Annotated in this window: 33 protein-coding genes; 15 read left to right on the top strand and 18 right to left on the bottom strand. The window is 65.4% G+C overall.

Annotated features, from left to right (window positions below; genetic code table 11):
- Positions 1–118 precede the first annotated feature (118 nt).
- Together ING15_RS17655 and ING15_RS17650 are read right to left on the bottom strand one after the other, a co-directional pair.
- Complete coding sequence (locus ING15_RS17655) at positions 119–541, bottom strand: VOC family protein (protein ID WP_206456166.1); 423 nt, start codon at positions 539–541, stop codon at positions 119–121.
- A complete protein-coding gene (locus ING15_RS17650; RefSeq protein ID WP_206456165.1) occupies positions 538–2484 on the bottom strand; it encodes a monovalent cation:proton antiporter-2 (CPA2) family protein in 1947 nt (648 codons plus the stop codon). Before ING15_RS17650 ends, ING15_RS17655 begins: the two co-directional genes overlap by 4 nt.
- A gap of 67 nt (positions 2485–2551) precedes the next feature.
- Here ING15_RS17650 and ING15_RS17645 point away from each other — a divergent pair, with 67 nt between their 5' ends.
- The 6 genes from ING15_RS17645 to lpxK are packed head-to-tail and all read left to right on the top strand — an operon-like array spanning position 2552 to position 8135.
- Positions 2552–3889 (top strand): TldD/PmbA family protein, encoded by a 1338-nt coding sequence (locus ING15_RS17645; RefSeq protein WP_206456164.1) that lies wholly within the window; start codon positions 2552–2554, stop codon positions 3887–3889.
- Positions 3890–3899: 10 nt separating this feature from the next.
- On the top strand, positions 3900–4682 hold the full coding sequence (locus tag ING15_RS17640) for a 3'(2'),5'-bisphosphate nucleotidase CysQ (RefSeq protein ID WP_206456169.1): 783 nt from the start codon (positions 3900–3902) through the stop codon (positions 4680–4682).
- 38 nt (positions 4683–4720) lie between these two features.
- Entirely contained in the window at positions 4721–4954 is a 234-nt protein-coding gene (locus ING15_RS17635) for a DUF4170 domain-containing protein (RefSeq protein ID WP_206456168.1), read from the top strand.
- 48 nt (positions 4955–5002) lie between these two features.
- Positions 5003–5779, top strand: a complete 777-nt coding sequence (locus ING15_RS17630) for a lysophospholipid acyltransferase family protein (protein WP_232845852.1) — start codon at positions 5003–5005, stop codon at positions 5777–5779.
- Positions 5776–7107 carry a lipid IV(A) 3-deoxy-D-manno-octulosonic acid transferase gene (gene waaA, locus ING15_RS17625; protein WP_206456162.1) on the top strand — a complete coding sequence of 444 codons (1332 nt, stop codon included), beginning with the start codon at positions 5776–5778 and terminating at the stop codon, positions 7105–7107. Before ING15_RS17630 ends, waaA begins: the two co-directional genes overlap by 4 nt.
- Positions 7107–8135: a tetraacyldisaccharide 4'-kinase gene (lpxK, locus tag ING15_RS17620; RefSeq protein WP_232845851.1), complete on the top strand. Its 1029-nt coding sequence runs from the start codon at positions 7107–7109 to the stop codon at positions 8133–8135. Before waaA ends, lpxK begins: the two co-directional genes overlap by 1 nt.
- A gap of 21 nt (positions 8136–8156) precedes the next feature.
- On the opposite strand, the gene ING15_RS17615 is transcribed toward lpxK, so the two are convergent.
- The 12 genes from ING15_RS17615 to ING15_RS17560 form a co-directional block, all read right to left on the bottom strand.
- Entirely contained in the window at positions 8157–8372 is a 216-nt protein-coding gene (locus ING15_RS17615; protein ID WP_206456160.1) for a DUF2093 domain-containing protein, read from the bottom strand.
- Positions 8373–8585: 213 nt separating this feature from the next.
- Positions 8586–10445, bottom strand: a complete 1860-nt coding sequence (gene mutL, locus ING15_RS17610; protein ID WP_206456159.1) for a DNA mismatch repair endonuclease MutL — start codon at positions 10443–10445, stop codon at positions 8586–8588.
- Positions 10446–10568: 123 nt separating this feature from the next.
- The gene (gene glgX, locus ING15_RS17605; protein WP_206456158.1) at positions 10569–12632 is read right to left on the bottom strand and encodes a glycogen debranching protein GlgX; all 2064 of its coding nucleotides are present in this window, start codon (positions 12630–12632) and stop codon (positions 10569–10571) included.
- Between the two features lie 12 nt (positions 12633–12644).
- Positions 12645–14273 carry an alpha-D-glucose phosphate-specific phosphoglucomutase gene (locus tag ING15_RS17600; protein WP_206456157.1) on the bottom strand — a complete coding sequence of 543 codons (1629 nt, stop codon included), beginning with the start codon at positions 14271–14273 and terminating at the stop codon, positions 12645–12647.
- Between the two features lie 7 nt (positions 14274–14280).
- Positions 14281–15723: a glycogen synthase GlgA gene (gene glgA / locus ING15_RS17595; protein ID WP_206456156.1), complete on the bottom strand. Its 1443-nt coding sequence runs from the start codon at positions 15721–15723 to the stop codon at positions 14281–14283.
- Positions 15723–16994 (bottom strand): glucose-1-phosphate adenylyltransferase, encoded by a 1272-nt coding sequence (gene glgC / locus ING15_RS17590; RefSeq protein ID WP_206456155.1) that lies wholly within the window; start codon positions 16992–16994, stop codon positions 15723–15725. The genes glgA and glgC overlap by 1 nt, the downstream gene beginning before the upstream one ends.
- A gap of 183 nt (positions 16995–17177) precedes the next feature.
- Positions 17178–19679 (bottom strand): glycogen/starch/alpha-glucan phosphorylase, encoded by a 2502-nt coding sequence (locus ING15_RS17585; RefSeq protein ID WP_206456154.1) that lies wholly within the window; start codon positions 19677–19679, stop codon positions 17178–17180.
- On the bottom strand, positions 19679–21334 hold the full coding sequence (gene pgi, locus ING15_RS17580; protein ID WP_206456153.1) for a glucose-6-phosphate isomerase: 1656 nt from the start codon (positions 21332–21334) through the stop codon (positions 19679–19681). The genes ING15_RS17585 and pgi overlap by 1 nt, the downstream gene beginning before the upstream one ends.
- Positions 21335–21594: 260 nt before the next feature.
- Positions 21595–22956: an NAD-dependent succinate-semialdehyde dehydrogenase gene (locus ING15_RS17575; protein ID WP_206456152.1), complete on the bottom strand. Its 1362-nt coding sequence runs from the start codon at positions 22954–22956 to the stop codon at positions 21595–21597.
- Between the two features lie 224 nt (positions 22957–23180).
- On the bottom strand, positions 23181–23408 hold the full coding sequence (locus ING15_RS17570; RefSeq protein WP_206456151.1) for a hypothetical protein: 228 nt from the start codon (positions 23406–23408) through the stop codon (positions 23181–23183).
- A gap of 174 nt (positions 23409–23582) precedes the next feature.
- On the bottom strand, positions 23583–30155 hold the full coding sequence (locus ING15_RS17565) for a translocation/assembly module TamB domain-containing protein (protein WP_206456150.1): 6573 nt from the start codon (positions 30153–30155) through the stop codon (positions 23583–23585).
- Positions 30155–32116: an autotransporter assembly complex protein TamA gene (locus ING15_RS17560; protein ID WP_232845850.1), complete on the bottom strand. Its 1962-nt coding sequence runs from the start codon at positions 32114–32116 to the stop codon at positions 30155–30157. Before ING15_RS17560 ends, ING15_RS17565 begins: the two co-directional genes overlap by 1 nt.
- A 619-nt stretch (positions 32117–32735) precedes the next feature.
- On the opposite strand from ING15_RS17560, the gene ING15_RS17555 reads away from it, so the two are divergent.
- The 5 genes from ING15_RS17555 to ING15_RS17535 all read left to right on the top strand — a co-directional run bounded on the left by ING15_RS17555 (position 32736) and on the right by ING15_RS17535 (position 39550).
- Positions 32736–33224, top strand: coding sequence for a (2Fe-2S)-binding protein (locus ING15_RS17555; RefSeq protein WP_206456149.1), 489 nt, complete (start codon positions 32736–32738; stop codon positions 33222–33224).
- 100 nt (positions 33225–33324) lie between these two features.
- A complete protein-coding gene (locus tag ING15_RS17550; RefSeq protein ID WP_206456148.1) occupies positions 33325–35670 on the top strand; it encodes a xanthine dehydrogenase family protein molybdopterin-binding subunit in 2346 nt (781 codons plus the stop codon).
- Between the two features lie 134 nt (positions 35671–35804).
- The gene (locus ING15_RS17545; RefSeq protein WP_206456147.1) at positions 35805–36614 is read left to right on the top strand and encodes an FAD binding domain-containing protein; all 810 of its coding nucleotides are present in this window, start codon (positions 35805–35807) and stop codon (positions 36612–36614) included.
- Positions 36615–36786: 172 nt separating this feature from the next.
- On the top strand, positions 36787–38031 hold the full coding sequence (locus ING15_RS17540; protein ID WP_206456146.1) for a putative DNA modification/repair radical SAM protein: 1245 nt from the start codon (positions 36787–36789) through the stop codon (positions 38029–38031).
- A gap of 28 nt (positions 38032–38059) precedes the next feature.
- On the top strand, positions 38060–39550 hold the full coding sequence (locus ING15_RS17535; protein WP_206456145.1) for a UdgX family uracil-DNA binding protein: 1491 nt from the start codon (positions 38060–38062) through the stop codon (positions 39548–39550).
- On the opposite strand, the gene ING15_RS17530 is transcribed toward ING15_RS17535, so the two are convergent.
- Genes ING15_RS17530 through ING15_RS17520 form a run of 3 tightly spaced genes read right to left on the bottom strand, consistent with a single transcriptional unit; the run spans position 39551 to position 42112 of the window.
- On the bottom strand, positions 39551–39688 hold the full coding sequence (locus tag ING15_RS17530; protein ID WP_206456144.1) for a DUF2474 family protein: 138 nt from the start codon (positions 39686–39688) through the stop codon (positions 39551–39553).
- Entirely contained in the window at positions 39685–40683 is a 999-nt protein-coding gene (gene cydB, locus ING15_RS17525; protein ID WP_206456143.1) for a cytochrome d ubiquinol oxidase subunit II, read from the bottom strand. The genes ING15_RS17530 and cydB overlap by 4 nt, the downstream gene beginning before the upstream one ends.
- 10 nt (positions 40684–40693) lie before the next feature.
- Positions 40694–42112 carry a cytochrome ubiquinol oxidase subunit I gene (locus ING15_RS17520; protein ID WP_206456142.1) on the bottom strand — a complete coding sequence of 473 codons (1419 nt, stop codon included), beginning with the start codon at positions 42110–42112 and terminating at the stop codon, positions 40694–40696.
- A gap of 220 nt (positions 42113–42332) precedes the next feature.
- On the opposite strand from ING15_RS17520, the gene ING15_RS17515 reads away from it, so the two are divergent.
- The 4 genes from ING15_RS17515 to fni all read left to right on the top strand — a co-directional run bounded on the left by ING15_RS17515 (position 42333) and on the right by fni (position 47209).
- Complete coding sequence (locus ING15_RS17515; RefSeq protein ID WP_206456141.1) at positions 42333–43619, top strand: glycerate kinase type-2 family protein; 1287 nt, start codon at positions 42333–42335, stop codon at positions 43617–43619.
- 28 nt (positions 43620–43647) lie between these two features.
- A complete protein-coding gene (locus tag ING15_RS17510) occupies positions 43648–44331 on the top strand; it encodes a D-lyxose/D-mannose family sugar isomerase (RefSeq protein WP_206456140.1) in 684 nt (227 codons plus the stop codon).
- A gap of 163 nt (positions 44332–44494) precedes the next feature.
- A complete protein-coding gene (locus ING15_RS17505) occupies positions 44495–46054 on the top strand; it encodes an ATP-binding protein (protein ID WP_206456139.1) in 1560 nt (519 codons plus the stop codon).
- A gap of 102 nt (positions 46055–46156) precedes the next feature.
- Entirely contained in the window at positions 46157–47209 is a 1053-nt protein-coding gene (fni, locus tag ING15_RS17500; protein ID WP_206456138.1) for a type 2 isopentenyl-diphosphate Delta-isomerase, read from the top strand.
- Positions 47210–48115: 906 nt separating this feature from the next.
- On the opposite strand, the gene ING15_RS17495 is transcribed toward fni, so the two are convergent.
- Positions 48116–49009 (bottom strand): ATP-dependent nuclease (locus ING15_RS17495; protein ID WP_206456137.1); only part of this gene is annotated, 894 nt, incomplete at its 5' end.

Genomic DNA, 49009 nt, shown 5'->3' with positions numbered 1-49009 from the left:
CCTAGGGCCGGCTGGTTTTGGACCGCCATGCGTGCATTCGGGCGCATAGGGGCGCTCCGACATTTTGATCGAGCGGCGGAGCGATAAAAAATCGGATTCCGCTTGCCGGTCCGAGGCTCTAACTCGCGAAGACCCGGTTCATGTCCGAGAAACCCTTGAATTCGAGGGCGTTGCCGGAGGGATCGTAGAGAAACAGCGTCGCCTGTTCGCCTGGCTCGTTCTTGAACCGGATCGTCGGGCGCATGATCCAGTCGATATCGTCGCGGCTGGTCAGGCGATCGGCGAGGCTCTGCCAATCGTCCATCGTCAACACGACGCCGAAATGCGGGATCGGCACCGCGTGACCATCCACCTGGCCGCTGCCATCGGCTTTTTCTGTCCCGGGCCGGCTGTGCGCCGAGAACTGATGGCCGAACAGGTCGAAATCGACCCAGCTATCGGAGGATCGGCCGATATTGGCGCCGAGGACGTCGCGGTAGAACGCCCGCGTTTCCTCGAGGTCACGAACGGGAAAGGCAAGGTGGAACGGGGTCGTGCTCATCGGGACTGGACCTTATCGAAGTTGCGGCGGCGCCCGGCAAAGGGGCGCCCACGGCGGCGTTTGCGTGGAGGACCTTCGTCGATCGGCGACGTGTCTCCGTTCTCATCAACCGATTTTTCGATCGCTTGCAAGGAGGGGCGCGGCTTGACCAGCGGTTCGGGGGTGACGACGCGCGTCGTCACCATGTCGTTGCCGGCGTAGAAGCCTTCGGCTTCCTGCAGCTTCAGCCGCGCCTGATCACGCCGCCTGACGTCGTCGACGATGCGTTCGGCGAGTTCTTCCTCGATCCCGAATGCGTCGAGTGTGGCCACACCGAAGGCCAGCGCCGACTCGACCGTCTCGCGTATTTCGAAATCCACCCCCCGTGCGCGGAGCGACAGCGCGTGCGCGCGGTCATAGGAACGGACATAAAGGCTGACATTGGGGAATTCGGATCGGATCAGGTCGACGATCCGATCCGTGGTCTCGCGCTTGTTGGTGCAGACAGCGACCAGCTTCGCCTTGCGGATGCCGGCAGCCTCAAGGACGTCCTTGCGCAGGCCCGAGCCGAAATAGATCCGGAAACCGAACTTGCTCGCGTTACGGATGCGCTCGGCCGAGGAATCGATGATCGTCACGTCGATGCCGCTGGAAAGCAGGACCTGCGCCGCCATCTGGCCGAAGCGCGAGAAGCCAACCATCAGAACCGCCGAACCGGCGCCCTCGAAATCCTCTTCCAAGGTCTCCTCTTCGGCGTGTTCGACGGAAAACCGTCGCCCGAGCCATGTGGCCAGCGGTGTCAGCATCATCGAAAGAGTGACGATCGCGATCAGCAGCGAGGAGGTCTCGCGCGGAAAGATCAGGCTTGCCGCCGCGGCGGTGAACAGCACGAAGCCGAATTCGCCGCCCTGCGCGAGCAGCCCGGAAACCCGCGTGGCGGTCGCATGGCTTTCGCCGAATGCGCGGGACAGGAGATAGATGAAGGCTGCCTTGACGATCATCAGGACCGGTGTGAGGACCAGAATCATCAGCCAGTTCTCCGTGATCACCGGCAGGTCGAGCGACAAGCCCACCGCGATGAAGAACAGACCGAGCAGAAGCCCGCGAAACGGTTCGATATTGGCTTCGAGTTCGTGCCGGTAGGAGGATTCGGCCAGCAGCACGCCGGCGATAAAGGCGCCCATCGCCATGGAGAACCCGGCGGCCTCCATCAGCATCGCCGAACCGAGCACCACGAACAGCGCCGCGCCCAGCATGACCTCGCGTGCGCCGGATGTCGCCATGATCCGAAACAGCGGGTTGAGCAGATATTTCCCGACGACCAGCAGCGCGACGATCGCGCCGATCGACAGTGCGATTCGTTCGAAATCGACCTCGGTACCCTCGGAAAATGGCGCCAGGAACGGGATGGCCGCGAGTAGCGGAACCACGGCGAGATCCTGAAACAGCAGGATGGAGAAGGCCGATTGGCCGTGGCGGGTGTTGGTCTCGCCGGCTTCTTCGAGCAGTTGCAGGCCGAACGCGGTCGATGACAGCGCGAGGCCGAAGCCGATCATGGCGCCCGCTTGCCAGTTCATGCCGAACAGGATCGCGATCCCTGTCAGCGCCACGCCCGTCAGCACGACCTGTGTCAGGCCGAGGCCGAATATCTGCCGCCGAAGCGCCCACAGCCGACTCGCCTTCAATTCGAGCCCGATGATGAACAGGAGAAAGACGACGCCGAGCTCGCCGATATGAAGAATTTCCTTGCCTTCGCCGATCAGCTGGAACACCGGCCCCATCACAATGCCGGCGAAGAGGTAACCCAGCACCGTACCGAGGCCGATGCGCATGAACAAGGTGCCGGCGACGATCCCGCCGCCGAGAAGCAGCACGACTTGCATGAAGAGGGATGTGGTCTGTTCCACTGTCGGCGGCTCGTCCTGTCTCGCGGATTCGGCGACCGTAAACGCGCCGCCTCGCATTCGGCGTCTTGATGGGTGTCGCGTCGCACAATAGATGGTTCCTGAACGAAAACCAGCGGGCGACATCATGCACGACGATACGACGCGGCTCTTGGCGACCGCCGAGCGGCTCATCGAGACCGCACGCAAGGCGGGCGCGGATGCCTGCGACGTGGCGGTGGTGCGCTCCTTCGGTCGCTCCGTCTCGGTTCGCCTCGGCAAGGTCGAGGAGACCGAAAGCGCCGAAAGCGAGGATATGTCGCTTCGCGTCTTCGTTGGCCGCCGGCTGGCAAGCGTCTCGGCAGACGTTAACGCCGATGCCCAGTTGCTCGCCGAGCGCGCCGTGGCGATGGCCAAGGTCTCGCCGGAGGACGCCTTCGCCGGGCTCGCCGATCCGCGGCGGCTGGCGCGCGACGAACTCGATCTCGACCAGTTCGACGCATCAGATGTCGACAGCCGGACGATGGTCGAGCAGGCGCTCGCCATGGAAGAGGCGGCGCGCGCCGTCGAGGGGGTGACCAATTCGGGGGGCGCCTCGGTATCGGCCGGCTCGTCGGGGTTGGTCCTTGCCACCTCCTCCGGTTTTGCCGGTCAACGCATGCGCTCGGGATTTTCCCGCTCGGTCAGCGTCATCGCTGGCGAGGGCGTCAAGATGCAGCGCGACTACGATTTCGATTCGCGCATTCACTACGCCGATCTGACGGCGCCGGAGGCGATCGGCCGGAGCGCCGGCGAGCGGGCCGTCCGGCGGCTCGACCCCGGCACCGTCGCCACCGGGCGCTATCCGGTGATCTTCGATCCGCGCATCGCCCGCGGTCTCATCGGCAGCATCGTGTCGGCGATCAACGGCTCGGCGATCGCCCGCAAGACCAGTTTTCTCAAGGACCGGCTGGGTGAGGCGATCCTGCCGACCTCCTTCACCATCATGGACGATCCGCTGTTGCCGCGGCGCCCCGGCTCGCGTTCCTTCGACGGCGAGGGCGTGCGCGGAAAGGCGATGGCGCTGGTCGAGAACGGTGTCCTGGCGAACTGGATTCTCGACTCCGCGACAGCCAGGGAACTCGACCTGGAAACCAATGGCCGCGCCAGCCGTTCGTCCGGCGGCGTCTCGCCATCGGCGACGAACGTCTTGGTCTCGCCGGGCGATATGACACCGGCCGAACTCGTCCGCGAGACCGGGCGGGGGCTCTATATCGACGAGCTGATCGGCCACGGCACCAATCTCGTCACCGGCGACTACAGTCGCGGCGCGTCGGGCTTTCTGATCGAGAATGGCGAGATCACCACGCCGGTATCGGAGCTGACCATCGCCGGCAATCTGCGCGAGATGCTGGCCTCGCTCGCCGCTGCGAATGACCTCGACGAACGGTTCTCCATCGTGGCACCGACGCTTCAAATCGAATCGATGATGGTGGCGGGGCGCTGACTTGACGGGCATGCGCGACGATCTCGAACTGGTGAAGTCCGCCGCAGTGGAGGCCGGCGCAATCGCCATGCGCTTCTTTCGGCGCGATCCGAGGGTTTGGTGGAAAGAGGGCAATTCACCGGTCAGCGAGGCGGACGTCGCCGTCGATGCCTTTCTGAAGGACGCACTGGTTGGCGCAAGGCCGTCCTATGGCTGGGTTTCCGAGGAGATGGAGCGGCCCGAGATTCGCGAAGTGGAGGCCGATCGGTTTTTCGTCGTCGATCCGATCGACGGTACCCGAGCCTATCTGCGCGGCGAGGACACCTGGTGCGTCTCCATCGCCGTCATCGAGCAGGGCCGCCCGGTGATCGGCGTCATCGCGGCCCCGGCGCTTGGCGAGGTGTTCGAAGTGACGGCCGGCTCCATCACGCGTTTGAACGGTGCCGCTTGCTCCGTGAGCCGGCCCGGCGCCGGCGACCGGCTTCGCCTGGCGGTTCCCGATGGCATGCGCAAGCGGCTTGATGCAGCCGGCGGCGAGCCCATCTTGGCAGAAAAAGCGGTGCCTTCGCTCGCCTATCGTCTGGCTCTGGTGGCCTCGGGCCGTCTCGATGGGACATTGATCCGCCCCCGTGCCAATGATTGGGATATCGCTGCTGCCGATTTGCTCATCGAAAGGGCCGGGGGGCTCTTGTGCGATCGCGGTGGCGCGCCCGGACTTTACACAAGCGAGGGCAAGAGGCATGGCCTTTTGATGGCGGCATCGCATGATGCTATGGCGCGTGTCAGACAATTGGCGAGAGCGATTCCCGATTGATCGCGCTCGGCGGACCGCAAAACGAGGATGCGATTCCAATGCAAGAGCAAGAGCCCAGACAACTGCTGCACCTGGTGTTCGGTGGCGAGTTGAAGGACCTGCAGAGCGTGGATTTCAAGGATCTGGAAAGCCTTGATATCGTCGGAATCTTCCCTGATTACGCGTCGGCCCTCGCGGCCTGGCGCGGCAAGGCCCAGCAAACTGTCGACAACGCTTCGGTGCGCTACTTCATCGTTCACATGCACCGTCTCTTGAATCCGGAAAATGCGTGAGCAAACACCTGAACCATTGCGGTACGCGTCGCCATGTCGGATGAAACCATGGCCGGCGAGACGGCCGGCCAAGCGGTGCCCTTGAAGCGGTCCTGGCTTCAGGCGTGGCAGAGACGTTGGCGTCGTATGGGGCGCGAGGTAGTTCGCAGCCGCCTGGCCACAATGGTCGCCGGGGCCGCCATCTACCGTGGCCTGTGCTTCGTGCGGGCAACCCAGAAAGAGGCGCCGGGTTCATCCGACTGGGCGAGGATTCTCGACGAGGAACACCCGGCGATCGTCGGCCTGTGGCACGGACAGCACTTGCTCGCGCCCTTCTTCCGGCCGGCCAAACTGCCCTATGCCGCGCTGCTGTCGCGCAATGCCGACGCGGAAATCAATGCGATGATTGTCGAGCGTTTCGGCATCGCGACGGTGCGTGGATCCGGTGGTCGTGCCGGACCGGTCGGCCCGGGAAAGGGCGGCGCGCGCGCGCTGATCGCCCTGCGCCGCTTCCTTGCGAACGGCTTCGGCGTCTGCATGATCGCCGATGTGCCCAAGGGAACGCCGCGCAAGGCTGGCCTTGGCATCGTGATGCTGGCCCGCATCACCGGGCGTCCGGTGCTTCCTTCGGCCGCCGTGACGAGCCGCCGCTACGTCGTCGCGAGTTCGTGGGACAAGACGACGATTCCGCTGCCGTTCGGCCGTATTGCCGTGGTGGTGGGCGCGCCGATCAGCGTGCCCGCCGACGCCGATGATGCGATGATGGAAAGCAAGCGCCGCGAGATCACCCGGGCGATCGAGGCTGCGAACGAGGCGGCCGAGCGGCTTGCGCGAGATGCGCCGTGAGCGATGCGTTCGCCCGCACGGCGCTCGCGGCCTATCGTCTCGCCGGATCACTCGCCTATCCGATGCTCGGCCCTTATGTCGGCTACCGCATCTCGCGCGGCAAGGAAGATCCGGCACGCCGGCGCGAGCGGTATGGCTATGCGAGCATCGCCCGGCGGGATAACGGACCGCTCTTGTGGATGCACGCGGCGAGCGTCGGTGAGAGCGCCGCGGTCGCGCCGCTGGTCCGCGAGATCTCGGGCTATGGCATCAATGTCGTCATGACCACCGGCACGATGACCTCCGCCAGTTTCGTTCAGGAACAACTCGTCGACTGCGCCATCCACCAATATGTCCCGCTCGACATGAAACCTTCGGTGGCGCGGTTTCTGGATCATTGGCAGCCCGATGTGGCGATCGTGGCTGAGAGCGAAATCTGGCCGATGACGATGCTGGAACTCGGCCGCCGCCGCATCCCGCAAATCCTGGTCAATGCCCGCCTTTCCGACAGGTCCTTCAAGCGCTGGAAGTCGGCGCCCTGGCTGGCGGAGGCACTCCTGGAAAATCTCGCGCACGTCGTCGCCCAGTCGGATGTCGACGGCGAACGTTTTCGGCTCCTCGGTGCCCGGGCGGTCACCGTCGCGGGCAACCTGAAAGCCGATGTCGGCCCACCCTCGAGTTCCGAACAGGCGCTCGCCGAACTGCAATGGCTCCTCGGCAGCCGCCCACGATGGGCGGCGCTTTCCACCCATCCCGGCGAGGAAGAACTTGCCGCAGATGTGCATCTGGCGCTCTCGCAACGCCATTCCGGCCTCCTCACCATCATCGTGCCGCGGCACGTAGAGCGTGGCGACGAGATCGAGCAGGCGCTGCTGAAGCAGGGCTTCAAGGTGGCGCGGCGCAGTCGGGGCGAGCAGCCCGACGATAGGACGGACATTTTCCTGGGCGATACCATGGGCGAGATGGGACTGTATCTGCGACTGACGGATATTGCCTTTCTCGGCAAGTCGATGACCGGAGAGGGCGGGCAGAACCCACTTGAGGCGGCGATGCTCGGGACCGCGGTCCTCTCTGGTCGCTATGTCCAGAACTTCCGTGATGCCTATCAGCGCCTCCTGAAGAATGGCGGGGCGCGAATCGTGCGCGATGAGGAAATGCTGGCCAATTGTGTCGACCAGTTGCTTCAGGAACCGGCTAGGCTCGCCGGCATGGCGAAGGCGGGAACCGTGACCGTGGAGGAAATGCGCGGTGCGCTTCCTCGCACGCTGCAGGCCCTCCAGCCCTTCCTGCATCCGTTGAAGCTGTCGATCAGTCTTGCGCGCCGCTGCCGGCCCGCAATGCTGCGATGATGCTGCAGGAAACGCCGCCTTTCTGGTGGCGGGCGCGGTCCTGGCCGACACGGCTTCTCGCACCGGCGGCGATGATCTACGGGCGCGTCGCCCGACGCAATCTGGAGCGGGGCGAGCGCGCCGACATCGGCGTGCCGGTGCTGTGCGTCGGCAATTTCACTGTGGGCGGCGGCGGCAAGACGCCGACCGCGATGGCGCTCGGCCGGGCGGCGAAGGCGGCCGGCCTTCGCCCCGGCTTCGTCTCGCGCGGGCATGGTCGATCGGGCCGTGGCGCCGTCGCGGTCAACCCGGAGCACCACGCGGCGGGCGAGGTCGGCGATGAGCCGCTGCTGCTCGCAACCGTCGCGCCAACCGCAGTGGCGGTCGACCGGAAGCAGGCGGCGGCGCTCCTAAAGCGCGAGCACGGCTGCGATTTCATCATCATGGATGACGGATTCCAGAGTGCCCGCCTGTGGATTGATTACGCGCTCATGGTGATCGACGCGCGGCGCGGGCTCGGCAATGGCGCCGTCATCCCGGCGGGACCGGTGCGCGCGCCGGTCATCGACCAGATCCGCTTGGCGGACGCCCTTCTCGTGATCGGACGAGGCAACGGCGGCGACACCGTGATCCGGCGGACGGCCCGGGCCAACAAGCCCGTCTTCGAGGCCGCGTTGGAGCCGCGCGACGGCGATCGGTTCCGCGCCATGCGGGTGCTCGCCTTCGCCGGCATCGCCGATCCGACGAAGTTCTATGCGAGCCTTGTCGCGCTCGGCGCCGACATCGTCGAGACCCGCGACTTTCCCGATCACCATGTTTTTTCAAAAGGCGACATGGACGAATTGTCCGCCGCCGCATGGCGTTCCGGACTGCAGTTGGCTACGACCCGCAAGGACGCGGTGCGGCTGGCGACGGGAACGGCCGCCCAGCAGCTGTTCTTCAAGGAATGCGAGGTGCTCGACGTCGACCTGCGCTTCGAGCCGGATAGCCTGGGCGCGCGGATCGTCCGCGATACCCGGCAGGCGTTTCGCCGCCGCAAGTTCGGCTAGGATCGCGCGCCGAAAGCGACTTCAACGCTTTCCGCCGCGGGCCTCCATCTCGCGCCGGAACGAGGCTTCGCCGTCCACATAGGCTTCCTGACGCTCCACGCTCCAATAACGCAGCAGGTCGAGCGGAATCGCCTCGCCGGTGACGGCGCAACGCACATAGGCGCCCGGCGTGATGACCTGAAAATCCGGCGTGCCGTATTTGAGCCTGGCCTCGCCGCCGCTCTCCATGCGGTTCATCGCTATCTCCGAAATGCTGCCGCGGTCCGCCCGCCGGGTTCCAGGACCTTTGCGCACTTCCCTAATTCGCCGCCGACGGCGCGTCAAACTTGCTGGCGCGGAAAGAGGAAAAGTGGGAACCGGTTTTCCGGTCGCATTCCGCGTGAAACTGACCGGAATCGATCACAGTGAAATTGGATCGAATCGATCCCGTTTCGGTGATCTGGTTCCCCGTTAACGCCGGCCGAACATCTTCTCGATGTCGGCGAGCTTCAGCTCGATATAGGTCGGGCGGCCGTGATTGCACTGGCCGGACCCCGGCGTTGTCTCCATGTCGCGCAACAGGGCATTCATCTCGTCCGGCTTCAGGTTCCGCCCGGACCGCACCGAGCCGTGGCAGGCGATCGTCGCCGCGACATGGTCGATCCGGCCGCGCACCGTGTCGGCGTTGCCGAATTCGGCCAGTTCGTCCGCCAGATCGCGGACCAGCCGCTGGCAGTCGACGCGGCCGAGAATGGCCGGCGTTTCGCGTACCGCGACGGCGCCCGGTCCGAAGCGTTCGATGCCGAGGCCGAGCTGCGCGAAGGTCGCGGCGTTCTCGGCGAGACGGTCCGCGTCGTCCTCGGGCAGATCGACGATTTCCGGAATCAGCAGCAGCTGTGCCGGGAGGGGACGCCCGTGCAGCGCCGTCTTCAGCGCTTCGTAGACCAGCCGCTCGTGCGCCGCGTGCTGATCGACGATGACGATGCCGTCCTCGGTCTCGGCAACGATGAAGTTGCCGTGGAACTGCGCCTTGGCCGCGCCCAGCGGGTGATCGCGTTCTCCCGTCCCTGAGTCGGTCCCGGCACCCGGTGGCTGCAACGGCGCGTTCGCGTGATCCTGGCCGAATACCGGTTCCGCATCGCCGTGCTCCAGCGTCGCCGCGTCACCGGCGCCATTGAGCGGGCGGAAGGGCGATGCGCCGACATCGTAGGCCGTCTGTCGCGGCGCCGCGAAGCCACCGGGAGCAAAGCCCTCGAAGCGGCGGGAACCGGGCGCCGCCGGGACTGATCCGTCCGGACGGAAGCGCGCCATCAGGCCGAAAGCATTGGCGGTCGAGGACCGCAAGCCCGCCTCGGTAAAGGCCTGGCGGATCGACCCGACGATAAGGCCGCGCACGAGGCCGGGATCGCGGAAGCGCACGTCGGCCTTCGCCGGATGCACATTGACGTCGACAAGCGCCGGATCGAGCGACACGAACAGCACCGCTATCGGGTGGCGGTCCTTCGCCAGAACGTCGGCATAGGCGCCGCGCAGCGCCGACAGGAGCATCTTGTCGCGCACCGGCCGGCCGTTGACGTAGAAGAACTGCGCCAGCCCATTGCCGCGATTGAGGGTCGGAAGGCCGGCAAAGCCCTCCAGGCGGACCTCTTCGCGCACGGCGTCGATGGCAATCGCGTTGTCACCGAACTCGGCGCCGACGACGGCGGAGATGCGATGGAGGCGGTCGGCGTGCGACACCGCCTCGAAGATCGTGCGGCTGCGGTCGGGACCGGCCAGCTCGAACCGCACCTCGGGGAAGGCGATGGCGATACGGCGCACGATCTCGGTGATCGCGGCGCCTTCCGCGCGGTCGCTCTTGAGAAATTTCAACCGCGCCGGGACCGCGTGGAAAAGATCGCGGACCTCGATCACAGTCCCCTTGGACAGGGCCGTCGGCCGTGGGCCGTCCAGACAGCCGCCATCGACGGCGATCTCATGCGCCTCGGCGGCGCCGGCGGCGCGCGACTTCAGGGACAGCCGCGCGACCGAGCCGATCGCCGGCAGCGCCTCGCCGCGAAATCCGAGGGTTTGGATGGCGTCGAGGCCGCCCGCCAGCTTGGAAGTGCAGTGCCGGCGCACCGCGAGCGGCAATTCGTCCACCGGAATGCCGCAGCCGTCGTCGCTCACCCGGATCAGATTCTTGCCGCCGCCGGCCGTCGCGATCTCGATTCGTCTTGCGCCGGCATCCAGCGCGTTCTCGACCAGTTCCTTGACGACGCTCGCCGGCCGCTCGACCACCTCGCCGGCGGCGATCTGGTCGATCAAGGCATCGGAGAGCTGGCGGATGGGCATGGTCTGCGATCGTCCGGGTCGGGACATGAAAAAGGGAGCGTGACTCGCGCCGACGCTCCCTTCCTAGTAGCGGTTCGATCCGGTCCGGGCAAACCGCGCCCCTCCACGGCCTGTGGACGACGATCAGGCCTCGCCGTCGCGTTCCTCGAGCATGATGAAGACCGAGCGCGACTGCACCACGACGCCCTCCGTATGGTCGATCCGGCGCGGTTCGAGCTGCGGCCAGTCGGATTGGATGTAGAGGCAGTAGACATGGCCCTCGCGCGGCTCCGGCAGGGTTACCGCAACGTCTTCGTGCGAACCGTTGACGTAGATCACCGCCCGTTCGCTCTCCACGTCCTCGTCGCCTTTCGGCGAGTAGACCGACATGCCAACGAAGCGCCGTTCGGAGTCGTTCCAGTCGTCGTCGGCCATCGGCTCGCCGTCCTCGCGCAGCCAGATCACATCCTCGACGTCGCCGCCTTCGACCAGTTCCCCGGTCAGGAAGCGGTCGGCATTGAGCGCCGGATGCTCGCGGCGCAGCTTCGCCAGCTTGCCGGTGAACTCGATCAGCCCCTCGTCGGCGTTCTCCCAGTCGAGCCAGGTGATCTCGTTGTCCTGGGCGTAGCCGTTGTTGTTGCCGCCCTGCGTACGCCCGAACTCGTCGCCGGCGACGATCATTGGCGTGCCGCGCGCGACCAGCAGCGTCGCCAGCATCGCCCGGATGTCCTTGCCCCGGGCGTCGATGATCGCCGGATCGTCGGTTTCGCCCTCGACGCCGTTGTTCCAGGAATGGTTATCGTTGTGGCCGTCGCGATTGTCCTCGCCATTCGCCTCGTTGTGCTTGTCCTCGTACATGGCGATGTCGGCGAGAGTGAAGCCGTCATGGGCAGCGATGAAATTGACGCTGGCCGACGGCCGCCGGCCGTCGTGGTTGTAGAGGTCGGCGGAGCCGGCGAGCCGCGTCGCCAGCGCTCCGATCATGCCGTCCTCACCCTTCCAGAACTTGCGGACATCGTCGCGGAACTTGTCCTGCCACTCGAACCAGGGCTTCGGGAAATTGCCGACCTGATAGCCGCCGGGACCGACGTCCCAGGGCTCGCCGACATGGATGCGATCCTTCAGGATCTCGTCCTTTTCGACCATCTTGAAGAATGGCGCGTCGTGGGAAAACCCGTCGGGCAGGCGGCCGAGCACCGTGCCGAGATCATAGCGGAAGCCGTCGATGCCGGTCGCCTGGACCCAGGTGCGCAAGACGTCGATGAACATCCGCGCCACCGGCTCCTTGTGCGTTGCCATGGTGTTACCAGTGCCGGTGTCGTTCAGCATGAACTGCGGCTCGCCCTCCGGATGGCGATAGTAAAGCAGATTGTCGAGGCCGCGATAGCAGATCGTCGGCCCTTCCTCGGAGCCTTCGCCGGAGTGGTTGAAGACGACGTCGAGCAGAACCCGGATGCCGCGCTCGTGCATCGCCTCGACGACCTTGCGGATTTCGGCGAAACCGCCGGGGGCGAGGCGCGGGTCCGGCGCCATATGGGTGATCGGGTTGTAGCCCCAGGCATTGGTCAGGTTGAGGTTGAGAAGGTGCCCCTCGTCGATCCAGGCGGCGAGCGGCATCAGCTCGACCGTATCGATGCCGACCTTCTGCATATGATCAAGGAAATACGGCTCGGCCAAAGCCGCGACCGTGCCGCGGATTTCCGCCGGAACATCCGGATGGCGCTGCGAATAGGCGCGGACCAGCAGCTCGTAGGTAAAGCCCGGATTGGCGAAGGGCAGCGGTTTGGCGTCAAACTCCGGCGCAGTGACGATAGCACGCGGAAGGAAGGGCGCGCTATCGATCTGGCGCTCCGGCGGGGCGGTCAGCGCCGGACGGTAGGTGAAGGGGCGGTCGAGCTGAACCGCGTAAGGGTCGACCAGAAACTTCGAATAATCGAAGCGATGACCTTCCTCGGGCTTGTAGGGGCCGACGGCGCGCAGGCCATAGCGGGTGCCCGCGGCAAGTCCCGGCACGAAGCCGTATCGGGTGCCGCCCTCGCGGCCGGGAAGCGGAATCCGGTCGGTTTCCTGGGTGCCGCCCTCGTCGAACAGGCAGACGTGGATTTCGTCGGCATTCTCGGAATAGACGGCGAAATGCACGCCCTCGTCGTCGATCGTCGCACCGAGCGACGCGGGGGCGCCGCGCTCGGCTGTGATGGTGTTGCTCATTGAGCCTCTTGGTCAGGTGATGACGTCCGGGTCGGACCGGCCCGTACGTTTCTTGATCTCTCCGATAACATCGGCGGTGTCGATCAGTTCCGCCAGTGCCTCTTTCGGTGGGATAGCATGTTTGGCGGCATCCGGCTCATAGCGCTCGATGTAGACGCGCAACGTCGCGCCCTTCGTGCCGGTGCCCGACAGGCGGTAGACGATGCGCGAGCCGCCGGAAAAGACGATCCGAACACCCTGGCCGGTCGCGACCGAGCCGTCGATCGGATCCTTGTAGGAAAAATCGTCGGCTTCCGAGACGACAAGCGTGCCGAAGCGCTGGCCGGCCATGGAGGCGAGCCGATCATGCAGCGATTCCATCAGACCGCGCGCCGCCCTGGCGTCGATTTCCTCGTAGTCGTGGCGCTGATAGAAGGTGCGGCCGAATTCCGCCCAATGCCCCTCGACGACCGCCTTCACGCTCTCGCGTCGCTCGGCGAGAATGTTGAGCCATAAGAGCACCGCCCACAACCCGTCCTTTTCGCGCACATGGTCGGAGCCGGTACCGGCGCTCTCCTCGCCGCAGATCGTTACCTTGCCGGCGTCGAGCAGCGTGCCGAAGAACTTCCAGCCGGTCGGCGTCTCATAAAGATCGACGCCGCGCTTCTTCGCCACCCGGTCGGCGGCCTGGCTGGTCGGCATCGACCGCGCGATTCCGACGATGCCTTTGGCATAGCCGGGCGCCAGATGGGCGTTGGCGGCCAGTATCGCCAGCGAGTCGGACGGCGTGACGAGAATTCCCTTGCCGACGATCAGGTTGCGGTCGCCGTCGCCGTCCGAGGCTGCGCCGAAATCCGGCCCGTCCGGCGCCATCATCTCGTTGATCAGGGCCGCCGCATGAACGGCGTTGGGGTCCGGATGACCACCGCCGAAATCCTCTTTCGGTACGCCGTTGATGACGGTCCCCGCCGGCGCCTCCAGGCGCCTTTCGATGATTTCCCTGGCATAGGGGCCGGTGACCGCGTGCATCGCATCGAAGCGCAGTGTGAAACCGGAGGCGATCAGGTCGCGAATCTTGCCGAAGTCGAACAGCGTCTCCATAAGCTCCGCATAGTCGGCGACCGGGTCGACCACTTCGACCACCATGTCGCCGAGCCGAGTCTCACCGAGATGGGAGATGTTCGGAGCGGTTTCGGTCCAGACGCGATAGCGTGAGATCGTCCGGGTCTTCTCGAAAATGGCCTCGGTCACCGCTTCGGGGGCGGGGCCGCCATTGGCGATGTTGTACTTGATGCCGAAATCGCCTTTCGGACCGCCCGGGTTGTGGCTCGCCGACAAGATGATTCCACCCGAAGCGCCGCGCTTGCGGATCAGATGCGAGGCGGCCGGCGTCGACAGGATGCCGTCCTGCCCGACGATCACCCGGCCGTAGCCGTTCGCCGCCGCCATCCGGATCGCGGTGAGGATCACCTCGCGGTTGTAGAAGCGTCCGTCGCCGCCGATGACCAGGCTCTCGCCGTCGCCGCTTCCCGCGGCATCGAAGATCGCCTGAATGAAATTGGCGGCGTAGTGCGGCTTCTTGAACTGCGCGACCTTCTTGCGAAGACCGGAGGTGCCGGGCTTCTGGTCGTCAAAGGGCTGGGTCGCGATCGTTTCGATCATGGCGGGCCTATTCCTTGATGAGATCGCGGTAGAGATCGGCATAGAGCCGGGCGCTGGCGCGCCAGGACACATCCGCGTTCATGGCGCAGATTTGCATGTCTCGCCAGCGCTTGCCATCGTCGTAGAGGCGGTGGGCGCGCTCGACGGCTTCGATCAGGGCCGGGGCGGAAGGCGGCGAGAAGATGATGCCGGTGGCAACGCCCGCGCTGGTGGCAGCGTAATTGGCGTCGATCACCGTGTCCGCGAGCCCGCCGACCTTGGTGACGATGGGAATGCAGCCATAGCGCAGCCCATAGAGCTGGGTGAGACCGCAGGGCTCGAATCGGGATGGGATGAGGATGGCGTCGGCTCCGGCCTGCACCCTGTGCGACAGGGTCTCGTCATAGCCGATTCTCACCCCCACGCGGTCCGGATGCCGGGCATGGGCAGCCAGGAATTGCCCCTCGATCATGTGATCGCCCGAGCCGACGACGACGAGGCGGATGCCGCGCTCAACCAGATCGTCGCAGGCGCCGGCAACGAGATCAAGGCCCTTTTGCCAGGTCAGGCGGCTGACCACGGCGAAGATCGGACCATCCTCGCGCCTGAGGCCGAACTCGCCCTCCAGCGCCCGCTTGTTGTGGCTGCGGGCCTTGGGCGAGCGGGCGCTGTAGGTTTTGGCGATCGCCGGATCGCTCTGCGGGTCCCACACCCCGACGTCGATGCCGTTGACGATCCCGACCAGCCGGTCGCCGAGCCCGCGCAGCAGCCCGTCCAGCCCCATCCCGCCCTCGGGCGTGAGGATCTCCTCGGCATAGGTCGGGCTGACGGTGGTCACCACGTCCGCCGCGTGCAGGCCGCCCTTCAGATAGCCGACATTGCCGTAATACTCGACCCCCTCGATCGACCATGTCGTTGCCGGCAAGCCCAGATCGGCAAAGATGCTGCTCGGATAATTGCCCTGGAAGGCGAGGTTGTGGATGGTCACCACCGTCCGCGGCCGCGGCTTGTTGGAGACCGCGAGATAGACCGGCGTGAGCGCGGCCTGCCAGTCATGGGCATGGACGATGTCCGGCGAAAAGCCCGAGATCGCGCCTTGCGCCACGGCGGCGCCGGCCTTGGAGAGAGCCGCGAAGCGCGCCCAATTGTCCGGGTGATCGTAGCCGGCCGGGGTGACGTAAGGACCGCCGGGTCGATCGAACAGGTGCGGCGCGTCGAGGACGAGAAGGTCCAGTGCCCCATGCCGCACGGCGAGGATCTCCGCCTTGCCGCCGAACAGGTTGGCGAACCGGCACGCGACCTTGCCGCGTCCCACGCGTTTGAGCACGTCGGGATAACCCGGCATCAGGGTGCGGACGGTAAAGCCGTGCTCGGCAAGCGCCAGCGGCAGGGCGCCCGCGACATCGGCGAGCCCACCGGTCTTGATCAGGGGAAAGACCTCCGACGCGACGGAGAGCACGCTGGTTGGCATCAGTAGGTCAGCCTGTCGATCATCGGTTTGGTCACCAGGCAGATTCCGCTCTCGGTTCGTCGAAACCGCTTGGCGTCGAGCTCCGGATCCTCGCCGATCACCAGGCCGTCGGGGATATGGACGCCGCGATCGATGACGACATTGGAGATTCGGGCGTGTCGGCCGATGTGACATTGCGGCAGGACGACCGCGTGGTCGAGCCGGGAATAGGAGCTCTGGCGCACACCGGTGAAGAGCAGCGACCGATTCAGCGTGCCGCCCGAGATGATGCAATCGCCGGAGACCAGCGAGGACACCGCCATGCCGCGGCGTCCTTCCTCGTCATGGACGAACTTCGCCGGCGGCACGATCTCGGCATAGGTCCAGATCGGCCAGTCGCGGTCGTAGATATCCAGCGGCGGGATGATGTCCGTGAGATCGATATTGGCCCGCCAGTAGGCGTCGACGGTCCCCACGTCGCGCCAGTAGGCTTCGGTGTCGGGCTCGGCCGCCGAGCGCACGACCGAGCCGCTGAAGCGATGGGCATAGGCGCTGCCGTGCTTGACGATATGCGGAATGATGTCCTTGCCGAAGTCGCGGTTGGAGTTCGGGTCGGCTGCATCCCGCCGCAGCTGGTCCATCAGGAAATTGGTCTCGAACACATAGATGCCCATCGAGGCGAGGGCCGTGTCGGGCCGCCCGGGGATCGCCGGCGGATCCGCCGGCTTCTCCACGAAGTCGGTGATCTTGTAACTTTCGTCCACATGCATGACGCCGAAGGCGACGGCCTCCATGCGCGGCACCTCCAGACAGCCGACGGTGACGTCCGCACCGCTGTCGACATGCTGCTGCAGCATGACCTCGTAGTCCATCTTGTAGATGTGGTCGCCGGCCAGAATGACGATATAGCGCGGCGCATAGTCCTCGATGATGTCGATGTTCTGATAGACCGCGTCCGCCGTGCCTTCGTACCACTGCGTTTCCGAGACGCGCTGGCTGGCCGGCAGGATATCGAAGCTCTCGTTGCGGCCGGGCCTGAAGAAGTTCCAGCCGTTCTGCAGATGGCGGATCAGGCTGTGCGCCTTGTACTGGGTGGCGACGCCGATCCGGCGGATGCCGGAATTGATGGCGTTCGACAGCGCGAAATCGATGATCCGCGTCTTGCCGCCGAAAAAGACGGCGGGCTTTGCCCGCGTGTCGGTCATTTCCATCAACCGACTGCCACGGCCACCGGCCAGCACATAGGCCATGGTATCTCGGGCCAACGGCCCGGTGCGTCTGTTGTCAGGCATGATTCCTCCCACACGATTTGCAGGGGCGGCCCGAGCGTCGTTCGCCGCGATCCGTTTGATCCGACTTCGAATGCCTTCTTGTCCCGCTCCCGCCCCTAGCAAGCATGACATAGAGCACGCAGGTCAAGCTGCTACAGGAAGACTGAGTCAAGGCCGCGTCGCCGGATGGCAGGTATCGGGGCCTTAGCGGTCGTCTCTGGGGCCGGCTTTCCAGATGTCGCGTGCATATTCCCGGATCGAGCGATCGGAGGAGAACCACCCCATGCGGGCTGTGTTGTGGACCGCTTTGGCCTGCCATTCGTCCGGACGTTCCCAGAGGGCATCGAGCTTGCGCTGGGTGTCCCAATAGGCCTGGAAGTCGGCGCAGATCATCCACCAGTCGTTGTTATAGAGATTCGACACCAGCGAGTGGTAGCGCGACGGGTTGTCTGGCGAGAATACGCCGGAGGAAATCGCGTCGAGCGCCTCGCGAAGCAGCGGCTGCCCCTCGATGATTGAGCGGCCGCTATGGGTTTCGCGTCGGCGTTCCGCCACCTGTTCGGCGGTCAGGCCGAAGATGAAGATGTTGTCCTCTCCGACATGCTCCAGCATCTCGACATTGGCGCCGTCGAGCGTCCCGATGGTCAGTGCGCCATTGAGCGCGAACTTCATGTTGCCGGTGCCCGACGCTTCGAGCCCGGCGGTGGAAATCTGTTCGGACAAATCGGCCGCCGGCATGATGATCTCGGCGAGGCTGACATTGTAGTTCGGGATGAACACGACTTTCAGGAGGCCGCGCACCGAGGGATCGGAGTTGATCATCTGCGCGACGTCGTTGGCCAGATGAATGATCTCCTTGGCCTGGGCGTAGCTCGGCGCGGCTTTGCCGGCGAATATCTTCACCCGCGGCGTCCAGTTGTGTTCGGGATGGGCGCGGATCTGATCGTAGAGCGCGATCGCCTCGATGATGTTGAGGAATTGCCGCTTGTACTCGTGGATTCGCTTGACCTGGATATCGAAGATCGCGCTCGGATCGACGCTTGTCGCCATCCGCTCGCCGATGACGTCGGCCAGCCGTTCCTTGTTGCGGCGCTTGACCGCCGCGAAGCGCTCGCGAAAGCCTGAATCGTCGGCGAGCGCGTCGATGTCGCGAATTTTTTCGATGTCGTCGAGAAAACCGGGCCCGATTGCGTCAGTGATAAGGGCGGTGAGATCCGGGTTCGCCTGCATCAGCCAGCGCCGCGGGGTCACGCCATTGGTCTTGTTCTCGATCCGATCGGGATACAGCTCGTGCAGATGATGGAAGACCGTTTCCTTCATCAGCTCCGTGTGGAGTGCCGAGACCCCGTTCACGGCGTGGCTGCCGACGAAGGCGAGTTGGCCCATCCGCACGCGCCGGCCATTGCCCTCGTCGACCAGTGAGATCGCCGCGATCTTGGCGTCGTCGAGGCCCTTGTCCTGCGAGGCTTCGCGGATGACGTTGGCGTTGATGGCATAGATGATCTGCATCTGCCGCGGCAGCAGACGCTCGAACAAATGGATCGGCCAGTGCTCCAGCGCTTCCGGCAGCAATGTGTGATTGGTGTAGGAGAAGGTGGCCTGGGTGATCTCCCACGCCGCGTCCCATTCAAAGCCGTGGACGTCGATCAACAGCCGCATCAATTCCGCGACGGAGACGGCGGGATGGGTATCGTTGAGCTGGATCGCCACTTTGTCGGCGAGATTCGACAGGCTTTCGTTCTTCTCCAGATGACGCCGGATGACGTCCTGAAGCGAAGCGGATGAGAAGAAATATTCCTGCCGCAAGCGCAATTCCTGTCCCGCCTGATGGGAGTCGGCGGGATAGAGCACCCGGGTGATCGCCTCGGCCTTGTTGGATTCCACCAATGCGCCGATGTGGTCGCCGGAATTAAAGGCGTCGAGCAGGATCGGATCAAGCGCCTGGGCGCTCCACAGCCGCAGGGTGTTCACCTGTTTGCCGCGCCAGCCGACCATCGGTGTGTCGAAGGCGACGGCGAGCACGCGCTCGGCCGGTCGCCAGACCTGCCGGGCCGGCCGGCCGGGCTCCTGCATGGACACGACCTTGCCGCCGAAGCCGATCTCGTAACTGCAATCGCGCCGCTCGAACTCCCACGGATTGCCGTGGATGAGCCAAGTCTCCGGCAGTTCGACCTGAGCGCCGTCGGCGATCTCCTGGCGGAAAAATCCGTGGACGTAGCGAATGCCGTAACCGAAGCCCGGAACGCCGGTCGAGGCCATCGATTCCATGAAGCAGGCGGCCAGCCGGCCGAGGCCGCCATTGCCGAGCGCGGCGTCCGGTTCAAGCAATTCCACCATGTCGAGTTCGACGCCATAGCGGGCGAGGGCTTCGCGGATCGGTTCGGTTAGGCCCAGGTTGCTGATCGCGTCGCGCAGCATCCTGCCGATCAGGAACTCCATCGACAGGTAGCAGACCTGCTTTTCACCACTGGCCGCGATCCGGTCGGCGGATTCGAACCAGTGGTCGATGATGCGGTCGCGGACCGCAAGCGTCGTGGCGCGCAACCAGTCGTATTTGCGTGCCGCTTCGGGGTGTTTTCCGATCGAATAGGTCAGTTTCTCGACGATCTGGCGCGCCAGCGTATCGGGATCGTTGAGCCGAGGTTCGGGCTTCGCCGCGCCGTTGCCGTTGGGGGCGGCTTCGGCCGTCTTGCGGGTGGCGGACATCAAAAACCTCTCATGGTGCGGATCGCAGCGATCAGCCCGGACGTCGAGCCGTCCCGGTCCCCGACGTCCTCTTCGCCGGTCACCACCGGCACAAGTTTCATCGCCAGCTCCTTGCCGAGTTCAACGCCCCACTGGTCGAATGCGTTGATGCCGTAAAGCTGGGCCTCGACGAAGACGCGGTGCTCATAGAGCGCGATCAGCCGTCCGAGCGTCGCCGGATCGAGCTGCCGGTAAAGGATGGTCAGTGACGGCCGTTCGCCGGGAAATACCCGGTGCGGCGCGATCCGCTCGGCCTCGGCCTCGCTTCGGCCGGCCGCAACGAGCTGCTCGCGGGCCGCCTCGAGCGTACGGCCGCGCATCAGCGCCTCGCTCTGGGCCAGACAATTGGCCAGGAGGAGGTCTTGATGGGTCTGCATGTCGGACGGCTCGTGAGCGCGCGCGCCGACGAGGAACTCGACCGGAACGACGTCGGTCCCTTGATGCAGGAGCTGGAAAAACGCGTGCTGACCGTTGGTTCCTGGTTCGCCCCAGACGACCGGTCCGCTGACGGAGACCGGCTCGCCGTCGAGCCCCACCCGTTTGCCGTTCGATTCCATGTCGAGTTGCTGGAGATAGGCAGGAAAGCGGGCGAGCCGCTGATCATAGGGAATGATCGCGCGCGTCGGATAGTGGCAGACCGCGCGGTGCCAATAGCCGACAAGGCCAAGCAGGACGGGAAGATTCTCTCCGAGCGGGGCGGTCCTGAAGTGCTGGTCGACATCGCGTGCCCCGGCGAGAAATTCGCGGAAGCGCTGCGCTCCGATGGCGATCATCAGCGGCAGGCCGATCGCCGACCAGATCGAATAGCGTCCCCCGACCCAGTCCCAGAAGCCGAAGACGCGATCTTCGGGGATGCCGAAACTCGCCACCTTGTCGAGGGCGGTGGAAACGGCGGCGAACTGACCGGCCACGGCCGCCTCGCCGAGCGCGGCGACGAGCCAGCGCCGCGCCGTGTTGGCATTGGTCATCGTTTCGATGGTGGTGAAGGTCTTCGACGCGATGATGATCAGCGTCGTCGCCGGATCGAGGTTCCGCAGCGTGTCGGCGATATGGGCGCCGTCGACATTGGAGACGAAATGGATGCGTGGGCCGTCGTGATAGGGCGCGAGCGCGAGAGTCGCCATGGCCGGGCCGAGATCGGAGCCGCCGATGCCGATATTGACGACGTCGGTGATGGCGCCGTCGTGCGCTCCGCGTACCTCGCCGTTGCGGATGCGCTCGGCGAAGGCGCCCATCGCGCGCAGCACGTCTTCGATCGCACCGCTGACCGGCTCGCCGTCCGCTCTATAGCCATCCTTGGGCTCGCCCCGCAGCGCGACGTGGAGGACGGAACGGTCCTCTGTCTCGTTGATCCGCTCGCCGGCAAACATCGCGTCCCGTCGTGCCTCGACCCCGCGCTCTCGGGCCAGGTCGAGTAGCGCGGCGAGCGCTTTAGCGTCGATGGCGGTCTTCGAATAATCGAGAACGAGGTCGCCGAGACGCGCGGAAAAGCGCGCGAAGCGCCCGGGGTCGTCGGCGAACAACTGGCGGATTCTGCGTGACAATGCCGTCGTCGCGATGGTGTCAAGTTCGCCGCGGTCGTCGCTCGGGGTGTTGCGATTGCTAGGTTGGCTCATTCTGGCTGCTGTCCGCCGTGTGTGTTCTTGCCGAGCCCCCGATCCCCGCCTGGTCGAGGCCTTTTAAGCGCCTTGCGCATGAGAGGCAAACGATCTGCCTGTGGAAAAGTGACGCGTTTTCATGCAGTGGCAAAATCTGCACTGCAATTCATCGAAGGTCCCACTTGGGTCCGTCGCAGTTTCGTCGGCGGTGAAGGACGTTTTCTCCATCTAAATCGGAGCAAGGAGGCCGCTATTGGCATGGCGGCCTCCCACAGTGGTCAGTCGATCGTCACGGTCTTGGCGTTCATGAACGCGTGAATGCCCTCATGAGACAACTCGCGTCCATAGCCGGATTTCTTGACGCCGCCGAAAGGGAGGCGCGAATCGGAGGCGGTCATGCGGTTTATATGGGTGCCGCCCTGATCGAGTTCGCGGACGAAACGCTCCTGCTCCTTCGCCTCGTTGGTCCAGACCGAGCCGCCAAGCCCGAATTCGGAATCGTTGGCGAGTGCGATGGCTGCGTCGATAGACCGCACCTTAAAGAAGATCGCGCAGGGGCCGAACAATTCCTCGCGATAGGCGGGGGCCGCCTCTGGAACGTCTGCTAGGATCGAGGGCTGGAAGAAGTAGCCCGGTCCCTCCGGCGCGCTGCCGCCGGTGACGAGCTTGGCGCCGGCCTTCGTCGAGCGCGCGATCTGATCATCGATGTCCTCGACGCCGGCCTTCATGGCGAGCGGGCCCATGCCGGTGTCGTCGGCCATCGGATCGCCGAGCTTGATGGCTTCGACCTTCTCCTGATAGCGGCCGAGATAGTCGTCATAGACGTCCTCATGCACGATGAAGCGCTTGGCGGCGATGCAGCTCTGGCCGCTATTCTGCATTCTGGCCGTCACGCCGACATCGACCGCCTTTTCGATATCGGCCGAAGGCATGACGATGAAGGGGTCGGAGCCGCCGAGTTCGAGCACCGTGGTCTTGATCTGTGAGCCGGCCGTCGCGGCGACAGCCGAGCCGGCCCCCTCGCTGCCGGTGAGCGTGGCGGCGCGAATCCGGTCGTCCTTCAGGATGCGCTCCACCTTGCCGGAGGAAATCAGCAGCGTCTGGAAGACGCCCTGTGGCGCGTCGGCGTCGAGGAAGATCTTCTGGATCTCCAGCGCGCATTGACTGACATTCGAGGCGTGTTTCAGGATGCCGACATTGCCGGCCATGATCGCCGGCGCGGCAAAGCGGAAGCACTGCCAGTAGGGGAAGTTCCACGGCATGACCGCGAGCACCGGCCCGATCGGCAGATAGGCCACGAAATTCTTCTTCGCCGGCCCGTCGCGGTGGTCGTCGGCGAGAAGCTTTTCGCCTTCTTCGGCGTAGTAGCGGCAGGCCGTGGCGCATTTTTCGACCTCGGCGACCGATTCCTTCAACCGCTTGCCCATTTCGCATGTCGCGATGCGGGCGAGTTCGTCCTTGCGGCGCTCCAGTTCATTGGCCGCCCGCAGCAATACCTCGGCTCGACGCGTATAGGAGGAGGTGCGCCAGTCGCGAAACGCGCTGTCGGCATTGGCGAGCGCGCGATCGATATCCTGGTCGGTATGCTCGGCGAATTTTTCGATGGTCTCGCCCGTCGCCGGATTGATGCTTGTCGGCATGATCAGCCCCCTCTTCTTTTCTTCCGTGTCCCGCCTTCATGCGACGCTTATCGCACGAGTGCAAACTGGGTTGTGAAGCGAAATCCCGGAAGCGCCCTGGGCACCCGGTGCGCTCACACGGTACCCGCGGATGCCGCTCTAGCGCAGATTGCAAGCCCGGGCGGCACCATCCCTTCAGGCTGAATACCATCCGATCGCTGGCGTCTTTGTCATGTCGGCACGGGTCAGGTGCGACCGGATGCGAGCCTTTCGGTCGCTTCGTCCAGCGACTGCTTGGTCGCCTTTACCTCGGACGCGTCCGGTTCGTTGTGGAGGATATGCTTGAGCGAGTCGGCCCACTCCTTGAGCACGGTCTGCTTTTCCGACTCCGACAGATTGTCGTCCTTCAGCACCGCCTCGGGATTTGGATAACTGCCATGCTTGGGATGGTCGAATTTGCTGGAATACATCATCTCGGTTCTCCCGCTGATCGCACTTGCCATGATCGCCCGCCGCGAGAGGCGGTGCGTTCGGAGTCTCCGGTGAACGGGCAGACTCCCGGAAGGTTCAGGAAAAAATCGGCATTCGTCTCAGGCGCGCCGCCTCAAGCACTCCATTGCGGCATTCGTCCTGGCGGGCTCGGGCGGTCAGAACTCGCCTTCGTAGAAGACGCCGACCTCGCCGCCACCTTCCGCTGTGACCGCGCCACGCGCCTTGAGCCCGGAGCCGAGATCGAGGTCGATCGCCACACGTCCGGTCGAATCGACGCCGAGATAGGTGTTCTCGTTGAGATATTTGCCGACGCCGACGGCCGTCTGGCCGTCTTTCGTCGTCTTGATGTCCAGGTCGTCGACGCCGATCTGCGAGCGCAGATTGTCGAGGAGGCCGCTCGACCCGCCAATGCCGGCGAGCGATGCGGCGAGTTCGGCGAGCTGGGCGATCTGCAGCGGCGAAAGATCCGACGTGCCTTGATTGAAGATCAGTCGCGCCAGCACCTCGTCCTGGGGCAGGAGGGGGGTCGAGGAAAAGGTGAAGCTCGGATCGTTGGCGGGGCCGGTCACGGCGATGAACACCGTGGTATCGCCCGCCTCAGACCTGGCGACCAGGTCGAGGACCGGAACCAGGCTGCCAGTGAAGGTCAGCCGGCCACGATCGAAGTCGAGGCGCTTGCCGAGGATCACGAACCGACCGCGCTGCAATTCGAATCCACCGACGATACGCGGCGCCGCGGCCGAGCCGGTGATGACGATCGAACCGCCGAGTTCAACGTCGAGGCCGCGACCGCGCACGAACACCCGCGAGGGCGCGTTGAAGGTCAGGTCGAAATTGATCCCGCTGCGCTGAGTGCCGGCGCCCTGGTTAGGGTTGATTTCGCGCTGCTGCTCGTAGACGGCCGGCTTGGCGTTGCGATGGGTCACGTCGATCCTGGCCAGAGAACCCGGCAGTTTGTCTGGAATCAGGACGTTGATTTCGTTGGCGTTGACGGTCCCGGCGAGCAGCGGTGTGCCGCCCAGTGGGCCGGTCAGTGTCAGCTCGGCGTTCAGCTTCGCGGCGACGAGTTCGCCGTCATTATAGCGACCGTCGACGAGCCGGATCGCGATATCGGCCGGAAACCCGTCGTTGAGACCGACGGACCCGGAGATCGAGAGCGTTCCGCCGGAGGAGAGGGCCGCATTGAAGGACTGGATCGTCGCCGTCTGGCCGTTGAGGGCGACCGTCGCCGCGATGTTGTTGATCGCGAGGTTCAGGCCCGTGTCGACGAAGCTTGCGCCGGATGTCGAGAGGGTTCCCACGACGTTTGGTTGGCTGGCTGGGCCGGTCACGCGCGCGTTCAACTGCACGTCGCCCTGGATCGAGCGGCCGCCGTCGGCGAGGATACGGTTGGCGAGCGACATCGGCGCGGTGCCATTCACTGCCAAGTCGAGCTGCGGCGTGCCGGCGATATTGACCGAGCCGGAAACCGCCAAATCGACGCCGCTGCCGGACAGATTGGCCGTCGTCGTAACGATTCTGTTCGCGAACTGGCCGTTGGCGGAGACGGCGAGCGCGCCGACGCCGGCGTCGCGTGTCTGCTGGATGGAAAGACCGGAGCCGCTGAGGTCGTAGGTGACCGACGGATTGGAGGGAGACCCGGACGTGCGAACGGTTCCATTGATCGTTCCCTGCGGCGCGATTCCGGGGGCCGCCGCGGCGGCGATCGAGGCCGGCAGGTTGCGGATATCGGCGTCGATGGCGAGAGCGGTCGCGCTGGCGGAGCCGCTGAGGTTGATCGTTCCGCCGCCGACATTGGCGGTCGCCGTTTGCAGCTGCAAGGTCCCGCCCGCATAGGTCCCCGCCGCGCTGGCGTCGATCGGCGGTGCGCCGGCGGCGCGGCTCTGCGCAACCGAGACGTTGGATGCCGAGATGTCGAACCGCGCCTCGGGATTGGAAATCGAGCCGGTGGCGGACGCGGTTCCCGACACGGTCCCCTGCGCGCCGAGCCCGCTAACGAAGCCGTTGGCAAGACCGACCGGGACCTGGTTCAGCGTGACGTCCAGATCGAGCGTCCGCCCGACCGTTCCGGACGCGACGAGCGAGCCGGCCCCGACCCGAACATCGGCCGTGCCGATCGTTGCGGTGCCGTCGGCATAAATGCCGGACGCCTGCAGGCTCAGCGGCGCGACGCCCGATTGGGCGATCTGCCGGGTGGTGATGCCCGATCCGGTGAGATCGAAGGTGGCGCGGGGATCGGAGATGGAGCCTGTCGCGGTGGCGGTGCCGGAGATCGTTCCCTCGGCGTTGAGATCCGGCACGAAGCCATTGGCGAGACCGACGGGGAGCCGGTCGAGTTGGAGGTGGAGATCGAGAGTCTGCCCGACGATGCCGGTGGCCGTCAGCGAACCGTTGCCGACCTTAACGCTGGCGGTATCGATTGTCGCTGTCCCATTGGCATAGGCGCCGGCGAGATCGAGGCTGAGCGGCGCGACGCCGGAGGCCGCAATCTGCCGCGTCGTGATGCCCGACCCGGTCAGATCGAATTCGGCTTGCGGGTCGGAGATGGAACCGGTGGCCGTCGCGGAACCGGAGATCGTGCCCGTGACGCCGAGCCCCTCGACATAGCCATTCGCCAGACCGACGGGGAGCTGGTTGACGGCGATCTTGAGGTCGAGCGCCTCGCCGACCGTGCCAGTGGCCTTCAGCGAGCCGTCGCCCACCGTCACGTCGGCGTTGGCGATGGTCGCCGTTCCGTTGGCGTAGGAGCCGGACAGGTCGAGGCTGAGCGGCGCCACGCCGGACTGGGCGATCTGCCGCGTCGTGATGCCGGAGCCGCTGAGATCGAAACGCGCCTGCGGGTCGGAAAGTGAACCGGTCGCCGTGGCCGTGCCCGAGATCGTGCCCGTGGCGCCGAGATTCGGCACCAAGCCGTTGGCAAGCCCCACGGGGATTTCGTTGGCGACGATGGTGAGGTCGAGCGTCTCGCCGACCGTGCCGCTGGCGGTGAGCGAACCGGAACCGACGGTCATCTCGGCTTCGTCGAGGTTCAGCGTGCCGTCGGCAAGGCGCCCGGACGCTGTCACGTCGAGTGGCTCGATGCCGCCCTGGGCGATCGCCGGCGCGGTGATGCCGGAACCTGTCAGCGAGAATTCGGCGGTGGGGTCGTCGAGCGTGCCGGTCGCCGTCGCGGTTCCCGAGATCGTTCCGGAGGCTTTCAGGTTGGGTAAGAAGCCGTTGGCGAGCCCGACCGGAACGCTGTTCATCGACAGGTCGAGGTCGAGTTCGCGGCCCACCTTGCCGGAAGCACGCAGCGAGCCGTCGCCGACATTGACCACGGCGGTTTCCAGCGACGCCGTCCCCTCGGCGAAACTGCCGGCGAGTCGCAATTGCAGCGGCGCAACGCCTGAGCGTGCGATCGCGCCCGTCGTGATCCCGGCGCCCGACAGATCGAAGGTCGCATTGGGCTCGGTGAGCGAGCCGGTCGCGGTCGCCGTCCCGGAAATCGTCCCGGACGCGTCGAGATCGGGTACGAAACCGTTGGCGAGGGCGACGGGCAGGTCGTTCATCGCCAGCGTCAGGTCGAGATTGTCCCCGATCGTGCCGGAGGCTTCGAGCGAGCCGGAGCCGACCACCAGACTGGCCCGATCGAGCGTCGCCGTCCCTGCGGCATAGCGGCCGGCGACATCGAGCGTCAGCGGATCGATTCCGGCCGAAGCGACCTGTGCCGCGGTGATGCCGGTGCCGGCAAGATCGAAAACCGCTACCGGGTCGGCGCGGGTACCGTTGACGACGGCGCTGCCGGAGATCGTCCCGGACGCGTCGAGGCCGTCGACGAAGTCGTTCGCCAGCGCCACCGGCAGATTCGCCAGCTCGGCCCGCAAGTCCAGCGTCTCGCCGATCGTGCCGGAGGCCTGCAACGATCCCTCGCCGAGATCGAGCTTGGCGGTTTGCAGCGTGAGTGTGCCGTCGACGTAGCGGCCGGTCGCATCGAGCGCGATCGGCGGTATCCGGGCCGCCCGCACCTGCGCGGTCGCCAGCTCGCGGCCGGTGATCGCGAAGGCGGCGTCGGGATTATCCGGCGCGCCGGTGAGGGTCGCCGTGCCGGAGATCGTGCCCTCGGCCTCCAGACCGGCGACGAAGAGGTTGGCGACGGCTGCCGGAACCGCGTCGAGGCGCAAGCCAAGGTCGAGGACCTCGCCGGACGAGCCTTCCAGGGCGATCGAGCCGGAACCGACGGTCAGCACGAAGCCGTCGAGAACCGTCTTGCCGTTGGCGATCCGCACCTTGGCTTCGTCGCTGAGATTGACGGGGGCTTTGGCGATATCGGCGGTCAGGCGCGAGAGCGTCAGCAGCATCGCGTCCGGCTCGAATTGGGCGGTGCCGGCCAGTTCGACCGGCGCGTCGTTGACTGTCGCATTCGCCGTCAGGCCAGTGCCGCCCGGCTCCTCGGTGAAGGCCAGGGCCAAGCCGCGCACCGCCACCCCGGCGACGTCGATCGCGTCCGCGGCCACCCGGCCTGTCGGCATCGGAATCCCGAGATAGTCCTTGACCGACAAATCGATCCGCGCGCCCTGGAGTGTGGTGCCGGCAACCGTCAGGCTGCCGGAGGTGAGATCGGGCGCGGCGATCGGCGTCTTCTCGGCGTCGACCGAGAGTTCGACGGTTCCCTTCACATCGCCGGCGGCCTTCTGCCCGCCGAGCGCCGCCAACGGGCCGATATCGTCGATGGCAACGCTCAGCGTGCCGACCGGCGCAAAGGCCTCGGTGAGCATGAGATCGCCGGTGACCGCGTTCGGACCCTGCCGGATCGCCAGATCGGTGATGCGACGGTCGCCATTGTCGAGGGTCTCGACCTTGGCGCTACCGGACAGCGGCTGGCCGTCCAGCGTTCCGGTGATGTTCACGAAGCCGGACGGCGAGGCGGGGTTCAGCGTGCCGCGTATCTCGACCTTGAGGTCGGCGAGCTCGCGCCCGTTGATCGACAGGCCATTGCCGGACAGCGTCAGATCGACGTCGGGCTTTTCCACCGGCCCCTTGGCGACGAGCCGCAACTCCGCCGCGCCGGAAAACAGCGGGTTAACGGCCTGGGTATCCTCCAGCGTGCCTTGAATGTCAGCTGAGAGCACGCCGCCATTCAGGCCAGCGTTCCCGGTGATCTGCAGCCCAGCGCCGGTGATGGCGAGTTTCTGCGCGTTGATCGCTCCGTCCGCGGCGCGGGTAAAGCGGCCGGCGACGGATAGCTCTTCGCCCGTCAGCGGGATCGCCGCCGCCGACAGCGCCGCGGTCTGGAAGCGCGAGCGCAAATTCAGGTCGAAGATCGCGAAATTCAGGGCGGCGGTGCCTTCGAGGGTCAGCGTCGCGACGTCTGAGGTCGCCTCGCTCGGCTCGAAGACGAAGCCGTTCTCGGTCAGTGCGCCGTTAGCGGCGATCTTCACAGGGCCGTTGAGAAACCGTTCGGCGATTCCCTCAGGCGCCTCGACCGACTGGGCTACGGTTTCGACTGCGAGCGGTCCCTTGAAGTTGGTAAGGTCGAAGCCGGGACTGCGGGCATCCAGGCTGACACCCTGCGCGACATAGTCGCCGTAACCCGCGCGCTGCAGCTTCGCCGACAGATCCACGGCAGCTGCGGTGAAGGCTCCGCGCACCGTGCCGTCGAGGCGGGTGACCTGAAGACCGGTGATGTCCGGCGGTGTTCCGAAGGAAAGGGCAATCGGGCTGCCGTCCCGCGAAGCGACGGCGAGCGTCAGATCGTTGCCGGCCCCGCCTGGATCGAGAACGCCCTTGGTCTGCAAGGCCAGGGCCTCGGAGGCCAGATCGCCCTGTTCGACGAGATAGGTGCCGTCGTCGCGCAGTACTGCTTGCAGATCGAGACTGGCCCCGCCGGCGACATATTGGGAATATTGTTCCGGTACGAAGCGCTCGGCCGCCACATTGAGGGAGGCGGCGAGGCGGCGCCCGTCGGCGACGTCGTTGACCCGCGCGGTCAGTGTCGCCGCCTGTTCGCCGCCGACGGTGAGCTGGCCGTTGGCCATGAAATCGGAGAGCGGCCCGGAGCCGTTGACGACGAGATTGACCTTTGGCCGGTCCGGAATGTCGAGAAGCGTCGCCACCAGCCCGCCCGCCGGCTCGTTCGCTTGCACGTCGATCGCGAGCTGATTTTGCGCCGGCGCATAGGACACATCGAGCGCGATCTGGCCCGGCTGGTCCAGCCGGTCGATATTGGCCTTGACGTCGAGCTTGGTCGGATCGTCGGCGAGCGTCAGGCGGGCGCTCGCCCTCAGCCGCGCACGCGTACCGGCGATCGGCTCGCCGAGCACGAATTCCGCGATCGCGAAATTGCGGATATCGGCGGTGATCGACGGCAGCGAAAAGCTGCTGCCCTGATCCGCCGCTGTGGCCGGTTGGCCGGCAGGCAACCGTTCCAGCACGATCTGGCCGGCGGTGAGGTTGTCGATCGACAGGTTCGAGCGCACGAGCGCCAGCGGCGACCAGTCCAGCGCCAGGTTCTTTGCCGTCAGGAAAATGCCCTGGGGGTCGGAGACAATCACGCTCTCGATCCGTATGTCGCCGGTGAGCGCGCCGGACAGACCCTTGATCTCGACCTTCATCGTGTCCGTGGAGACGAGGTTCTCGATCTGATTGGCAATGAACTGCTGCGCCGGGGCGGGTCGGCTCGCCAGGAAGGCGGCGGAAACGCCGACGATGAGGGTGGCGGCGAGCGGGGGGACCGGGTTGAATTTGCGCATCAGAAGGCTTGCCCAATGCCGGCATAGAACTGGAAGTCCGCGTCGCGCGGGCCTGGATCCAGCGGGATCGCCACATCGAAGCGGATCGGGCCGAAGCTGGTGATGTAGCGGGCGCCGACGCCGGCGCCGACCTTGAAGTTGGAAAAATCGGGCACGAGGTCGTCGGAGACGGTTCCGACATCGACGAAGGGAACGATCTGGATGTTCTCCGTGACGCCGATGCGCGCCTCGGCCGATGCCTCGAACAGCGACAGGCCGCCGGTGGGCGTGTCGACGAAATCCGGGTTGAATCCGGAGCCGGGGGGCGCGGCGGAAGGGAAATACGGGCCGACTGACTGAAATTCGTAGCCGCGCACCGAGCCGCCACCGCCGGCATAAAAGCGGCGATCGTTGGGGATGTTGAGGAGATCGGCGCCGAAGATCGTCCCGTAGCCGACGCGTCCGGCGAGAATGAAGCGGTCGCTTTGCGACAGCGACAGATAGCTCGACGCGTCGATGCGGGTCTTCACGAAAGGTGTTTCGGTGTTGAACCCGTAGGTGGGCTCGACCAGCGCCTTGGCCAACAGGCCCTCGGTCGGGTTGAGCTCGTTGTCGCGATTGTCGAAGGTGTAGCTGATCGGCACCGAAGTCAGCAGATACTCGCGCGTTCCGAGATAGTCGGTGATCTCTTCGTACTCGGCACGGACGGTGGCGACGACGGTCTGGTTGCGGTCGATCTCGTATTCGACGCCACTGGCGACCGCGAGGGAATCGCGATCATAGGCGAGCGGGTGTTCGCGCTTGAGCTCGATCGAGCCGACATAGACCGAGTCCGGACCCAGCACGCCGGGCTTCTTGAAAACCAGCGACGCCGCGTAGTCGGCGCCGTCGGTCTCGCGTCCCTGGCTGGATACTGCGGTTGCGCCGATGCGCGAAACCGAGGCTTCAAGCCGGATGCTCTCGGCGCGGCCGAACAGGTTGCGGTGGCCGACATAGCCCGAGGCGCCCGCGCCTTCGGTATTCGAATAGGTCGCGCCGATGCCGTAAAAGCCGAATTTGCGTTCGCCGACCTCGATCTGGACGGGAAGCGTTCCGTCCGGTGCCTGGGCCTTGGCTTCCTTCACCGTGACGCTGGAGAACACGCCGAGCTTGAGCAGCCGCTCGCGCGCCGCCGCGAGTTCCTCCGGGGAGAAGACCTCGTCGGCCTTGATGCCCGCCATATAGGCGATGAAGCCGGGGTCGACGTCTTCGGCTCCCGCGACCCAGGTCTCGCCGAACGGCACCGGGTTGCCGGGCGCGATGGCGATCGAATAATCGAGCCGATCGGTGTTGGCGTCCGCGACGATCTCGCGCCCGGTGATCGCCACGAACGGCCGGCCTTGATCGCGGAGATCCTTGAGAAGCTTGGCTTCGCCTTTGAGCAGATCGACGGAACGCGCCGAACTTCCCGACGTGAGATCGTATTCCGCCGGGTCGACGGGGACGCCTTGGGCGGAAATCGCCACGCGGCCGAGCGTGTAGAAGGGGCCGGGGCGGACGCGGATCGACACTGGGACGGGCCGGGAGGCGAAGGTCGCGTCAGGCGGCAAATCCGCGATGTCACGGCCTTCGATGAAAATGTCGACCAACCCGTCATAGCGGGCGTTCTCGAACAGGGTGGCCACCAGCCGCTTGCGGTCGGTTTTCGCCTTTGAGAGCAGCCCGAGCGAACCGGATACCGGATCGCCTTCGTCCGCGATGAGCGTCGAGGCGTCGCGCAGATCCTCCTCCACGGTACCGTCGTCGTCCACCGCCGGCGCAACGGTCAGCGTCACCGTGTAGTTGACCGGGTCGAGCACCGGATCGGACGCTGCGTTTTCGTCTTCGAAGAAGGTCAGACCAAAGATATCGAAGGCTGCGGCGGGTTGCGGTGGTGCGGCGAGCAGGCTGGAGCCGATGACCATCATTGCCAGCTTGGCGAAGGGTAGGAACCTATACTGCAAGTCGCTCGCTTCCCGTCGCCACACACGCTCGCCTTCAGATCGGCGAGACAACACACGTCATCGAATTCGGCACGGCAGCGGCGACGATAACACGCAGCCGCACTCGTCCCGCTGAGTTGCCTTTAGCATTGGCGGAAATCGCTTGGATAACAACTGGTAACCGGCGGTTGCCGGTGTTCCGGCGCAATTCCACCGGCCGTTTGTGCCGAACCGGACACAGATTCACCGCCGTCCCGAGACATCCTGCCGCACCCAGCCCGCGCGGAGAGTCGCTTTCGATCGGCCGTGCTTCGTCTCCGGCGATCGGGAATGCGATCCCATCGCGTTGTAGAGGGCTGTTCCTGAACGCTTGTTCCGGCCTGGTTTTTTGGATCGGTTCTGAAAAGCGCTTGAAGCGGTTCCTCGCAAAGGGCACTCTCGCTGCGGCGCCCTGGCATCCGCCCCCGAGCATCGGACCAGAAAGTGGAAGCCGGTTTTTGGGTCATTCCGATGCTCGATCAAAGTGTTGGAGCGTCCTTATGGGTCCGAATGGACGCATGGCGCTCCGAAGTGCGCAATTCATTTCAACGGCCCGTCGCGTGGCTGATGCGGCAGGCCGTCTGTATCCGGGAGGACTTTGATGACTGAAGTGACGATGACGGTGAACGGGCGGGAGATGAAGGGCGAGGTCGAGGACCGTACGCTTCTGGTGCAGTTCCTGCGCGAGAATCTGGGCCTGACGGGCACCCATGTGGGCTGCGACACGTCGCAATGCGGCGCCTGCGTCGTCCATGTCGATGGCAAGGCGGTGAAGTCCTGCTCGATGCTGGCCGTGCAGGTCTCCGGCTCCGAGGTGACTACGATCGAGGGGCTGGCGAACGGCACCGAGTTGCACCCCGTCCAGGCGGCCTTCCGCGAGCATCACGGGTTGCAATGCGGCTATTGCACCCCGGGCATGATCATGACGGCAGTCGATCTGATCCGGGACCATGGCAGCGCTCTCGACGAGAAGGCCGTGCGGGAGGGCCTCGAAGGCAATATCTGTCGCTGCACCGGCTATCATAACATCGTCAAGGCGATCCTGGCCGCGGCGGGCGCCGCGCAGCCGCAACAGGTCGCCGCCGAGTAACTCGGACGCTCGGCCCTTGGGCCGGCGAGGCGGTTGAGACACGGACGCGGACGCCGCGAGGTGGTTCCGCCACGATTTCGAATACTGGGAGGTTTCGACGATGGGTGTTGAAGGCATCGGCGCAAAGGTTTTGCGCAAGGAGGACAGGCGGTTCATTACCGGTCGCGGGCGTTATGTCGACGACATGACGGTTCCCGGCATGAAATACGCCGCGTTCGTACGATCGCCCCATGGGCACGCCGAGATCGCCGGCATCGATTCGGCCGCGGCGGCTTCCATGCCGGGCGTGATCGGCATTCTCACCGGCGAGCAATTGCAGGGAGACGGGATCGGCAATCTGATCTGCGGATGGGGGGTGTCGTCCAAGGACGGCACGCCGATGAAGATGGGCGCCTGGCCGGCGCTCGCCGTCGGCACTGTGCGCCACGTCGGGCAGCCGATTGCCGTCGTCGTCGCCGACACGCAGCTTCAAGCCCGCGACGCGGCCGAGGCGGTGGAGGTTTCCTATGACGAGCTTCCGGCCGTTGTCAGCGCCGTCGACGCGCTGAAGGATGGCGCGCCGCAGCTTCATCCCGAAGCGCCAGGGAACCTCATTTTCGATTGGGAACTCGGTGACAAGGCGGCGACCGACGCGGCTTTTTCCAGGGCCGCCCATGTGACCAAGCTGCACATCGTCAACAACCGCCTGGTTCCCAATCCGATGGAGCCCCGCGCCGCGCTCGGTGTCTATGATCCGGCGGAAGAGCACTACACCTGCTGGACGACATCGCAGAACCCGCACGTCGCCCGGCTGGTGATGAGCGCCTTCTACAACGTCGCGCCGGAGCACAAGCTGCGGGTGATCGCACCCGACGTCGGCGGCGGTTTCGGCTCGAAAATCTACATCTATCCCGAAGAGATCGTCTGCCTGTGGGCCTCCAAGCGCACCGGCGTTCCGGTCAAGTGGACCTCGGATCGCACCGAGGCGTTCCTGACCGACGCGCACGGCCGCGACCACACCACCGAGGTCGAGATGGCGCTCGATGCCGACCACAAGATCCTCGGCCTCAAGGTCGACACGATTGCCAATCTCGGCGCCTACATGTCACTGTTCTCGTCGGCGACCCCGACCTATCTCTACGCGACGCTGCTCTCCGGCCAGTACGATATCCCGGCGATTCACGCCAATGTCCGGGCGGTCTATACCAACACCGTTCCGGTCGACGCCTATCGCGGCGCCGGGCGTCCTGAGGCGACCTTCGTCATTGAGCGCACGATGGAGACGGCGGCGCGCGAACTCGGGATCTCGCCGGCGGAACTGCGTCGCAAGAACTTCATCCGCTCCTTCCCGCACCAGACGCCGGTGATCATGGCTTATGACGCGGGCGATTTCGACGCGACGCTGGATGCCGGCATGAAGGCCGCCGACGTTGCCGGCTTCGAGACACGGCGGGCGGAGGCCAAGCAGCGCGGCAAGCTGCGCGGCCTCGGCATGAGCTGCTACATCGAGGCCTGCGGCATCGCGCCGTCGAAGGCGGTCGGCTCGCTCGGCGCCGGCGTCGGCCTGTGGGAATCGGCCGAGGTGCGGGTCAACCCGGTCGGTACGATCGAGATCCTCACCGGTTCGCACAGCCACGGCCAAGGCCATGAGACCACCTTCGCCCAGCTCGTGTCGGAGCGTTTCGGTCTGCCGGTCGAGAATGTTCAGGTCGTCCATGGCGACACCGACAAGGTGCAGTTCGGCATGGGGACCTACGGCTCGCGTTCCGGCGCCGTCGGCATGTCGGCGATCCACAAGGCGCTCGACAAGGTCGAGGCCAAGGCCAAGAAGATCGCCGCGCACGTTCTGGAAGCCGACGAGGGCGACATCGTCATCGAGAATGGCGAGGTGAAGGTCGCCGGCACCGACAAGAAGCTGGCCTGGCACGAGGTCTGTCTCGGCGCCTATACCGGCCACAACCTGCCGGACGGCATGGAGCCGGGCCTGAAAGAAGGGGCGTTCTACGATCCGACCAACTTCACCTTCCCGGCGGGCTGCTACATCTGCGAGGTCGAGGTCGACCGCGATACGGGCACGACGGAGATCATCCAGTTCGTTGCCGCCGACGATTTCGGCCGGGTGATCAACCCGATGATCGTCGAGGGTCAGGTGCATGGCGGGCTGGCGCAAGGGATCGGTCAGGCGCTTTTGGAAGGGGCCTATTACGACGAGACCGGCCAGTTGGTGACGGCGTCCTACATGGACTACGCCATGCCGCGCGCCTGGGACCTGCCGATGTTCCAGGTCTCGACCACCGAGACCCTGTGTCCCGGCAATCCGCTCGGCATGAAGGGTTGCGGCGAGGCCGGCGCAATCGGCTCGCCACCGGCGGTGATCAACGCCATCACCGACGCGATCGGCAGTAACGACCTGACCATGCCGGCGACACCGCAGAAGGTCTGGAAGGCGCTTCACGCGGTCGCCTGACAACACGACGAACCGCCCGGTGGCAGGGGCCGCCGGGAAAACTTTCGGGGCGCCGAGCCCCGTTTCGATCCGAACCATCGCGCCGCGCGGTCCATCCGCGATATCCGGACCCGGCGCCAGAGGGAGCAGAACCGATGTACGAGACCCATTACCATCGCCCCACCTCGATCGACGAGGCCGTCAAGCTGGTCGGTGAAGCCGGCGGCGAGGGAAAATTTCTTTCTGGCGGCATGACGCTGATCGCGACCATGAAGCAGCGGCTCGCCGCGCCAAGCGACCTTGTCGATCTGCGCCACATCGCTGAACTCAAGGGCATCACCGTCAACGGCAAGGCGATCAAGATCGGCGGCGGTATGACCCATGGCGAGATCGCCGACCATGCCGGGCTGAAAGCCGCCTGTCACGGCTTTGCCGAACTCGCCGGCCTGATCGGCGATATCGCTGTCCGCCACATGGGCACGATCGGCGGCTCGGTGGCGAATAACGACCCGGCGGCTGACTATCCGGCCGCCCTGAAGGCGCTCGGTGGGACGATCCACACCAACCAGCGCGAGATCTCGGCCGACGACTTCTTCCTCGGCCTGTTCGAGACGGCGCTGGAGGAGAACGAGATCGTCACGGCGGTGTCCTTCGAGGCGCCGGATCAATGCGCCTACGAGAAGTTCCGCAATCCGGCCTCGCGCTATGCCATGTGCGGCGTTTTCGTCGCCAAGCGCGGCGGCGAGGTGAAGGTGGGTGTGACCGGCGCGAGCATGAGCGGCGCCTTCCGCTGGACCGATGGCGAACAGGCGCTGTCGTCGAATTTCGACGGTTCGGCCGTAGATGGCCTGTCGGTCGACGAGGGCGACATGCTGTCCGACCTGCACGGCTCGTCGGCCTATCGGGCCAACCTCGTCAAGGTCATCACCAAGCGGGCGGTGAACAAGGCCAAGTCGGCGGGCTGACGGTCGCAGAGCGCGAGATTTCAGGTGGGCCGGGCGGGCGAGAGCGTCCGGCCGGCCTTTTCGTCGCATGGACGCAGCCGAACGCTGCGTGATCGCACGTGCGACAGTGAGGCTCGCCGACAGGCGCGGAAAGTGGCTGGTAAGAACATTCCATGAACGCTATAACCGCGTCATGGCCAAGACGACCCTCATCGACAAGCTCGCGATCCTTTCCGACGCCGCCAAGTACGACGCCTCCTGCGCGTCCAGCGGCTCGACCCGGCGCGATTCCGCCAAGAGCAAGGGCATCGGCTCGACCGAGGGATCGGGCATTTGCCATGCCTATGCGCCGGATGGGCGCTGCATCTCGCTGCTGAAAATCCTGATGACCAATTTTTGCGTCTATGACTGCGTCTATTGCGTCAACCGCTCGTCTTCCAACGTCCGCCGCGCCCGCTTCACCGTGGAGGAAGTCGTCACGCTGACGATGGAGTTCTACAAGCGCAACTATATCGAGGGGCTGTTCCTGTCCTCCGGCATCATCCGCAACTCCGACTACACGATGGAGGAGATGGTGCGGATCGCCAGAAAACTGCGCCTGGAGGAGAATTTTTCCGGCTACATCCATCTGAAGACGATCCCCGACGCATCGCCCGCCCTGATCGAGCAAGCCGGGCTGTTCGCGGATCGTCTGTCAATCAATATCGAGCTGCCGACCGACCTGACCCTTGAGGCATTGGCGCCGGAAAAGAAGCCGCGCGACATCCGCCGGTCGATGGGCCATCTCAGGGCGAAGATCGAGGAGCACAAGGGCGAGAAAAAGGACCGGACGAAGCCGCAACGCTTCGCGCCCGGCGGCCAGTCGACCCAGATGATCATCGGCGCCGACGGCTCCGACGACGACGCCATCCTCGGCCGGTCGGAGAATCTCTACGGCAATTACCGCCTCAAGCGGGTCTATTATTCCGCCTTTTCGCCAATCCCCGACGCCTCCAGCCGGCTGCCGCTCGCCAAGCCGCCGCTGATGCGCGAGCACCGCCTGTATCAGGCCGACTGGCTGATGCGCTTTTACGGCTTCGATCGCGGCGAGATCGTTTCGGGCGGCGATGGCGGGATGCTGGATCTCGCCGTCGACCCCAAGCTCGCCTGGGCGCTCAAGAACCGCGATCGTTTCCCGGTGGACGTCAATCGCGCCGACCGGGAAATGCTGTTGCGCGTGCCGGGCCTCGGCACCCGCGCCGTCAACCGCATCCTGTCGACCCGCCGCCATCGCACATTGCGGCTCGACGACGTTGCCCGGCTGTGTCAGTCGATCGTCAAGGTCCGGCCGTTCGTTACCGCGCTCGACTGGTCGCCGGGCGCAGCGACGGACAGCGAAGGCCTGCGCGCCACATTCGTACCGAGGCAGAAGGCAATGGCCCAATTGTCGTTGTTCTGAGCTCGATACGCACGAGAGCCGAATTCCGATGTTCTTCGCCCGCCTTGCCTTTCCCGCCGATTTCGACGGTTGGCGCCAGGCCGCCCGCACGGCGCTGGCGCTCGGCATTCCGCCCGAGGAAATGAGCTTCGTCGTCGGCGACGCGGCGCCCGGCCTGTTCGCCGAGCCCTTGCGCGACGCGCTTGCCGACGCCGTGCAACCGACGGTTTCCAAGGCCTTTCCCGACCTCGCCCGCAAGCTCGTCTGCCACGCCAACGCGGATCGGTTCGTCTTCGCCTATCGCCTGTTGTGGCGACTGCAGACGGAAAGGAAGCTGCTCGAGATATCCTCCGATCTGGACGTTCTCCGCGCGACTGCCATGGAAAAGGCGGTGCGGCGCGACAGCCACAAGATGAAGGCCTTCGTGCGCTTTCGCGAGGTCGAGGACGGGGAGGGCGGCATGCACTATGTCGCTTGGTTCGAGCCATTTCATCACGTCGTCGAACTGACCGCGCCGTTCTTCGCCCGGCGCTTCACCGGCATGGTCTGGACGATCCTGACGCCGGAACGTTCGGCCCATTGGGACGGGAGCGATCTGACCTTCCTGCCCGGCGCGACGAAGGACATGCGACCGGAGGGCGACGACGTGGAGGCCCTGTGGCTCACCTATTACGCGTCGATCTTCAACCCGGCGCGGCTGAAGGTGAAGGCGATGCAGGCGGAAATGCCGAAGAAATACTGGGCCAACATGCCCGAGACGGCCTTGATCAGGCCGCTGATCGAAGGCGCCGAAGCAGCCTCGCGCCGGATGCTCGCAACCGCCCCGACGCTGCCGCGTTTCTCCCATCAAAGACGGCAGGAGCGCGAGCGCATGGCCAAGGCAACGCATGACGAGCCGAATCTCGATCTGGAAAACGGCGCGGACGACGCGCGACCGGACAGTATCGCCGCCGCGCGGAAACAGGCGCGGCATTGCAAGGCTTGCCCGCTCTGGGAGCCGGCGACGCAGACCGTGTTCGGCGAGGGGCCGCAGGACGCGCCGGTGATCTTTGTCGGGGAACAGCCCGGCGATCAGGAGGATCTGGCCGGCCAGCCTTTCGTCGGTCCGGCCGGCCAGGTGTTCGACCAGGCGTTGGCGGCGGCCGGCATCGACCGGCGCCAGGCCTACGTCACCAACGCGGTGAAGCACTTCAAATTCGTGCCGCGCGGCAAGCGTCGCATCCACCAGAAGCCGAACATGGGAGAGATCAAGGTCTGCCGCTGGTGGCTGGATCTGGAGCGGGAACTGGTCAAGCCGAAGCTGATCGTCGCGCTGGGCGCGACGGCGGCGCAGGCCCTGCTCGGCAAGGCGGTGACCATTCGCGACACCCGCTCCCGGCTGATCGACCTCGACGACGCGACGAAATTGCTGGTGACCGTCCACCCTTCTTATATCCTGCGGCTTCCCGACAAGGCGGCGCAGGCGCGCGAGAGCGAGGCGTTCAACGCCGACATGGCGATGGTGCTGCACATTCTGCCGGAGCTTGCGATGGCCGTGTGATCAGCCGATCAGGACGGTACGGATCGCCAGGCCTACCATGCTGACTGCGGCAACCCCCGCGAGCCAGAAGAGGACGAACCAGCCGATCCGCTTCCACCACGGCCCGGCGGCGACGTCGCCTTTGTGAGGGTGGCTCAATGGTAGCCCTCGCCGGGGCGGACCTTGCCGCGGAACACCCAATAGGCATAGCCGGTATAGATCAGGATCATCGGGATCAGGACCGAGGCGCCGACCAAGAGGAATTCCATCGAGGCGTTCGGCGCGGCGGCCTCCCAGATCGTGACGTTGGGCGGGATGATGTTCGGGTAGAAGCTGATTCCGAGCCCGGCGAAGGCGAGCATGAAGAGCGCCAGTGCCGATAGGAACGGCCGCACGTCCTTGCCGGAAGCCAGCGACTGGAACAGGCTCACGGCGGCGAGGGCGGTGAGGATCGGCACCGGCGCGACGTAGAGGATCTGCGGGAAAGTGAACCAGCGCAGGTAGAATTCCTCCTTCAGAAACGGCATCCACAAGCTGACCGCGCCCATGAGCGCCAGCGTGCTGATGCCCGCGAAAAAGGCATAGCGTCGCGCGATGTCGCGCAGTTCCCCGTCCGTTTTCATCACCAGCCAGGTCGCGCCCAGCAGCGTATAGCCGATGACTACCGCAATTCCCGTCATCAGCGAGAATGGCGTCAGCCAATCGAACCAGCCGCCGGCATAGGCGCGCCCGGATATCTCGATGCCTTGGACGAGCGTCCCCAGGGCGACGCCCTGGCTGAGCGCCGCGACGAACGAACCGATGAAGAACGACACATCCCACAGCCAGCGGCCGCGCACCGTCTTGAACCGGTATTCGAAGGCGACCCCCCGGAAGATCAGCGCGAGCAGCATGGCGATGATAGGGGCGTAGATTGCCGGCATGATGATGGCGTAGGCGAGCGGAAAGACCGCGAGCAGGCCGCCGCCGCCGAGCACCAGCCAGGTCTCGTTGCCGTCCCAGATCGGCGCGATGGTGTTCATCGCCGTATCCCGGTTCTCGTTTTCCCGCAGCAAGGGGAATAAGATTCCGGTGCCGAGGTCGAAGCCATCGAGAATGACATAGGCGATCACGGCAAAGGCGATGAGAAATGCCCAGAGAATCGCGAGGTCCATTGTCGTCTCCCTATTCGGCCGGGTTTGCGGTGGCCCCGCCTTCGGGATGGGGTGAAGATGCCAGCCCGGCGGCTCTCGTCGGATGGTCGAGCGTTTCCTCCTCGAACGGCGTCGGAGGCTTCGACATCAGCCGTAGAATGTAGAAGGTGCCGGCGCCGAACAACAGGAAGTAGACGACGATGAAGGCGACGAGCGACGTGCCGACGGCTTCCGCGGCGACTGGCGCGACGCTGTCGGTGGTCCGCAACAGGCCGTAGACCGTGAAGGGCTGGCGGCCGACCTCGGTTGTGATCCAGCCGGCGATGACGGCGACGAAACCCATCGGTCCCATGACGATCATCGCCCGTTGCAGCCAGGGGCTTTCGTAAACGGAGCCGAAGACGCGGCGAAACAGCGACCACAGCCCGATTCCGAGCATGGCGAAGCCGATGGCGACCATGGTGCGGAATGACCAGAATACCACAGTCGAATTCGGCCAGTCCTCCCGTGGGAAGGCGTCGAGGCCTTTGACCGTGCCATCGAGTGAGCGCGTCAGAATGAGTGAACCGAGATAGGGAAGGTCGACGGCGTATTTCATCCGCCCCTCTTCCATGTCCGGAATGCCGAACAGGGTCAGCGGCATCGGCCCGTCGGTGTTGGTCTCGAAATGACCCTCCATCGCGGCGATCTTGGCCGGCTGGTACTCCAGCGTGTTGAGGCCGTGCTCGTCGCCGGCGATGATCTGTAGCGGCGCCACGATCGTCGCCATCCACAGCGCCATCGAGAACATCAGCCGGGCGCTGGCGTTGTAGCGGTCGCGCAGCAGATGGAAGGCACCCACCGCGCCGATGACGAAGGCGGTCGTCAAATACGCGGCCAGTACCATGTGGACGAGGCGGTAAGGGAAAGAGGGGTTGAAGACGATCGCCCACCAGTCCTCCGGAATGAACTGGCCGGCGGCATTGATTCCGTAGCCGACCGGCGTATGCATCCAGGAATTGACCGACAGGATCCAGAAGGCCGAGAACACCGTGCCGAGCGCAACGACGAACGTCGCGGCGAAATGCAATGCCGGGCCGACGCGCTTCTGGCCGAACAGCATGATGCCGAGGAAACCAGCTTCCAGGAAGAAGGCCGAGAGCACTTCGTAGCCCATCAGCGGACCGAGGATCGGCCCGGTCTTGTCGGAGAAGAACGACCAGTTGGTGCCGAACTGGTAGCTCATGGTGATGCCCGACACGACACCCATGCCGAAGCTGATGGCGAAGATTTTCACCCAGTATTTGAAGGTGTCCATATACACCGGCTTGCCGGTCGCCAGCCACAATCCCTCCAGTACCGCCAGATAGGAGGCAAGGCCGATCGAAAAGGCCGGGAAGATGATGTGGAATGCGATGGTGAAGCCGAACTGGACTCGGGCGAGAAGGACGGGGTCGAAGCCTTCGAACATGGCGCTGCCTTCGGCGGTTCATGCGATCGGTGTGTGTGCCCAACATAGGCCGCGTGCACCGCGGAAGAAGATGGTTGCGACGATTTTTGCCACCCTTCGCCTGCCGTGGTTCCGCGTGTCGTGCCCGAGACGCCGTGTTTCGCCAAGCACCTTCACCGCTGTTCAGCCCCAAGGCGCAACTGCTATAGGGGCGGCAATCGGTTGAGCGGGCAGGGACGACATGAACCAGAACCGGATGCGGGACGATCTCACCGCGATCTTTGAGCGGGCGGTGGCGGTCGCGCACCCTTCGACCATTCTCGCCGCCCATCTGCCGGAGCCCCCGACCGGAAGGATCGTCATCCTCGCCGCAGGCAAGGCGGCGGCGTCGATGGCGGCGGCGGCCGTCGCGCATTATCGTGACATTCACGGCGTTCCCGACTCCCGCCTGACCGGGATCGCCGTCACCCGCGACGGTTATGCGCTGGATGCCGGGCCGATTCCCGTCGTCGAGGCCGGCCATCCGCTGCCCAACGAAAACGGACTCGCTGCAACCGCGAAGGTTCTCGAACTGGCCGAGGCGGCAGGCGAGGGCGATCTCGTGCTCGCACTGATCTCGGGCGGGGGTTCGGCGAACTGGCTGCTGCCGGCCGTCGGCGTCAGCCTCGCCGACAAGCAGGCCGTGACCAGGGCGCTCTTGAGAAGCGGCGCCGGGATCGGCGAAATCAATTGCGTGCGCAAGCACCTGTCGCGGATCAAGGGCGGCCGGCTCGCCCGCGCATGCGGCGACGCCCGGCTCCTCACCCTGGCGATCTCGGATGTGCCGGGCGACGACCCGAGCGTTATCGCCTCCGGACCGACCGTGCCCGATCCGACGACCCTCGTCGAGGCGCGGGCGATCATCGCAAAGCGCGGTATCGACCTGCCGCCGTCGTGCAAGGCGGCACTGCAAGACCCGGCGAACGAGTCGCCGAAGCCCGGCGATCCGATCTTCGCGTCGAGCGACTACCGGACCATCGCGACGCCGGCCGCCTCGCTGGAAGCCGCCGAAAGCGCGGCGACCGCGCTCGGCTATACCGTCCACAGCCTTGGCGCGGACGTCGAGGGAGAGGCGCGGGACGTGGCGTGCCGGCATGCCCGTCTGGCCCTTGAGGCCAAGGCGCGCGGCGAGCGGCTGGCGATCCTGTCCGGCGGCGAACTGACCGTCACGATCCGCGGCGAGGGCCGCGGCGGTCCCAACCAGGAATATGCCCTGGCGCTGGCCGTCGCGCTTCACGGCGAGCCCGGCATCGCGGCGCTGTCCGGCGACACCGACGGCACCGACGGCGGCACCGGCCTTGCCAGCGATCCGGCCGGCGCCTTCGTTGAACCGAACACGCTGGCGCGGGCGAAGGACGCCGGGCACGACGCCGAGCGAGCGCTTGCGGACAATGATTCCACCGGGTTTTTCGAGGCGCTGGGCGATCTGTTCGTGCCCGGTCCGACCCACACCAACGTCAATGATTGCCGCATCATCCTCGTCGGATGAGCGGCCCGGCAGAAAAACGAGGCCAGTTATGAAACGCTCGCGCGTCAACGAAATCATCCGCCAGGGCGACGACTTCATCCGCTCCTTCGGCTACGTCATGCCGCCCTTCGCCTATCTCTCGCCATCCGAGATGAAGGCCCGCCGAGGCGACCTGTCGGCGATCGTCGAGCGTCGGCTCGGCTGGGACGTCACCGACTACGGCAAGGGCGATTACGACAGGCTCGGCCTGTTCCTGTTCACCGTCCGCAACGGCGACAGCGCCGACCTCAAGGCCGGACGCGGCATGCTCTATGCCGAAAAGATCATGATCTCGCGGCACGATCAGATCTCGCCGATGCACCGCCACATCGTGAAGGCCGAGGACATCATCAATCGCGGCGGCGCAACGCTGGCGCTCGAACTCTTCGAGAGCGCGCCGGACGGTTCGGTCGACGAATCCGCCGACGTCACGGTGGTCACCGACGGTATCACCCGCAAGCTGCCGGCCGGCGGCATCCTCAAGCTGACACCCGGCGAGAGCGTAACGCTGCTTCCCGGCAGCTGGCACGCCTTCTGGGGCGAGGGCGGTGATGTTCTGATCGGCGAGGTTTCGACCGTCAACGACGATCTCACCGACAACATTTTTCGCGAGCCGATCGGCCGCTTCGCCGAGATCGAGGAGGACGAGGACCCGCTGCATCTGCTGGTGTCGGACTACGACAAGTGGCTGTAGCCGGACCAACAGTCCCGATCCTTGAGCGATTCTGTGGACATGATGCCGCGCGGCTGACTCCACGGCGCCGGCACGTGTTATGGACGACGTCCTGCCGGTTTGCGCTTCGAGTCGACCGGCACGGCATCCTCGACGACCACCCTTTGCGGCGAAAAGACTCCTCATGACGATTGCCGTCGATCTCGGCACGACCCAAACCGGCGAACCGGCGGAGCTCGATCTGGAGGAGCTCCTGTCGACGCGCCTGCTGGTCCAGGGCAATTCCGGCTCCGGCAAGTCGCACCTGTTGCGCCGCCTCCTGGAGCGCAGCGCCGATTGGGTGCAGCAGGCGATCATCGATCCCGAGGGTGATTTCGTCTCGCTGGCCGAGCGCTACGGCCATGTCGTCGTCGACGCCAACCGCACGCCGGCGGAACTGACGCGGATCGCGCGACGCATCCGAGAGCATCGCGCCTCGGTGGTGCTCGATCTGGAGGGACTCGACGCGGAGGTGCAGATGATGTGCTCGGCCGCCTTTCTGAACGGATTGTTCGATGCCGACCGCGCCCATTGGTATCCGATGCTGATCGCCGTCGACGAGGCGCATCTGTTCGCCCCGGCGATGGCGGGCGAACACTCCGAGGAAGCGCGGCGGGCCTCGCTCGGCGCGATGACCAACCTCATGTGCCGGGGGCGCAAGCGCGGCCTTGCCGGCGTCATCGCGACCCAGCGGCTGGCCAAGCTCGCCAAGAACGTCGCGGCGGAAGCCTCGAACTTCCTGATGGGCCGCACCTTCCTCGACATCGACATGCAGCGCGCCGCCGATTTGCTTGGCATGGACCGGCGGGCGGCCGAGCGGTTCCGCGATCTGGAAACCGGCAATTTCGTCGCGCTCGGCCCGGCGCTGTCACGGCGCCCGGTGCCGATCAAGATCGGCGCGGTCGAGACGGCGGGGCGCAGCGGGCGGCCGTCCCTGATGCCGTTGCCGGAAACGCCGCGCGAGGCGATGCAGGATCTGATCTTCACCGTCAGCGAAGAGGACCGGGCGGCAGAGCGCCAGCGTCCGCAGCGGCCCTTCGCGAACCCGTCGCATCGACCCGAGGCGGCGAACGCGCCGGTCGCGACCCGCGAACTTCTGGAACGCGTCGCCGCCGCGCCGTCGGTGTCCGAGCGGCACGAGCCGGTCGATGACGATCCGCGCACGGCCGAGGAGCGGGCGGCAGCGGTCGACGCGATCTTCGCCGAGATGCTCGACGATCCCGACGCCGCCTTCCGGCCGATGCCGGTGCTCTACCAGGATTTTCTCACCCATTGCCGGCTGAAGCGGCTGCGCGGCGCCGAAACCGACATGGCGGCGTTCCGGCGCCGGCTGTCGCTGGCCCGGGCCGGCGTTTCCGTCGAGACCGAGGACGCCGAATGGCAGGCGGTGGTTGGGCGCGCCGCGGACCTGCCGGAAGAGATGCAGGGCGTCTACATGATGCTCGCCCGCGCCGCCCGCGACGGCGCCGAATGCCCCTCCGACGAGGCGCTGGCCCGCGCCTATGGCAGCCATTCGCCCTCGCGCGGCCGGTTCCTCCTGAGCTTCATGGACGAGCGCGGCCTGATCACCGCCGACGCCGATTTTCGCGGCAACCGGGTCGTCACCATCGCCGGCACCGACTGGCGCACCTGCCTGCCGGAGGTCAAGCACGACGCGCTCGACGAGGCGCGGGCGCGGCGGGCGGCGCGACTGGCGCGAAGCTGACGGATCGCCGTTCGGTGGACGCCGGCCCTCGCGAAATGCCACTATCGGACACGGCGACCACATTGATCAGGACCACCCACCGCTGACAGGATCAAGGCCGACGTGGCAGACCAACCGGGCGCCGCGCCTTCGCGGGACATCGAAGGGCGCAAGGGCGATCATCTGGACATCGTGCTCGCCCCCGCGCTCGCCGCGCGGCGGGCGCCGAACGGCTTCGACCGCATCGTCTTCGAGCATGTGGCGCTGCCCGAGATCGCGTTTGCCGACATCGATCTGTCGACGTCTTTCCTTGGCCGCCGTCTGAAGGCGCCGCTCCTGATCAGTTCGATGACCGGCGGCCCCGAACGCGCGGCCCGGATCAACGCCCATCTCGCCGAAGCGGCTGAAACGCTTGGCCTCGCCTTCGCCGTCGGCTCGCAGCGCATCGCGCTCGAAGGGCGCGGCTCGGGCGGTCTCGACCGGTCGCTGCGCGTCCTGGCCCCGAACATTCCGATTCTCGGCAATATCGGCGCGGCGCAGCTGGCGCTCGGATACGGCCCCGACGAGGCCCGTCGCGCTGTCGAGATGATCGCGGCCGATGCGCTCATCGTTCATCTCAACCCGCTGCAGGAAGCGGTGCAGGCGGGCGGCGACACCGACTGGCACGGCGTGCTGACCGCGATCGAGCGGCTGGCGCGGGCGCTGCCGGTTCCGCTCGTGGTCAAGGAAGTCGGCGCGGGGCTCTCCGGCCGGCTGGCGCGGCGGCTGGTCGATGCCGGCGTTGCGGCGATCGACGTCGCCGGCGCCGGCGGCACCAGCTGGGCCGCGGTCGAGGCGGAGCGGGCGGGCGATGCCGCAACCCGCGAAACCGCGCTGGTGTTTTCCGACTGGGGCATTGCGACGCCGCGCGCGATTCGGGACGTGCGCGCCGCCTGCCCGGATACGCTGGTCATCGGCTCGGGCGGGGTCCGCAACGGGCTCGACGCGGCGAAAGCGATCCGGCTCGGCGCCGATCTCGCCGGCCAGGCAGCGGCCTCGCTGGCGAGCGCCGAGCACTCGGCCGAGGCGGTCGTCGCGCATTTTTCCGAAGTGATCCGGCAGCTGCGCATCGCCTGTTTCTGCACCGGCTCGGCCGACCTGGCGGCGCTGCGTCAGGCGGTTCTGCTGGACGGGTGATAGCGAGAGGCACACCCTTGCAGCCTCGTCATCCTCGGCCGCAGGCCGGGGATCCATGCCGCGACATTTGTCCATTTTGTCCGTCAACGGATTGGCGGTTCCACCGGCTTGGCATGGATCCTCGCGCAAGCGCGAGGATGACGAAGCGGGGGAGGGCTGTTTTTCTGCCAAGTGAGGAGAGACACGCGTCATCGCCCGCGCCGCTTGTTGCGGCCGGCGTAGGCATTCCCGGACACTGGCTTCGTCTCCTTCCTTCGTCGATTCTCTGTCCCCTCCTTAAGCTTCGCCTTGCGGCTCGCTGAGGGGGGCCCCTGTTGCCGTCTCGTCTCGAACGAGACGAGCGGCGGGACGCCGGAGGCGAACCCTCCGACTGTTTTACGTCATACGGTCCGCCTCCGGCATCCCGCGCGGCGTTTGACCAACCCTTCGACACGGGCGCCCTTGCGTAGAGTGGGCTCCCGTGCGCTGCCGGCTCTTCGGCCCTTGCGGGGCCTCAAGCGGACCGATCCGCAGACCCCTCATTAGTGGGGGACGGTCCGGCGGAGCAAAGGGTCGTCCGGGCCGGCACTTCTCCGGAAGAAGCCCCGTCGCGGACACCGCACCGCCAGGGATTTCTCCCCTTGGCCCAACGAACGATCCCGGTGATCATTCGCGCCCGTTCCGTGGGCCGGCGGTCAGAGGAGTATGCGGGAGCGGGAAAGGGTGGGGATAAGTTTTTTGAGTGGGCGCGTTTCTCGGAAGTGCGCTGCCCTTACTCCCCCGTGAAAGAAAGGCGCGCCGGCTTTCGAGTTTCGTCATCCCGGCCTTGAGCCGGGACCCATGCCGCGACTTTTATTCAATTCTGTTCGGCGACGAATTGGCAGTTCCGGCGGCTTGGAATGAGAGGACGCGCACGGCCACTCTGATTTATCTCAACCAGAACTCGCGAAGTTGGCCAACGAGCGCATCAAGCGCGGGAATCGCGGCACCGGTCACCGTGATTCTCTCGATGCACTCTTTAAGTAACATCGGGTCTTTCTTCATGCGCGCATAGGTCCAGCCCCATTCCTTAGCAACTGCCTCGGCGGTGGGAAACCAATCGTCTCGATCATGTGCAATCGCCTTTTGTATATCATTTCTCCAACCAAAAAAGTATTCACTTTCAAAAAAATTATCTACTTCAACATCTATATCAATATCGTTATCTTGTGCGTATCGAATTATTTCCCCGTTCCTCTGATCGTTGGGTGAATGATCCATATCCATGTCGAAGACGCAAAAAAGATCGATCGAAAACCCACGGGCCATAGCGATCAGTACCGGCATTTTTTCTTTGCCGCCAACCGGAACGATATGGCAGCCTTGACTGAGAAATTCTCTAAAAAACCCCATGCTCGTAATATAAGAATTTATAATTGCTACGTCTTCCTGTCCTTCTACAAGTATTACTTTAGAGGCAAAGAAAATTTCCGCAATTTGGGTCTGTAGAGAGCGGTCAATTCCCGAAAGAGTGGCGAGGGCCCCTATAGGATTCTCTCCCCGCCGCACGGCACAGTAAGACCGTTGCTCGTCCACAGACCAAGATTTCACCACCGTGGTGTTCTCTGATTTTCTCAGCGCCCGTATGCTTTCAAAGTTCCGTCCAGAAATAAATAGCGGGCTGTGCGTTGTAACGACTATTTGGTGATTATTATTTGCCAAGTCGCAAAGGGCGTCGGCCAGATAGCGAGCCTGCGGAGGATGCTGGTATAATTCCGGCTCCTCGATCCCAATCATCAATTTTTGGCTGCCACCCTGATCAGAGGCTCGGGCAGCCAAGCT

Source organism: Aurantimonas marina (genome assembly GCF_017183135.1).
Lineage (GTDB): Bacteria > Pseudomonadota > Alphaproteobacteria > Rhizobiales > Rhizobiaceae > Aurantimonas > Aurantimonas marina.
The sequence above is the reverse complement of the archived record's forward strand: the minus strand, read 5'-3'. Positions and strand labels throughout refer to the sequence as shown.

Coding starts and splice junctions, on each gene's coding strand:
- ING15_RS17640 (WP_206456169.1), top strand. CDS start 3,900: ATGCGCGACGATCTCGAACTGGTGAAGTCCGCCGCAGTGGAGGCCGGC.
- ING15_RS17545 (WP_206456147.1), top strand. CDS start 35,805: ATGTACGAGACCCATTACCATCGCCCCACCTCGATCGACGAGGCCGTC.
- ING15_RS17655 (WP_206456166.1), bottom strand. CDS start 541: ATGAGCACGACCCCGTTCCACCTTGCCTTTCCCGTTCGTGACCTCGAG.
- glgA (WP_206456156.1), bottom strand. CDS start 15,723: ATGCCAACCAGCGTGCTCTCCGTCGCGTCGGAGGTCTTTCCCCTGATC.
- ING15_RS17600 (WP_206456157.1), bottom strand. CDS start 14,273: ATGATCGAAACGATCGCGACCCAGCCCTTTGACGACCAGAAGCCCGGC.
- ING15_RS17585 (WP_206456154.1), bottom strand. CDS start 19,679: ATGTCCGCCACCCGCAAGACGGCCGAAGCCGCCCCCAACGGCAACGGC.
- ING15_RS17540 (WP_206456146.1), top strand. CDS start 36,787: ATGGCCAAGACGACCCTCATCGACAAGCTCGCGATCCTTTCCGACGCC.
- ING15_RS17550 (WP_206456148.1), top strand. CDS start 33,325: ATGGGTGTTGAAGGCATCGGCGCAAAGGTTTTGCGCAAGGAGGACAGG.
- ING15_RS17570 (WP_206456151.1), bottom strand. CDS start 23,408: ATGATGTATTCCAGCAAATTCGACCATCCCAAGCATGGCAGTTATCCA.
- ING15_RS17615 (WP_206456160.1), bottom strand. CDS start 8,372: ATGAACCGCATGGAGAGCGGCGGCGAGGCCAGGCTCAAATACGGCACG.
- glgX (WP_206456158.1), bottom strand. CDS start 12,632: ATGAGCAACACCATCACAGCCGAGCGCGGCGCCCCCGCGTCGCTCGGT.
- ING15_RS17565 (WP_206456150.1), bottom strand. CDS start 30,155: ATGCGCAAATTCAACCCGGTCCCCCCGCTCGCCGCCACCCTCATCGTC.
- ING15_RS17515 (WP_206456141.1), top strand. CDS start 42,333: ATGAACCAGAACCGGATGCGGGACGATCTCACCGCGATCTTTGAGCGG.
- ING15_RS17535 (WP_206456145.1), top strand. CDS start 38,060: ATGTTCTTCGCCCGCCTTGCCTTTCCCGCCGATTTCGACGGTTGGCGC.
- ING15_RS17555 (WP_206456149.1), top strand. CDS start 32,736: ATGACTGAAGTGACGATGACGGTGAACGGGCGGGAGATGAAGGGCGAG.
- ING15_RS17635 (WP_206456168.1), top strand. CDS start 4,721: ATGCAAGAGCAAGAGCCCAGACAACTGCTGCACCTGGTGTTCGGTGGC.
- cydB (WP_206456143.1), bottom strand. CDS start 40,683: ATGGACCTCGCGATTCTCTGGGCATTTCTCATCGCCTTTGCCGTGATC.
- glgC (WP_206456155.1), bottom strand. CDS start 16,994: ATGCCTGACAACAGACGCACCGGGCCGTTGGCCCGAGATACCATGGCC.
- ING15_RS17510 (WP_206456140.1), top strand. CDS start 43,648: ATGAAACGCTCGCGCGTCAACGAAATCATCCGCCAGGGCGACGACTTC.
- ING15_RS17630 (WP_232845852.1), top strand. CDS start 5,003: ATGGCCGGCGAGACGGCCGGCCAAGCGGTGCCCTTGAAGCGGTCCTGG.
- ING15_RS17505 (WP_206456139.1), top strand. CDS start 44,495: ATGACGATTGCCGTCGATCTCGGCACGACCCAAACCGGCGAACCGGCG.
- pgi (WP_206456153.1), bottom strand. CDS start 21,334: ATGAGCCAACCTAGCAATCGCAACACCCCGAGCGACGACCGCGGCGAA.
- ING15_RS17575 (WP_206456152.1), bottom strand. CDS start 22,956: ATGCCGACAAGCATCAATCCGGCGACGGGCGAGACCATCGAAAAATTC.
- ING15_RS17650 (WP_206456165.1), bottom strand. CDS start 2,484: ATGCGAGGCGGCGCGTTTACGGTCGCCGAATCCGCGAGACAGGACGAG.
- ING15_RS17645 (WP_206456164.1), top strand. CDS start 2,552: ATGCACGACGATACGACGCGGCTCTTGGCGACCGCCGAGCGGCTCATC.
- lpxK (WP_232845851.1), top strand. CDS start 7,107: ATGCTGCAGGAAACGCCGCCTTTCTGGTGGCGGGCGCGGTCCTGGCCG.
- mutL (WP_206456159.1), bottom strand. CDS start 10,445: ATGCCCATCCGCCAGCTCTCCGATGCCTTGATCGACCAGATCGCCGCC.
- ING15_RS17520 (WP_206456142.1), bottom strand. CDS start 42,112: ATGTTCGAAGGCTTCGACCCCGTCCTTCTCGCCCGAGTCCAGTTCGGC.